The organism is Rathayibacter iranicus NCPPB 2253 = VKM Ac-1602 (assembly GCF_003149025.1).
Classification (GTDB): domain Bacteria; phylum Actinomycetota; class Actinomycetes; order Actinomycetales; family Microbacteriaceae; genus Rathayibacter; species Rathayibacter iranicus.
This window is the reverse complement of record NZ_QGDV01000008.1, coordinates 57,672-115,342: the sequence shown is the minus strand read 5'-3', so window position 1 is coordinate 115,342 and position 57,671 is coordinate 57,672. Positions and strand designations below refer to the sequence as shown.

Below are 57,671 nucleotides of genomic sequence, written 5' to 3'. Positions count from 1 at the left end.
GTGACCATGTCAGTCCTCGGCACCATGACTTCACGCACGAAGGTCTCGTTGAACTCGAAGATCGAGTGGATCAGCTCGCGGTCATCCTGTTCGAGCACGTCCTGCTCGGTGGCCTCATCCACCATGCTGAGCAACTGCTCCTCGGAGGAAAAGCCTGCTGAGCGCCCGGTACCGGGGGTGACGCGGTTGCCCAGGGCGACGAGTCCGTGCGCGACCGGGCCCAGCGCCAGCCGGAGGACATGGACGAGCGCCGCGCTCGTGCTCAAAACCGCTCGAGCATGCGCGCGGCCGACACTGCGCGGGCTGGATCCGACGAGCACGAAAGAGACGGCGGCCATGATCAGGACAGCTAGCAGCAGTGCCAGCCACAGCTGCGCGATCTCGACCACGAGGACCGTCGTGACGAACACGGCGGCGGTCGTTTCGGCCGCGATCCGCGAAAAGTTGACGACGTTGACGTGGGCGGTCATGTCTCCCGAGATCGCCCGCAGCGCCCGAGCACTACGAGAATGCTGGGCCATGTCGAGGAGGTCGCTTCGCGAGAGAACGCCGAGTGCGGCATCGGTCGCGGCGAACCATCCGCCCACGGCGACGAGCGCCAGGGCGGCGATGAGGAGCTGAAGAGTAGGCACGTCGATTCCTAGCGGCGTCGCTCGCCGATGTGGAAGCCGACCAGGATGTCGCGCTGGATACTGAACATCTCGCGCTCCTCCTCCGGCGCGGCGTGATCGAAGCCCAGCAGGTGCAGCACACCGTGCGCAGTCAGCAGTTGCAGCTCGTCGAGCACCGAGTGGCCGGCCGCCTCCGCCTGGTTCTGCGCGACCTGGGGGCACAGCACGATATCGCCGAGGAGCCCGGCGGGCGTCTGCTCGTCCTCCGTGCCTGGACGCAGCTCGTCCATCGGGAAGCTGAGCACGTCCGTCGGCCCCGGTTCGTCCATCCACTGCACGTGCAGCTGCTCCATCGCGCCCTCGTCGACGAGCACGATCGCGAGCTCGGCGTCGGGGTGCACATGCAGCGAGTCGAGCGCGTAACCGGCCAGGCGCAACAGAGCCGCCTCATCGACGGGAATGCTCGACTCGTTGTTGATCTCGATGCTCACGGGGAGTGGGGTTCCTTCGGTCGGTGGGACTGGCGGCCTAAGCACGAGGGGGCTGACGGTCGCCGGGCAACCGGGCCGGGCCACCGCGGCGCTCAGCACGGTGGGCAAACTCGCGCGCCTGCTCGCGCTCGAAGTGCTGGGCCTGCTTCTGCTGGTCGTATTCGGTGTAGGCGTCCACGATGCGGCCGACGAGGCTATGCCGTACCACGTCCTCGCTGGTCAGGCGCGAGAAGTGGATGTCCTCGATGCCGTCGAGCACTCGTGTGACGAGACGGAGCCCGCTCGCGCCCGTGGGCAAGTCGACCTGTGTGATGTCGCCCGTGACGACCATCTTCGAGCCGAACCCCAACCGAGTGAGGAACATCTTCATCTGCTCGGGCGTTGTGTTCTGCGCCTCATCGAGCACGACGAACGCGTTGTTCAGCGTGCGGCCGCGCATGTAAGCGAGCGGAGCGACCTCGATTGTGCCCGCCGCGAGCAGCTTCGGCACGATCTCGGGATCCATCATCTCGTTGAGCGCGTCATAGAGCGGGCGCAGGTAGGGGTCGATCTTGTCGGTGAGCGAGCCCGGCAGATAGCCCAGCCGCTCCCCCGCCTCGACAGCCGGGCGGGTCAGAATGATCCGCTCGACCTCCTTGCGCTGGAGCGCCTGGACGGCCTTTGCCATGGCGAGGTACGTCTTGCCGGTGCCGGCCGGGCCGATGCCGAAGACGATCGTGTTCGTATCGACCGCGTCGACGTACTCACGCTGGCCCACCGTCTTTGGACGCACACTGCGCCCCCGCGCCGTGAGAATCGCCTGTCCGAACGCCTCCGCCGGACTCACCGAACCGCCGTTCTGCAGGATCCGCGCCGACTCCCGCACACCCTCAGGGTCGAGATCATGCCCGCTCGCGGTCATCCGCACCAGTTCTTCCACCAGGCGCGTCGCCTCGGCGACCGGGGCGCGCTCACCCTCGAGCGTCACCTCATTGCCGCGCACATGCACCCGGACGTCGGGGAATCGTGCTTCGACCGCTCGGATGAGGCGGTCTTGAGGTCCGAGGAGGCGCACCATGGCTACTCCGTCGACCGCAACGACGCGGCGCTCGTCGGGGCTCACGCCCGAATTCTCAACCGGTGGCAAGGGAGCCTTCCGTGTGGTGGCCGCCCAGGACGTGGGCGTGGACGTGAGGAACGGTCTGGCCCGCATCCTCTCCGGAGTTGAAGACGAGTCGGAATTGGCCGTTGCTGCGGGAATCGGCGAGCGACTGAGCGACCTGCACGACCTCGGCGAGCAGGGCAGGCTCGGCGGCGGCGAGAGCACTGACTGTCGTATGTTGCTGCGTCTTGGGAAAGACGAGCAGGTGCACGGGAGCCTTCGGCGCGATGTCGGTAATCGCGAGGATGCGCTCGTTCTCGAACACGACATCGGCCGGGATTTCACCCCGGACGATGCGCGTGAAGACGGTGGGTTCGCTCATGAGCCCATCTTAAACAGGGCTCGCGCGTGGCGGGCGCTCCGTTCGCCCACGGCACGCGAAGTGAGAGGCCCGGCGAGGCTGTGGAGGAGCGTCACCAGCGGCCGAGCCGGGCAGACAGCACGGCGAGCCCCGCGGGCCCGGCGGTCGAGGTGCGCAGGACGGAGTCGCCCAGCGCGACAGCCTCGGCCCCCACCTCCGCGAGCAACCGCAGCTCCTCGGGAGCGATGCCGCCCTCAGGACCCACGATGAGCACGAGATCGCGCTCATCAGGCACGATCGCCGAAAGGCGGGCCCCGGCGCTCGGCTCGAGCACCAGCACCCGGTCGAGCGCCGCGCGTTCGGCCAGCTCGCGGGTCTGGACGAGCGGCGAGACATCGGGGACCCGGGCGCGCAGCGACTGTTTGCTCGCCTCGCGGACGATGCTCCGCCAGCGCTCGCGCCCCTTCTCTTCCTTCCCGCCAGACCAGCGCGAGATGGAGCGCGCCGCCTGCCAGGGGACGACCTCGTCGACGCCCAGCTCGGTCGCGGCCTGCACCGCGAGTTCGTCGCGATCGCCCTTTGCGAGTGCCTGCACGAGCACAAGGCGCGGGGACGGGACCGGAACCTCATGTAGCGATTCGACGAGGAGCACCACCCGCGTCGGTTCTGCGCTCTCGACGACCGCCGTCGCCACGCGGCCGCGACCGTCGCCGACGCGCACCCGCTCTCCCACGCGGATGCGGCTCACGGACGCGGCATGCCGCGCCTCCGCTCCGGTGAGTGCGAGGCAGGATCCGAGACGGAAGTCGGCCGAATCGAGAGATTCGTCGATGTAGTGGTGCGCCACTCGCTCAGCCCAGGAAGCGGTCGCGGAGCTTCGAGAAGAGACCCTGCTGGAAGTGGGTCAGCGCCGGCTTTTGCGGTTTGTAGTGCTTCGCGAACTCCTGGACCAGCTCGCGCTCCCGATGGCCCAGCTTGGTCGGGGTGACAACCTGGATCCCGATCCGGAGATCCCCGCGCCCGCTGCCACGCAACCGCGTCACTCCGCGACCCTTGATCGTGACGATCTCTGTGCTCTGTGTGCCGGGCTTGATCTCGATGTCGATGTCGCCGTCCAGCGCGGCGAGGGTCGCCATGGAGCCCAGGATCGCATCCGTCATCTGCACCTCGAGGGTACAGAGCAGGTCGTCGCCGTTGCGGCTATAGACGTCGTGGTGCTTGACCTTGATCTCGAGATAGAGGTCGCCGTTCGGGCCACCGGCCGGGCCGACCTCGCCACTGCCCGGCATCTGGAGGCGGAGGCCGGTGTCGACGCCCGCCGGGACGTCGACAGGGATCGTGCGGCGCGCGCGGACGCGGCCCTGGCCCTGGCAGGTGGAGCAGGGAGTGGCGATGACGGTGCCGTAGCCGCGGCAGGTGCCGCACGGGCTCGCGGTCATCACGTTACCCAGAAGGGAGCGGACGGTGCGCTGGATCTGGCCGGACCCGTGACAGATGTCGCAGGTGACGGGTGAGGTGCCTGGCTGGCAGCACGAGCCCTGGCAGGTCTCGCAGAGCACGGCGGTGTCGACCTCGAGGTCACGGTGGGCGCCGAAGATGACTTCGTCGAGCGAAACCTCGACGCGCAGAAGCGCGTCCTGACCCCGCTCGCGACGGGAGCGCGGGCCGCGCGAGGAGCCCTGCGCGCCCTGGCCGAAGAAGCTCTCGAAAATGTCGCCGAAGCCGCCGAAGCCCTGGGCGCCTGCGCCGAAGCCCTCCTGCGGACCGCGGTCGTACTGCGCCCGCTGCTGGGCGTCGCTCAGCACGTCGTAGGCGTGGGTGACGAGCTTGAAGCGATCGGACGCGTCCGCGCTCGGATTGACGTCGGGGTGCAGCTCGCGGGCGAGTCGGCGGTACGCCTTCTTTATCTCATCGGCGGAGGCGTCGCGCTCGACGCCTAGCACTTCGTAGTGATCTGCCACAGGTGGCTTCGTCCTTCGTTCGGGTGGTGGGTGTGCCGGGCACGGCGCACCGGGAGGAATCCGGGGGCGGCCGGAGAAATCGAGGGTTATCCCTCGCCGAGGAGGCGGGAGAGGTAGCGGGCGACAGCGCGCACCGCGGCAATGTTGCCGGAGTAGTCCATCCGAAGCGGGCCGAGCACGCCCAGACGCGAGACCTGGCCGCCCGCGGTGTTGTAGCCGCTGGTGAGCACCGACGTCTCTTGCAGCCCAAACGATGCGTTCTCGCGGCCGATGCGCACCGAGATGCCCCGGGGGTCCGGCGTCATCTCGGCGAACAAACGCAGAAGTTCCACCTGCTCCTCGATCGCCTCGAGGACCGGAAAGATGCTGCCGGTGAAGTCTTCCTCGGTCCGCACCAGGTTGGCGGCTCCGGCCATCACGAGGCGATCCTGCCGGTTGGCACCCACCTGCTCGAGCAGCGTCTGCACGATCGGGGCGAGCATCCGATGGCGCTCGGGGCTGAAGCGCTCGGCAACGGAGACGAGAATCTCGGCCGCCTGCTGCAGCCCGAGACCGAGTACAGCGCTGTTGAGAGTGGCCCGAATGTCGCTGAGCAGAGCGTCGTCGATGTCCTCCGGAGTCTCGAGAACACGCTGGTCGACCCTGCCCGTGTCGGTGATGAGCACCGAGAGCAGCCGGCGCGGAGCGAGAGCGACAAGCTCGACGTGTCGCAACCGCGCAGCGCCGAAAGACGGGTACTGCACGAGAGCGACGCTGTTCGTCAGCTGCGAGAGCAGACGCACCGTCTTCGCCAGCACATCGTCGAGGTCCGGGCTCTGTCCGAGGAACGTCTCGATCGCCTGGCGCTGCGCGGAGGTCAGCGGACGCAGATCGGCGAGCTGGTCGACGAAGAGGCGGTAGCCCTTGTCGGTGGGGACGCGACCGGAGGAGGTGTGTGGGGCCGCGATCAGCTCCTCCTCCTCGAGCTGCGCCATCTCGTTACGGATGGTGGCCGCGGAAACACCGAAGGCGTGCCGCTCGACGATCGACTTCGAGCCGACCGGCTCCCGGTTCGCCACGTAGTCCTGCACGATCACGCGCAGGACCTGGAGACCGCGCTCCGTGACCATCTGACCGACCTCCCGCCGGACTTCGTGTGCCCGAAGGCACGATCTTTTGCGGCGTGCACGCCGCACGGAGCTTGGCACTCCGCAACTCTGAGTGCCAATCATAACCGCGCGGCACGCCCCCCGAGCGGGGTCACGCGGGGATCGGCCGAGTACGCCGCTCCCGACGGCCTGTGGAGGAGCCTTCGCGTCGCTCCACAAGACCCCTACGACTGATCTTGGTGCGGGCGCGGGTGCCGCGTGCCACGATGGACGCCAAGCGCACGGGGTCGCCCGGCGCCGACGACGCAACGGAGACCACCATGTCGGCTACTCCTCCCCCGCCTCCCGCTGACGGCACACCTGCTCCTCCGATCGATCCCGCGGACGAGAAGACCTGGGCGATCGTCATGCACGTTCTCGGCATCTTCTTCACCTTCGTGCCGTCGTTGGTCGTCTTCCTCGTCTTCAAAGGCCGAGGGCTGTTCCTGGAGGCGCACGCGAAGTCAGCGTTGAACTTTCACCTGACGGTTCTGATCGCCTATGCCGCGGGGACGATCCTGTCGCTCGTGCTCGTCGGCATCGTCGTTTTCCTCGTGGTGCCGATCCTGGTGATCGTGTTCAGCATCATCGCGGCGGTGCGCGCGAGCGCGGGCGAGTACTACACGTATCCGCTCAGCATCCCGTTCTTTAAGTAAGCGGGAGGCGTCAATTGTTCCGGTAGCGGAAGGCATCAGCCATCCGTCAGCCGTCGGACCACCACGTCGGCGAGCAGACGCCCGTGCAGCGTCAGGACGAGGCGACCGCCGATCGCCGCTCGGCCGTCCACGAGCCCGTCGGCAATCAGCCCGGCGACCTCACTTCTGCGCCCGGCATCGATAGCGTCAATCGGCAGCCCGTCGGCCAGGCGGGAGCGCAACAGGACATCCTCGACCTGTCGGGTGTCCGAATCGAGAGACTCGCGGCCAGCGGCGGGCGACGATCCAGCACTCAGCCGGTCGGCATAGGCCGCTGGGTGCTTCACGTTCCACCAGCGCACGCCTCCGACATGGCTGTGCGCACCCGGGCCGACGCCCCACCAGTCGTGACCAAGCCAGTACGACAGGTTGTGCCGGGAGCGATGCTCGTTGTTGCGCGCCCAGTTGCTCACCTCGTACCAGGAGTAGCCCGCCTCGGCCAACCGCGCATCCGCCAACTCATACATGTCGGCCGTCAGGTCGTCGTCCGGAGTGGCGACCTCGCCGCGTCGAATCTGCCGGGCGAGCTTCGTTCCGGCCTCCACGATCAGCGCATACGCCGAGAGGTGGTCGGGCCGAGTGGCGAGGGCGGAGTCAAGCGAGCGCTCCCAATCGGCGAGCGACTCCCCCGGCGTGCCATAGATGAGGTCGAGGCTAACCTGCAGGCCGGCCTCGCGCGCCCACTGCACGACGCGGGGCACCCGCTCTGGGTCGTGGGTGCGCTCAAGGGTTGCAAGCACATGCGGAACGGCCGACTGCATCCCGAAGCTGACCCGGGTGAAGCCGGCATCGGCGAGCGCGAGAAGGTAGGCCGCATCGACCGAGTCGGGATTCGCCTCCGTCGTGATCTCGGCGCCTGACGCGATACCGAAATGCGTGCGCAGGCCGTCGAGCATCCGGATGAGGTCACCGGCGGGCAAGAGTGTCGGGGTGCCGCCGCCGAAGAAGACGGTGGCCGCAGGGCGGCGAGGCAGCCCCGCGCGCTCCAGCACGCTGGCGCCCAGCGCCATCTCGGTGACCGCCTCGTCGGCGTAATCCTGCTGGCGAACTCCGCGCAATTCCGTCGCCGTATAAGTGTTGAAGTCGCAGTACCCGCAGCGGACCCGGCAGAACGGCACGTGCACGTACAGACCGAAGTCGCGGCTCTCGGCGCCCTCGACCACGGAGGCGGGGAGACGTCCGTCGAGCGGTGCCGGATCAGCGAGCGGGAGGGCGCTCCCCACGTCAGCTCACGCGCGCTGGCAGCAGAGCGCGCAGGTACTTCTTGACCTGGCGCTTCTGTACGGCGCGCAACACAGGTGCGCCTGCACGGTAGAGACGGGTGGAGGGGCGTGAAAACACGCGGATGACGAGCCAGACGGAGTCGTCGGCGCGCTTCTCGACGACGAACGACTCCTCGCCGCTCTCGGGATGGCCCTCGAGAGTCCCGTAGGCGAAGCCGACCTGGTCGGGCTCGTCCACCACGTACACGACGCGCACGGGCGCGTCGAACACACGGCCGAGCAGCGTCACCCGGAGCACGGCGGTGACGCCCGCAGTGATGTAGGGGGTGCCGTCGGGAGCGAAATGCTCCTCCGTCGGCCGACTCGTCAGGTCGATCGGTGTGCCCGCAGAATCGAAGTTGACCCCCGTGTACTGCACACCGCTGCCGCTGGTGATGTCCGTGACGTCGATATCGCTGCCACGTTGCACTCCCCAGGTCATCAGGGATGCAGCGGCGATGGCGAAACGCTCGGATCCGGAGCCGAGGCGGGCTTCGAAGCGCTCGGCGGTGAATCCGTCCGGCGGATACTCGAGGAGATCGGGCGCCAGCGTTCCGCCGACCGCCGCGTAGGTGACCTGCGGCTGGCCCTCGAAGTTAGAACGGCGGATGCTCACGTCCCGACCTTCTTCCCGGACTCCTCGTCTCGCTGCGAATTCCTGTCCATCCGACCCAGCGTATCCGACGCAGAACCTCGCGCTACTTCTTGTCCTTGGTCTCGACGTCGCCCGAGAGCGCGGCGATGAACGCCTCCTGAGGGACCTCGACGCGGCCGACCATCTTCATCCGCTTCTTGCCCTCCTTCTGCTTCTCGAGGAGCTTGCGCTTGCGGGTGATGTCGCCGCCGTAGCACTTGGCCAACACGTCCTTGCGCATTGCGCTGATCGACTCGCGCGCGATGATTCTGGCGCCAATGGCCGCCTGGATCGGCACCTCGAACTGCTGCCGCGGAATCAACTTGCGCAGGCGTCCCGTCATCAGCACACCGTATGCATAGGCCTTTTCACGGTGCACGATCGCACTGAATGCGTCGACCTGCTCGCCCTGAAGAAGGATGTCGACCTTCACCAGGTCGGCTTCCTGCGAGCCGGCGGGCTCGTAGTCGAGCGAGGCGTAACCGGCGGTCTTTGACTTGAGGTTGTCGAAGAAGTCGAAGACGATCTCGCCGAGGGGCATGTGGTAGCGAATCTCCACGCGATCCTCACCGAGGTACTCCATGCCGATCAGCGTGCCGCGGCGGCTCTGGCAGAGTTCCATGATCGTGCCGACGTAGTCCTTCGGCGCGAGGATCGCGGCTTTGACGATCGGCTCGGTGACGGCCGCGATCTTGCCGACCGGGAATTCGCTCGGATTGGTGACGATGACGGTCTTTTTGTCCTCCGTCGTGACCTCGTAGATCACCGAGGGCGCGGTGGTGATGAGGTCGAGCCCGAATTCACGCTGGAGGCGCTCGGTGATGATCTCGAGGTGCAAGAGGCCAAGGAACCCGCAGCGGAAGCCGAAGCCGAGTGCGACCGAAGTCTCGGGCTCGTAGACGAGCGCGGCGTCCGAAAGCTTGAGCTTGTCGAGGGCCTCGCGCAGGTCCGGGTAATCGCTGCCATCGATGGGGTAGAGGCCCGAAAAGACCATCGGGAGCGGCTCGGTATAGCCGGGAAGCGACTGCGTGGCCGGCTTGGCGGCGGTGGTGACCGTGTCACCGACCTTCGACTGGCGGACGTCTTTTACTCCGGTGATGAGGTAGCCGACCTCGCCGACGCCGAGTCCCTGTGTGGCCTGCGGCTCAGGGCTCGACACGCCGATTTCAAGGATCTCGTGGGTCGCTCGCGTCGACATCATCTGGATCTTCTCGCGCGGCGAGAGCCGGCCGTCGATCATCCGAACGTAGGTCACGACGCCGCGGTAGGAGTCGTAGACGGAGTCGAAGATCATTGCGCGGGCGGGCGCGTCCTTCTCGCCCTGAGGGGCCGGGATGAGTTCGGTGACGCGGTCAAGGAGAGCCTCGACTCCCGCGCCTGTCTTGCCGGAGACGCGCAGCACATCGTCCGGATCGCCGCCGATGAGACTCGCGAGTTCCTTCGCGTACTTCTCGGGGTCGGCGGCCGGCAGGTCGATCTTGTTCAGCACCGGGATGATCGTGAGGTCGTTCTCGAGCGCAAGGTAGAGGTTCGCGAGCGTCTGCGCCTCAATGCCCTGCGCCGCGTCGACCAGGAGGATCGCGCCCTCACACGCGGCGAGAGAGCGGCTGACCTCATACGAGAAGTCGACGTGCCCCGGAGTGTCGATCATGTTGAGGGCGAAGGTGTGGCCGTCACGCTCCCACGGCATCCGCACGGCCTGGGACTTGATGGTGATGCCGCGCTCACGCTCGATGTCCATCCGATCGAGGTATTGCGCGCGCATCGCTCGGTCCTCGACGACGCCCGTGATGCCGAGCATTCGGTCGGCGAGAGTGGACTTGCCGTGGTCGATGTGGGCGATGATGCAGAAGTTACGGAGGGACGCCGGATCGGTCGCGGCGGGCTCAAGCCCGGTGTGTGCACGTGGAGACATCGTGGGACCAGTGTCCCATGCCCGGCGGCGGGGACCGGGACCGGGCGGGCGCGCTACGCGAGATGCTTCTTGGGTCCGCCCGGTCCGGCGTGTCGCGTACCGAAGAGGCGCCTCGCGGTCGGGAGCGGCGGGCCGGCGGTTGAAGGGTGGCGACGGGTGCGCTAAAGTTCCTTGTTGGCTTGCGCTCCCCCTCCGGACACCCGGCAGGCGTGGAGTGATCAGAAGCCGGCGACCTCCAGTCGCACCGCAGGGCGTTCAGACGCCCGCGGAAGGGGCACTCCGTCGAGTAGCCGGCTGCACACACGCACATCCGAGAAGAAGGTAATCCACGTGGCAAACATCAAGTCGCAGATCAAGCGCAACCTCACCAACAAGAAGGCGAACGAGCGCAACAAGGCGGTCAAGAGCGAGCTGAAGACCGCCATCCGCTCGGTCAACACCGCGATCGCCGCCGGGGACGCTGCCACGGCCTCGACCGCTCTCGCGTTCGCTGCCAAGAAGCTCGACAAGGCCGCCAGCAAGGGCGTCATTCACAAGAATCAGGCCGCGAACCGCAAGTCGGCCATCGCGAAGCAGGTCGCAGCGCTGTAACTCTGCGCATTACTGCGAGGAAGAAAGGGTTCGGCCGTCTGGCCGGGCCCTTTTTTCTCGCCGCACCGCGTCGACGGGCGTCCTCATCATCCTTTGCGCAACTGGCTCCAGGGCGTGGATGAGGAGCGGTGCCGGGCGATCAGAGTCCGCGAGCGGAGACGACGGAGACCATCCGCTCAAGGGCGTACACGGGGTCACGGGTTGCGCCCTTCACGTTGGCGTCCGCGTCGGCGACGGTGAGGATCGCGGTGCCCAGACCCTCGCCCGTCCAGCCCTGCAGGTCACGGCGGGCGCGATCAACCTGCCAAGGGGCGAGGCCCAGGCGGGAGGCCACCTGGCCGGAGCCCTCTCGGGTGCCGGCGACCTTCGCCATCGTGCGCAGCTTGCTTGCGAACGCGGCGACGATCGGCACCGGGTCGGCTCCGGAGGCGAGCGCGTGACGTAGGCCGAGCAGTGCCTCCCCGTGCCTGCCCGCGATCGCGGAGTCGGCGACCGTGAATGCTGTGGTTTCGACCCGGCCGCCGTAGTACTTCGCGACGGTCGCCTCGGTGATCTCCCCGGTCACGTCAGAGAGCAGCTGCTGGCAGGCCGACGCGAGCTCGTCGAGGTCGTCGGAGAACGCGGAGACCAACGCGCGTACGGCGCCGGTCGTCGCGGTCCGCCCAGCCGTGCGGAACTCGGCGATCGCGAAGTCGATCTTGTCGCTCTCGCGTTTGAGTTCGGCGCAGACGATCTCGATCCCACCGCCCGTTCCCGAGCGGATGGCGTCGAGGAGCTTCTTGCCGCGATTGCCGCCGCCGTGACGCAGCACCACTGTCGCTCCGTCGGCCGGCGCCCGGAGGTAGTCGAGCATCTCGAGGAGAAACGCGTCGCTGCACTTCTCGACGTTCGAGACGCGGATGAGCCGGGGCTCGTCGAACAGCGACGGGCTGGCCAGCGTTATCAGCTCGCCCGGTGCGTAGCCGCCCGCGTCGATGTCGCTAACCTCGAGGCTCGGATCCTCGGCGCGCAGAAACTCGCGAAGAAACCGCAGCGCACGGTCGGCCAGGAACTCCTCCGGACCCGTGATCAGGACGATCGGGGCGGGCCGCGTCTGGCTCCAGGCGAGCTGCGGGATCGCCGCCTTCGCGGGCGCCGCCTTCGCGCGCGACGGGACTCTGCCTGCCATGCCGTCGTCCTTCCGTCCCGCGCCCATCCGAGCGCCTCCACTTTACGGTCTGCGCTCGGGGCTCCGAGGCTGCCGCGGACGCTCCCGAGCCGCTCGCCCACACCACGACTCCGTCGGTGCGAGACGCGAGCACGACCGTGCCCTCGACGTCAGATCTCAGCGTCTCGACCCCTCGCTCGGCGAGCAACGCCAGGAGCGAGGGGTTCGGATGCCCGTAGTCGTTGCCCGCGCCGACCGAGATCAGCCCAATGCTCGCGCCCAGCGCGTCATAGAGGGCGGATGCCTGGTCTGCCGAGCCGTGGTGCGCGACTTTGACGACATCGACACGGCCCACGGGCAGCCGGGCGACGCGCCCCTGCTCCTCCGCTCCGAGGTCACCCAGGAGCGCGACGGAGAGCGGGGCGCCCCGCCCATCGGGACCGATGTCGACGCGAAGAGCCACACTCGCTTCGTTCCCGCGCAGGGCGCTCCCTCCCTCCGGCCACTCCACTCGCCAGCGGAGCGATCCGAGTGTGCCGGCGTCGCCGCGGACCGCTTCCCGAACCACGGTTCCTGAGCCGGCCAGGGCCGCCCGGTCACGATCATCGTCCCGTCCGGCCGCGGGGCCGACGAGAGCGGAGTCGGTGCGACCGAGGGTGGCGTCGAGACCGCCGACGTGGTCAAGGTCGTAGTGGGTGAGCACCAGGAGTGCCACCCGCTCCACGCCCAGGAGACGAAGACAAGCGTCGAGGGGTGCCGGGTCCGGCCCCGTGTCAACGAGCAGGACGCCCTCGTCGCCGCGCAGCAGAATCGCATCTCCCTGACCGACGTCGCACAGGGCGACGCGCCAGTCGTCGGGGACGGACGCCGCGCGCAGCAGCGGAGTTGCTACCGCGGTGCCACCGGTCGCCGCCAGCGCGCAGGCGAGGCTGACCGCGGCGATCCTCCGGAGTCGAGCGAGTCGGGCCGACCGGCTGACCAGTACCAGTGCGAGGAGCGTCAGTGCGGACAGTGCCACAGCGCCACCGAGGCCCGACCACCAGGCCAGACGTGGCGAGGGCCACGACGCGACGGCCCGGGCAATCGCGGCGATCCACCACGCGGGTACAGCGGCGAGCCGGATCGCGACGTCTGCACCGCCCGGCCACCAGGGCGCGAGCAGGCAGCCGATGAGCCCGAGCCCGGTCACAGCGGGCGCCGCCGGCTCCGCAAGCAGGTTTGCCAGCACGCCGTAGACAGGCACGGACGGGTCTACCAGCACAAGGACGGGCTGACAGGCAAGTTGTGCGGCGGTCGGCACAGCCAGCACGAGTGCGAGCGAGCGTGGGAGCAGCCGGCCGAGCGTCGCCGCGATGGGTTCTGCCAGGAGGAGCAGGCCCGCCGTTGCCAGGACGGAGAGGACGAAGCCTAGCCGACCGGCAATCGCCGGGTCAGCGACGACGAGCACGACGACCGACGCGAGCAGCGCCGGCACCGCCGCTCCCGACCGCCGCCCAAGCCGAGCAAGAAGCACCACCGTGGCCATCACCGCCGCGCGCACGACGCTCGGCTCCGGCGTGACCAGCAGCACGAAGGCCGCGAGCGTCGCCAGCGCTGCGGCGGTGCGGAGGCGACGCCCGGCTCCGAGGAGCGCCGCGACCGCCCAGCCCGCCACAACCACCAGTGCGCAGTTCGCGCCGGAGACGGCCGTGAGATGGGTGAGCGACGCCGTCCGCATGTCCTCCTCGAGACCAGCGTCCAGCGCCGAAGTGTCGCCCGTGGCCAGGCCCGGCAAGAGCCCGGCAGCGTCTCCGCCAATCAGCGCCGTGCGTGCGAGGAAGTGCGCGCGGAGCATCGCCGCGACGCCGGCGGCTCCCTCTGGTGCTCGATGATCGAGGACGGCAGAGGCGTTCAGCAGGGGCATCTCCCCCACAGCGCTCTCCCCCGGGCCAACCCGCGCCGCGAGCCGCAGCTCCGAGGCGACCGCGATGTCCCCTCCTGGGTCGGCGAGCATAACGCGGACGGGCGCCGACACGGGGACGTCGCCGACCCTGAGCGCGGTCGCCTCGAACCACACGCCGCCGGTGGCGAGCGGGCGCGGTCCGCTGTCGACGCACACGGCCACCGAAGTAATTGCACGGCGCTCCGCGGCGCCGCGCAGCGCTTCCGGATGATCGCCGGGAGCCGACACCACGACGGAGGTAACCGCGAGCGCAGCTCCGGCCGCCGCGACCAGCACTCCGCCCAGCGCGGCTCGACCGCGCCGCCTCCGGGCCTGCACGAGCAGCCCCGCGCCGAGGAGGATCACCAGCCACGCCGTGGCGCAGGCGGCAGCTCCCCACTCCAGCACCGCGCTCACCGGGAGCAGTCCCGCCGACCACGCGCCCGCCCAACTCGCGACGGCGACGGGAAGCAGGCGGACGTCCGCCGCACGCACGGCACTCACGGCGCCACCTGATCACGGAAGGCCGAGAGGGTCTTCTCGCCGATCCCGGGCACCTCGAGCAGCTGGTCAACGGAGGTGAACGGGCCGTTGGCTTCCCGGTAGGCGACGATCTTCGCAGCGGTGGACGGCCCGATCTCGGGCAGATCCTCCAGCTGTGCGGCAGTGGCGACAGTCAGGCTCAGCACAGAGCCCGCGGCGGACCCTGCGGAGGCCGACCCCGGAGCCGCCGCGGGTGCCATTCCGATCGCGGGGACGACGATCTGCTCGCCGTCCACTACCTTCCGTGCCAGATTGACAGCCGCCCGCTCGGCTGACTCGCGGAAACCTCCCGCCGCGGCTAGCGCGTCCGCCACCCTCGCTCCCGGTGAAAGCACGTAAAGCCCAGGAGTAGCGACCTCCCCGGCGACGTGCACGTACAGCGACTCTGCGGACGCGGCCACCGGCTCGCTCGTCGCCACAGCCGGTTCGAGCGTCCGCTCGTGACCGCCGGCCCGCGCCCCTGCCAGCAGCACGGCGACGACCGCCGCCATGATGACGAGCACTACTGCCGCCCCCGCTCCTACCCGCCACCGCGGACGAGCACGGCGAGGGCGCAGCAGTTCCGTCAGCTGCTCATCGTCCGGCCCGTTCGTCTCCCGCATCCGACGACGGTAGGGCGGCGGTCATGCGCTCCGTTGCCGTCCGGGCTCGATGTGGGGAGAACATGGCGATTCGTCCACTGTGGAGGAGCGTCGGCCTCCACGACTGCGTGTGGCATGTGCCCGAGCATGCAGTGACGCCCTCCGGCACAGCACGAGCGCGCCGCGCGGTGTGCCACGAGGTCGGTGACACCGAGCGGGGCCGTAGCGTGTCATTAGTCGCGGTAGCCTGTAACGAGATCGGTAACACCACGTGGACGTTCGATACAAGGACAACAAGCTCGCGAAGCTCTGCACCGACGAGCGCGAGATGCAGAAGAGGCGGCCCGACCTCAAGAAAAAGCTCCGCCTGCGCGTCAAAGCGCTCGAAAATTCCGACACGCTCGGGGATCTGCTCGACGACGATCCCGGCGGTGGGTGGCACGAGCTCACCGGCGCACGCGCCGGAACGTGGGCCGGATCGCTCAGCGGCAACTGGAGACTCCTCATCGAGCCCTCACCCCACGCGGTCAGCGCGACCACATCGACTGTGCTCGACATCGAGGACTACCACTGAGAAAGGAGAAGCCATGACCGCCACCAACTACGCCGTCGCTCCCGGGGAGTACCTCGAGGAGTGGATCGAAGGGCACGACCTCACGCAGCAGCAGGCCGCAGACCTTCTCGGCAGCAGCCGGAAGCAGGTTAACGAGATAGTGAACGGTCGGGCGCCCGTCACCAGCGAGACTGCCCTGCGCCTGGAGCGGGTGGTTGGCATACCCGCAGGTACCTGGCTCTCGTACGAGGCTCGCTACCGAGCCGACCTGGCACGTATCGCAGACGAGGAGAGCCTGGCCGACCACATCGACGAGATCGCTCCGAGCGCCGCCACGTACCTACGTGGCATCGGCGCGACCACGGCCACCAGGCGACACCCGGGCAAGCTCGTCTCCGATTTCCTTGCGTTCCACCGCTGCGGGACGTGGGAGGCCTACGAGCACCTTCACAAGGAGATCACTACCGGCGACTACGCACTGGCCACGCTGAAGGACTCGGGGGCGACCCTCGATAAGTCGCTTGTGACGACGTGGCTTCGTGCTGCAGAAATGTCCGAGCCCTTCGAGCAGGGCCGCCGTTACAACTACGAGCCCGAGCAGCTCTATGCGGCGCTTCCCGAGTTGCGCGAACGAGCGACGACCCCGGATGCGGCCATGCTCCGCGACCTCGCGGAGCTGCTCGCGAGCGTCGGTGTGGTCTTCATGGCGGTCGTCCCGCCCAAGTCGTTCCCGGTGCTGGGTATGACGCGATGGATCGACAACCGCGTACCGGTCATTCAGCAGACGGGGCGCTGGGGCAAGGACGGTTTCGTGATCTGGACGCTCTTCCACGAACTCGGCCATGTCCTGAACGACCCGCGGGGAGAGATGCATCTGGACTACAGCGCGGCGGCTCAGAGCACCACCGCCGCCGAGAAGAATGCGAATTCTTTCGCGCTCGACGTCCTCTTCGGAGAGGACGGGATGGCGCCGTTCCGAGGCCTGTCCTCTGACGGCGATATCCTCAAGAAGGCCCGTGACGTTGGAGTAGCACCGGGCGTCGCCGTCCTTCAGATGCACCGCCGTCGAATCCTCGATTACCGATTCGGCAACAGCCTCTACGTCGACCTGGCGGACACGTTCACCGGATAGAAGCGGTCAGCTCCAGCGACGATCAAAAAGGTGAAGTGGGTGACGCTGGTACTGCGGACCGCCGTCCGCCCAATCCCACTCGTGCGAGAGGATCGTCAGCACCGCTCTCACGGACGTCGATGTTCATCCCAATTCCTCCGCACAGCGACGACGCCACACACTGCCACGGCCACGAGGGCATCAACTGCCACAACAAAAATCCACGAGGAGAGATGCCCAGCATCTCCGCCCCTCATCAGCGCCGATACCTGGACCGGAAGGACGATCAGGACTATCAGCCAGGGAACGAAGGATGCCTTTCTTTGGTATTTCACTCGCCGCACTACTCCTCGAGAGTCAATAGGAAGATGCGGAAATTGTGACCGTCGGGCCTGTTAGCCCTTTGACAAGTTGGGCTACTTGTTCGGCGGGAGAAGCCACACCGATCGAAAGAGTGGCGGCGGCGAGCACGACCCCCGCTTGCAGTACGCACTGTTTGCCGAGAATGTTCATTAGCGATCCTTTGGTTGCCGACAACGATCGCAGTCTACGTTAGCCAGTCACCTCATACCACTGAAATAGTATTCATCCTCGCCAGATATTCCTCACACCGCCCCTAACAAATATGAGTAACCGCACCGTCCGCCCAGGCCGAATCATCAGAAAGAGCCCCGGCAGGTCGCCTATACCGCCGTCGTCACCAGATTCACCAATCGGGGCGCCCGCACCACAGCCTTGACGACCTCACGCCCCACCAGCGCCCGCGCCACGCCGCTCGCCGCACGCGCCCGCTCCTCCAGCTCGTCAGAAGAGATCTTCGGCGACACTTCCAATCGGTCACGGACCTTGCCGTCGACCTGCAGGATCGCGGTCACCTTCTCCTCGACCAATAGCGTCGGATCAGCCTTGCGCCACAGCGCATGCGCGACCGTGCCCTGATAGCCCAGACGATGCCACATATCCTCCGCCGTATACGGCGCGAACAAATTGAGCGCCATCGCGACAACCTCGGTGGCCTCACGAACAGCCGGATCTCCCGCTCCAGCGCCGGAATCGACGACCTTACGCGTCGCGTTCACCAGCTCCATCAGTCGCGCGACAACCACGTTGAACTTGAACGCCTCGACCAGAGACGGCGACTCCGCGAGGAACCGATGCGTCTGCCGACGCAACGCCGCATCACCGTTCTTCCAATCCACGTCAGGCTTCGACCTGACGTCCTTCGCCAAACGCCACGCGCGGGCGAGGAACTTGCCACTGCCGCCCGGTGACACGTCGGCCCAGTCAATGTCATCCTCCGGCGGGCCAGCGAACGCCATCGTCAGACGCACCGCGTCGACCCCGAACTCGTCCAGCTGCTCCGAGAGCCGCACGATGTTGCCCTTCGACTTCGACATGGCCGCACCGTCCATCTGCACCATGCCCTGGTTGAGCAGCGCGGTGAACGGCTCGGTGAACGAGACGTAGCCGAGATCAAAGAGCACCTTGGTGATGAAACGCGCGTACAAGAGATGCAGGATCGCGTGCGTCACGCCTCCGACGTACTGATCGACCGGCGCCCACTTCTCGGCGAGCTGGGGGTCGAATGCCTGAGTCTCGTCCTTCGGTGAGAGGAAACGGAGGAAGTACCACGACGAGTCGACGAAAGTGTCCATCGTGTCGGGGTCGCGGCGCGCGGGCGAGCCGTCGACCGGGTGCGGGACGTTCACCCAGTCATCCGCCGCCCCGAGGGGCGAGGAACCCTTGGGCTGGAGGTCGAGGCCCTCGGTGGAGGGCAGGACAACGGGGAGCTGATCTTCGGGGACCGGGACGAGATCGCCGTTGGCACCGTGGATGATCGGAATGGGCGTTCCCCAGTAGCGCTGACGCGAGATCAGCCAGTCGCGCAAGCGGTAGTTCTTGGCGGAACGACCGCGGCCTCGCTCCTCCAATTGCCTGATGACGCGCTCGATCGCCGTGCGCTTGGAGAGGCCATCGAGCGGGCCGGAGTTCATCAGGCGGCCGTCGCCGGAAAGCGCCTCGCCGGTGGTCGCCGGGTCGAGCGAATACTCGCGCTCGAGCGCCGCGAGCTCCTCCGGGTCTTTCGGGATCACCGGGATCGCACCGGTGACCGACGCGGTCGTGTCGACCACGACGCGCACCGGCAGGTCAAAGGCGCGGGCGAAGTCGAGATCGCGCTGGTCGTGCGCCGGGACGGCCATGACCGCGCCGTGCCCGTAGTCGGAGAGCACGTAGTCGGCGGCCCAGATCGGCAAACGCTCACCGTTCACCGGGTTCACGGCGTAGCGACCGAGGAAGACGCCGGTCTTGGGACGATCGGCCGTCAGCCGCTCGATCTCGCTCGATTTCTGCACTGTCTCGAGATAGGCGCGGAACGTCTCCCGTACACCGGGGTCCCCGCCCTCGACCAGCTCGGAAGCGAGGTCGGAGTCGGGTGCAACCACCATGAAGGTCGCGCCATAGAGGGTGTCCGGACGCGTCGTGAAGACGGTGACGCGCTCGTCGCGGCCCTCGATCTCGAACTCGACGTCGGCGCCGATCGAGCGACCGATCCAATTGCGCTGCATGGCGATGACCTTCGAGGGCCACGAGCCCTCAAGCTGATTGAGATCATCCAGCAGTCGGTCGGCGTAGTCGGTGATCTTGAAGTACCACTGGGTGAGCTTCTTCTTGACTACGACCGCGCCGGAGCGCTCGGAGGTGCCGTCAGCGAGGACCTGCTCGTTGGCGAGCACGGTCTGGTCAACCGGGTCCCAGTTGACCCAGCTGTCTTTGCGGTAGGCAAGGCCCTTCTCGTACATCTTGAGGAACAGCCACTGGTTCCACTTGTAGTACTCGGGGTCGGAGGTGTGCAGCACCCGATCCCAATCGAAGGATGCGGCATAGCGCTTCATCGAGCGCTTCTGCTGCTCGATGTTGTCGTAGGTCCAGGTGGCCGGATTGAGTCCGCGCTTGATGGCTGCGTTCTCGGCGGGCAGTCCGAAGCTGTCCCAACCGATCGGGTGCAGCACATTGAAGCCCTGCTGCCGCCAGTAGCGAGCAAGCACGTCGCCGAGCGCGTACGCCTCCGCGTGGCCCATGTGCAGGTCGCCCGAGGGGTAAGGGAACATATCGAGCACGTACTTGCGGGGGCGCTTGTCGTCGGGGTCGTCCGTCGCGAAAGGGCGTGTCTCCTCCCAGATGGGGAGCCACTTCTCCTGGAGCGCACGGAAGTCGTAGCGCTCGTCGTCGCTCGCGCCGGTCTGCCGGGAGGTGTCGTCTGCCACAGGTGCTACTCGCTTCTCAATGAGGGGGAGAACGCGCACGCGTCGGCGGCTGCGCTCGACCATCAACCCTACTGGCCCCGCAAAGACGGCCGGCAAACCGGGCGCTCCGTCAGTGCTCGGCGACGCCCAGCACCGCGAGCAGCGCGCGCGCCTTCAGGCGTGTCTCCTCGACCTCCTCCTCGGGGACCGAGAGCGCCGTGATCCCGCCGCCGGTGCCGAGGCGCGCGCGTTCGCCGTCGAGCACCAGGGTGCGGATGGTCATCGCGAGATCGAGCGAGCCGTCCGAGCCCAGGCGCCCGAAGGCTCCGGAGTAGAGACCGCGCGCTCCGCCCTCCCACTCGCGCAGGAGCTGCACGGCGCGGCGTTTAGGTGCCCCCGTCATCGAGCCGGCGGGGAACAGCGCCGCGATCAGCGCGGCCACGCCGACACCGGGGGCGCGCCGGGCGGAGACCTCGCTGACGAGCTGGTGCACGTGCGGGTAGGTCTCGATCTCGAGGAGGCGGTCGACTCGGACCGACCCGGGGACCGCGATGCGCGCCAGGTCGCTCCGCACAAGGTCGACGATCATCACGTTTTCGGCGCGCTCCTTGACGCTCGCGACGAGTTCGTCCCGCAACGCCCGGTCCTCGTCGGCGTCCCTCCCCCGCGAACGGGTGCCCTTGATTGGATGCGTCGCCACGCGCCCGTCGGACGTGCCGGTCAGAAAGCGCTCGGGCGAGGCGCTGATGAGGGTGCGCCCGCCCGCGCGAATCGCTCCGCCGTGGTGGCTGGGGCTCGAGCGACGCAGGCGCCGGTAGCACTCGATCGGATCGAACCGTCCCTCCACCACGATCTCATCGGTAAGGCAAAGCTGGTACACGTCGCCCGCCTGGATAGCGGCCTGGCAGTGCGCGATCAGCGCGGTGTACTCACCCGCAGTGTGGCGTCGCTGCACGGCGCCCGCGGGCTCCGGGGCCGACGGCTCGCCCGGAAGGTCCGGGAAAGCCGCGAGTGCGCGCACCGCGTCGGCAAGATCCTCCGCCTTATCGGTCGCGACCAGCCGGAGCGTCTGCGCGGCGTGATCGAACTCGAGCACCGGGTCGCCGCGCAGCAGTACCAGAGCAGGCGGAGCATCCGGGCCCGCCTGCGTCGGCGGGAGGGCGAGAGAAGCCGCGCCAGCCTCGTACGAGATCCAGCCGTAGCGGCCGAGCGCGCGATCGCCGAGCGGAGGCTCGGCGTCGACTGCGGCGAGCGCCGCCGAGACGTCCCCGCCCGCCTCTACGATCAGGACGTCCTCAGGGGCGCAGGAGCCGAGGTAGGAGCGTCCTGCGCTGGCGTCCGGTCCCGAGTCGAGCCAGAACGACATGTCGGCGCCGGCGACGAGGGCGAGGTAGACCCGCTCCGGGTCGACCCAGGGCAACTGGGTCACACGCACGGGAGGAACCTGCGTGACCACTCGGCTAGCGTAGGCCGTCGTGGAGCAGGTGCGGGAGTGGGACGGGCGCGAGCTCGGTCCCGCCATCGAGGCTCCCCCCGCCGCGCTCGCTGCGGCCGACTCATGGCTGGTCGCCGAGGGTTGGGTGCGCGGCCTCGACCTGCATCGCGGGCGTTTCCTGTCGGCCGTAGCAGCCGCGGGCGGCCCCTCGGACGCGGGAGTCTTCGTCGATGCTGCCGTCGCCGCGCTGCCCCGCACCGGCGCGTGGTTCCCGAGGATCGAACTCTCGGCGGGCGCGCTGCGGCTGCGGCTGCGGCCGGCTCCTCCGCTCGGGCGCTCGGTGGTGCTGTGGACCAGCCCCGTGGATCCACGGCGCGTCCCCGACCGCAAGGGACCGGACATCACGCGGCTGGCCCTGCTGCGCGCCCGAGCGCAGGCTGCGGGCGCCGACGAGGCGATCCTCCTCGACGCGGACGGCGCCGTCGTGGACGGCGCGTCCAGTGCGGTGCTCTGGTGGCTCGGCGACGCCCTGGTGGTTCCGCCGCCGGAGAGCGTGCGCGTGCCCAGCGTCACGGCGCGCACGATCTCGGTGCTGGCCGGCGCGCTGGGGGTCGACGTGATCGAGGCGCCGGCGGAGCCTGTCTCTCTCGGAGGGCGCGAGGTGTGGGTTGCGAACGCGCTGCACGGGCTCCGGCTGGCGACGACGTGGCTCGATGGTCCGGCGCTCGCTGCCGAGCCGGGTCGGTTCGACGCGTGGCGGCGCCGGTTGGATGCCCTCCGTCGCCCTCTGCCGGGCGCCTGACGCCTCGTCACCCCCAGACGGAGGGCATGCGGAGTTGGTCGTCAATCGTCCGCACCGTGCAAGCATCGAATACCCCCGCCGCCACTCGAGAAAGTCCTGCGATGACGCACACCTCCCTCTCCCGCTCCTTGGCCTCCGGGCTCGTCGTGCTCGTCGCGGCCGGAGCCCTACTCGTCGGCGCGACTCCCGCCGTCGCCGCCGAGAATCCGCAAAAGCCGCTGTCCTCCGTCGAGGAGTCTCCCGCAGCGCTGGCCCCGGCCAGCGAGTCGCCAGAGGCCGCGCAGCAGACTGCACGTGCCGCGGTGCGCTACTACAACGCGCTCGTCGGCGGCGAGCAGCTGAACGCCGGCCAGAGGATCGTCTCCAGCACGAATGGTTACTCGTTCCAGATGCAGAGCGACGGGAACGCCGTGACCTACGACCCCAGCGGCCGTCCCACCTTTGCGACCGGCACTCAGGGTCGAGGCAACCATTTGGTCATGCAAACCGACGGCAACCTGGTCGTCTACTCGGCGAAGGGCAGCCCTGTCTGGAGCACCAACACCACGAACGAAGCCGGCGCCTCAGTCATCATCCAGGCCGACGGCAATCTTGTCGTCTATCGCGAGAACGGGTCGCCCGCTTGGGCGAGCAACATCCGCCGCACCATTGCCGAGCCAGTCACCGATACCCTCTTTGCCGGCCAGACGCTGCGTCCCGTGCACCAGCTCACGTCGGCCGACGGCCGCTTCCGCGCAGTCATGCAGACCGACGGCAACTTCGTCGGCTACGGCCCGCAAGGGGTTGTCTGGGCGACCGGTACCGGCGGCCCGGGCAACCGCATCACGCTGCAGAAGGACGGCAACGCCGTCCTCTTCGGCGCGGACAACTCGGTCAAGTGGTCCTCCGGCACCCGCGGGACGAACCTCCGGCTCGGCGTCAACAACGCCGGCTCCCTGATTATCGTGAACACGAAAGACGACGTGGTCTGGACCAGCCAGGCGGCCTTCCCGGCAACGACGCTGTATGCCGCGAATTCTCTAGAGGCCGGTAGCTTCCTCCGCTCGCCCAACGGCGTCTACCGCGCAGTGATGCAGGCCGACGGCAACCTCGTCGTTTACGGCGCGTCCGGTCCGATCTGGGCCTCGACGACCACGCGCCCCGGCGCGTTCCTCGCTCTCGACACCAGCGGGCGGCTCTCCGTGGGCACGGAGACGGTCACCGGTTGGACCGTCGTACCCGGCGTCGGCTCCGTGGGACCGTACACGCTCGTGATGCAGGACGACGGCAACCTCGTCGAGTACGACAGCCGCCGAGCCGTGTGGGCCAGCCGCTGACGGCGGGCCGGCTCTCGCACAGTGTCGGGGTGAGCGCTCCCGGCGAGTTCATCCGCTCGGCCCTCGACTACGAGGGCGATGTCTGGCGCGCTCAGGAGGTTCGGGAGCGCTTGGGCGCCGGTCTCGACTCGACCGGTGCCTCGGTCGGGGCGGTGCGCGGCACTGTGCGGGATGCACTGCGGACCTTTCGCGGGCTCTCCCACGACGACGTGACCGCCCTCTCGACCGAACTCTGGAACCCGCCGGTATTCGAGCCACGGCTGGCCGCCGTTGTGCTGCTGCAATCGCGCGCAGCGCTCCTGCGCGGCCTGGACCTCACCCGCCTCGAAGGGTTCGCGCGCGACTCGCGAGTGGACGAGCTGAGCGATCCGCTGGCCCGAGACGTCATCGCCCCGCTGCTCGCAGGCCTGGCCGGCGCGGCGCAGACGCGGGCGGACGCGGCACTCGACCGCTGGGCCACCGAGGGCGGTCGGTTAAAGAGCGTCGCGACGCCAGCTCGGGACGACCTTCACAACCAAGGCTGAGAAGCCGGATCTGGAGCGGCCAGCCCCCGTCAGCGCGTCTCAACCTCGGTGACGAACGCCGTCCCTGCCCTCCGTCAACGCCGTGCCCCGCTCCACGCGAATCCGCTGGTCGAACACGAGCGCCGGAGGCACACGGTGCGCAATCAGCACGTCGAAGTCGGCGAGCAGCGCCCGCGCGAGGGCGAGCCGCTGCGCCTGGCCGCCGGAGACCAGCGAGCCACGCTCGCCGACGCGCGCCTCAAGCCCGCCGCGCGCGGCGACGAACTCGCCACCATCTGCTGCGTATCTCCGCCGTCGACCCGAGGGGACGGGCGAGCGGTCTTCCTGCGAACCCGCCTGCATTGCCCACGCAGGTAGGTGAACACGTGAAGAGCTTCAGGCCACATGATCGCCAAAAGGGCAAGAAGGTTACAGCGCTTGGCACAAACGACTACCTTTTCGGAAAGCGACGAATCAAGATTCTTGACGCGCTAATGCGGTCCGAGTGCACAATAGCGATTGAGGCACAGTGAACTGGATCAAGCGTGAAATCTACAAGGCTAATCCGTGTGCCCCTAGGGACAAACGAGCCCATAACGTGCGGTGGTGAAGAGTCGAGGACCTCTAATTCTGGCATTGGTACTCGCAACCCAACACCTAGCGATTTGGTCGCTGCCTCCTTGCGCGCCCATGCCCTCGTCAATGCCCTGACCTTCTGAGGCTCCGTCAGACCAATCAAGTCACCCGCTTCCCGCTCAGAAACGATTCTTGTCTCCAATGCGAGGATTCGAGGGTCAATCGGCTCCACATCCACTCCGACAAGGCTACGGCTACACGCTACCGCAACCCATCTACCGCCGTGGGTTACAGACAGGCTGAGCCCGAGGTCCATCGGGAGCCGAGGGCGACCGTGGGGCTGGCCGCAGTCTGGACACGTCCGATCTACGATCAGCTGGGCTGGAGGGATCCCGCTGACCGAGGAGGACATGAGGCGGACCAATGCTGCCCCCGTTTGGAAGCGAGCACGGTCATCCTCGCATGCGAACCTCTCGCTCCGCTCGAGCTCCTGGACTGATAAGAGATCGGTATGGTCCCACAGGAGTGGAACACGGGTCGCCAGTAGGACTTCATGGGCGGGGAGCAGATGTTCCCGATTCGTGCCGTCACGCATACCCATGTCCACCTCAAACCCGCTCTTCACCAGCGCCTCGGCCCTAAAATCGATGGCCGTCGCCATGCGAGAAGATGGCAAGTATAGGCTGGAACATTGATGTGGCCGACTCAGGGTGCGGTGCCGACGAACAGCGCCTACTATTGGTGTATGGTCCAGCAAGCACGAGCGCATGCCACCCGCGAACAGTTACTAGATGCCGCTGCGATACTTTTCGGACGGCACGGCTACGGAGCAGGGATCGCCGACATCGCCCGCACGGCCGGTGTGAACAAAGGTTCACTGTACTTTCATTTTGAGTCCAAAGAACATCTTGCTCATGAAATCATTCGTCTTCAACACGAAAGATCGACGGCGGTCGACGATTCCAGTCTGCAGAACTCCCCCCCCATCGTTCGAATGATCGCTATCACTCTGAGATTAGCACGGCAAGCCCTCGAGGAACCCACTGTCAAAGCCGGACTTCGACTAACACTCGATTCTTCGTCATTTGAAGTCGCTCCTCGCGAACCCTTCACGTACTGGATACAGAGGTTTACGGAGTTACTCGAACAAGCTGTTGACGACGGACTGGTGACGAGCCGGGTGCCGCCCAGCCACTTCGCGAGAATTGCGGTCTCAATCTACACCGGAGCACAACTCGTACTGAAGAGCCTGGGACAGGAGGAGGAGTTTCTGACCGAGTCGGTTTCCGACGCATGGAATGCGCTGCTTCCCGCCCTTCTTATCACTGCTGACGAACAGACAATCTCCGCGATTCTTGAAGAAGCGATGATGCTGGGAGAGAGGCGAACCTTGACCATTGGATGACATCCGTCGCCTGCCGGAACATCCCTGTTGTGGACGAACTCTCCACTTCACCTTTGCGTGGTCTAAAAAGGACTAAATTTCAGTGATTCGTGCCTAACATCCGGCGGCGACTTTCGAGTTCTACGAGGGCACGAGTGCCACGCTGAAAATGATCTCCGAACTCTGGACGCTTGTAACGATCCTCGGCGATTGTGTTTCGGAGCATGCGGTCTTGCTACACAGGATCCGCGACAGCGACTTCCAACGTGCCTCCTTCCGTGTCCACTCGGAGTAGAAGGCGGTGCGATGTGTGGCACTTGCGGGGTGAGGCCGTCTGGTGAGCGCCTCTAGGTCAATGCCGATCGGACGTGTTGAAAGCGCAGCGGCCGCCCAGCCCCAGGAGTGACTAATTGATACAAACAGATCAGGTCGACCGATCACATGGGGCGCCCCGCAGTAGATGCACCCCTCAGAGCAAGTCAACGTTCCGATCACGATAGGGCTCCTCACCCGCCGAACATCACTCTCGATCAGTTCCATCAAGAGTATTCGCGCAGCTTGTCTATCGCGGTTGTGAGCCAATGACGCGAATGGCTGGTCGCCCGGCAACAAGCTGTCGGACGACCAGCCATTCGCTATGATTCTGGAAGTTCTACCCATCGCAAACGATGTGAGTTCTGTAGGTGCGTCCATGAATACTAGCGAACTAAATGTTGGTTGTCGATCATCAGTCTCTTCTCGCTGACCCCCTGGCGCCACGTAAGTAGCGCGCACAGCCCGATCAAGACAACTGGCACGAGGAGCACCAACTGCAGCGAATCAGTATACGCGCTCTGCCAACTTGGAGAGCCTGAAAAGCTCTCATCGAGACCGGCCAACCGAATGCCGACAGCCAGGAGCGTGACGACAACAGCACCTCCGAGCGCGGAACTCAGCTGACGGATTCCGTTGATCACTCCTGAGGCAGCGCCCGAGTCGCCCGGATCGACATCACGCATAGCTATTGACTGCATTGTCGCGAAGGTAGCACCCAATCCTGAGCCGGCTACGAGAAGGCTCGGCACAAAGAGCATAGGGGAAGCTGTCTCAGTGGCAGTGACTGCGAGGCCAACTAGACCCAGTGCGAACAGGCCCAATCCACCGGCTAGCGTGAAGTGCGCTGTCCATGCTTTCGCCAGTCGCCCTGCACATGCGGCAACGACTACCGTGCACACAAACATAGGAGTGACGAGAAGTCCTGCAGCCATTGAGGACAACCCGAGTACCGTCTGGGCATAGACCATGAGCGGGAGATAGGTGATTACGATGGCCGCAGATACTGACGCCCACACGAGGGACATAAGTCTGTAGCTAGGATTCCTGAAAATCCAGAACGGGATGAGTGGATCACGATCTTGTGTCCGTCGAAGGCGGTAGTAGAGCGCAGCACCGCTGAGGACAGCTATCGCGCTGGGCATCCCGATGTGAACCGCCAGGTGGTTCTGAACTCTCGCGCCTCCTTCGAGAAGGAGATATGTGACGCTTGAGAGCGCCAAGATCATAAGTGTAACCGAGGCCCAATCGAGGCGACGATCCCGCTCTTGTGTAGTGCGGGGAAGGATCTTGATTCCGAGCACGATCACGATGACGCCGAGTGGCAAGTTCAGAAGAAAGATGGAGCGCCACCCGACGACTCCGACCAATACTCCGCCGAGGAGGGGACCGAGTACGGAGGCGATTCCACTGATCGAGCCGTGAACGCCCAAAGCGGTGGTTCGCTTATCTTTGGGGGTGGCAGTACTGATAATTGCCAGCGTCTGAGGTAAGAGCAAAGAGGCCCCTGTTCCCTGAAATATTCTCGCGACGAGCAAGACAACAATGTTTGGTGCGAGTGCGCACGCCGCAGAAGCCAAGGTAAACAGGGCCACGCCTACGAGGTAGCATTCCCTCTTGCCGAGTACGTCACCCAGTTTTCCGAACGTCGCAACAAACACAGCGAGAGGAATAGTGTAGAGCGAAATTATCCACCCGGCCGATTCCAGTCCAACTCGAAGCTCAGCGAGCATTCTCGGTACCGCAACATTGACGATTGTCACGTCAAGCAGGGTCATGAAGGAACCCAAGCAGAGCACGAGCAGAGGGCCTTTGCGCCACTGCTGTTGAGTAACACCTGATTCGTTAGTGTCACTAGTCATACTTCGGACTCCGTCGCTCTGCCGCTCGGGGCGCCTCATTTTTGTACCGGTCAACGTATTCCTGGCCCGACTGCTCCTGGATGGCCGACATGATGATCCCAGTGATCTTTCTCCAGTCGTCGAGCGTGTGTGTGTAGTCGTTCTTACTGAAGTACAGGGGCATTCCTACTGAAAGGGTGACTGGGGTCCGCCGAGGGAGGCGCCGTCCGATGGGCTGCATCTTCTCGGTACCGCGTATGCCGATAGGTATGACGGGTGCGTTACTCTCCAGAGCCAACCTGGCCGCTCCGACCTTCCCCTTATAGAGTCGCCCATCGGGTGACCGTGTTCCCTCTGGATACATTGCAATGCACTTGCCTTCGCGCAATGCCGTCGTTGCGGCGTTCAGGGAATCGGTGATTGAGTGTGAAGCACCCTCTCGTTCAATAGGAATGCTGCCCCAGGCCCGAAACAGTGATGCTGCAATCCGCCCGCCGATACCAGTTCCTTGCAAGTACTCCGACTTGACGATAAAGCGGACAGCCCTGCCAGCAACCGCAGGAATAATCATGTTCTCCGCGAATGAAAGGTGATTCGCGACGAGGAGCGCACCCCCAGTTTTCGGAATGCGTTCCGCGCCAATGATTGAAGGGCTGTAGATGATTCGGCTCAGCGCCGATACCAGTGGGTACGTCATGTCGTTGGCGTTCATTCTTAGTGCCCTCTAGGCCGGATTCTGGTTCAGAAGATTGAAATCGATCAAATCATCTAGCGAAACTGGGGCGCGAAATCCGGATACTGCGGAAATCTCGAGTCGCTGGCTCAAACGGTGATACATCGCCGTCGTCCATTGCGCAGCAACCTTAGCGTCACCTCCGGCGCGCAGCTTACGGAGCTGAGTGTGAGATACGCATGCCGTTGCCAGCAGCAGTGTGTACTGCTCCGCGCGCTGAAAGCTCTCAATCGATCCCGGTGACCAATCCTCGTAGGTTGCCGGGTCCGCAAGCCGCCCATGGGCTTCTTTGAGCTCGCCTGAAGTGCGAAGCAGGCTCGTGCGCTGGCTGTCGTCAGTGACGTCTTCGATCAGAACTGCAACCAAGGCGTCGATAGTCTCCGGCAGACTGGAGAGCAGTGGATCATGGCCCTCATTTGTCAATCTGAGGTCGCCCGGGTTTGGCTGCCATACGGGTGCAGGCTCAGATGTGTTGAAGAGTTCATCCAGCAGGGAGAGTTCGGCGGCTCCGTTTCCAGTGAGTTCCAGCGCTGGTAGCTGCGAGGCAATGGAATGAAGATTCACGCTCGTCGTGCCTTCAAAGATGGCGGCTATCGCATGATCGCGCTGCAGTTTTTGAAATACTCCTCCGGCGAAGTCACCCTTAATGTAGCTTCTAGCGGCGAGAACCTGGGAGCCAGTCTGGATCGATTCATCCGTAACGGTGGGGATAAGAGCCTTGACCGCTGATGACCATAGCGAGAAGTACCGGGGCGCAATAACCTGTGCCCGCGTAATCGGAACCAGTAATGAAGAGCAGATCATGCGGTCCGCGAGAAGAGCCGTGGTCTTTTGCCTGACTGAGGGCAAGGCGAAGAGGTCAGAGCCGTACAGCCTCCTCGACGTCGCGTATCGGGTTACGAGGTCGACCACAGCGTCAAGCACACCGACGGAGATCGCCCCGATCCCGGTCTTAGTGATCTGGAGAGCCTTCAGGACGATAGCCAAGCCGGCGCCGGGGCGCCCGAGCCGATCTGACTCGCGGAGTGGTACTTGCTGAAACTTGATCCCGCTGAGATCGTGGCCACGCAAACCTACTGTGGGCACCTGCTCTAGATGTTCATAGCAGGAGGATGGCACGTCGTTCTTGTCGATAAGGTAAAGATCGAATAATCCATTGGGGGCCTTCGCCAAGACGACGATAAACCGAGCAGTCGTCGCGTTGCCGATGGGCCACTTCTCGCCTGTGAGACTAATCCCCTTGGGCGTATTGGAAACTCGGGTTTCTGTCGCGAGAAGGTCGCTTCCATGGGCCTTCTCCGAGACGGCGAAAGCGGTGTACTCTCCCCCAGCGACCGCAGAAGCGACTCTCCTTCGCTGTTCATCCGTACCCCAAAGCCAAATGACGTTAGCGCCCAACAAAGACGAGCCATACTTGACAGCCAGGGTTGGATTGCGCCGCGCGAGCAGACGAGTCAGGTACCCGAGCTGTTCAAGATTGCGGAAGAGCCCGCCGAAAGCTTCCGGGACTGTGAGCCGCGAGAAGCCGAAGTCCTGAAGCACTTCGAGCGCACGCTGATCGAGCGCGTTTGTCTCGTCGTGTTGGACGATGGCGTCGTAACTAAATGCCTGACTCTCGGATGAGTAGGGATCTCCGAGGAGCGCCTCTAGTTCTCTCACTTCGTCATATGGCGCTTCGTGGAGGCCTTCTTGAATCATAAGGTCTTTACTTTCCGTGAATGTATTGCCAACTGCGTATTGTCTAGGAACGGCTTATTGGCCGCATGAGTACCACTTAGAAGTGCACGCAAACACCAAATAACGCGATCAATATCCGACGATTTCAGCTGCCCCATCGTGGCGATTGTCATTGCATTTGGATTTCGGGAATCGGCCCCGTACGCAACGATGTTCCGTGCGAGTAGGTCCTCAACCAGCAGAGCTGGCTGGTATACACCTGGAAGACGAAATACAGACACGGAGCTGCTCGAGTGCTCGTTTGGTGTGATTGGACGAATATGGAACTCGGCGAGAGCATCGCTGACTCGAGTTTTCGAGTGTAGGTACCGCTTGCCGCGGGCTGCAACCCCTTCTTTGATTAAGCAATGGGTGGCTTCAGCAAGTGCCGCTACTACTTGAACCGGAGGAGTAAAAAGGGGTTCTTCGCGGAGGACCTGAGCCTCATAATGACTGGATAGGTTGTGGGTAAAGCTGCGCGCCATCGAGGAAAGACCTTCGAATTCGGTTCTCGGAGCGATGACGATGCCGACGCCAGGGTACGACTCAAGGCATTTGTTAGCCGAAGTCGCTATCCACGTTGGCCGATGGATCCCATTCAACGATTCAGCGCCGAACGAACTCACCATGTCGACAATGGACTTCACACCGTGACTTTCAGCCACGTCCAAAACTCCGTCGAGGTCGTTAAGCCTGCCGGTGCTTGTTTCATGATGAACCAGAGCGAGATGCGTGATCTCATGGTCTGCTGCGATAAGTGCGCGAACGCGAGAAACTTCGATCGGTTGATTCCAGCCGAAGTTCAGGGCCACTGTCGAAATGGACAGCGCAGTTGCTATGTGCGTCATACGCTCGCCAAACCGCCCGTTGACCAGAATGAGCAGTTTTCCGGTCGTCGGCACTGCGCTCGAGAAGATAGCTTCGACGGCACTTGTTCCGGACCCTGCCAGCAGCAGTGCCTCGTGACCGAAGAGCTCGTAGGCCTCCACTAGGTTCTTCCGAGCCGTTGCAAGATGAGCTTTGGCCTCGGGAGTGCGATGTCCGGTGCTAACTTGCCCGAAAACCCGTTTCACTGTGGGAGAAACTGCTACGGGCCCTGGGCAGACGAGAATCGTTTCGTGATGCATTTGAGACCTCTCCGGACCGACCCTATTGGGATCTGAAGTTGGGGAATGACGACACGACTACTGATTCGTGTCCGCAGACGAGGGGGCGATTGCGGAGAGTTCCTGGATACGACGAAGGATCTTGTTCACCGAGTTGTGTTTGATGAGTTCCCGGGTATCGAAGTTGACGCCGACCTTTTCAGAGAGTTCGGTGGCGATGCTCTGAGCGTAGACGGAGTCAAGACCGTATTTTGCGAGCGGGGTGTCCGCGTCAATCTCATCCGACTCACGGTCAAGGTAAATTGCAATTCTCTGAACGAGCCAGCTCTGAATCTTACTAATGTCGGTCATCTGCTGTACCTCTTCTTTTTTTGGAATGGTGTGACGTGAAATGTGATGGCTGGTTCTACACTTTTGGGGTCCCGAACCGGTTGTAAGTCTCGGCTCGTCGCACTTTTCCACTTGTAGTTCTCGGAATCTGTCCGGCTCGCAGCTTCGTCACCTGTAATGCCGTGATTCCGAACTGGCTGGATAGCTGATCTTGAATGACTTCATCGATGGTGGATTTTCCACTAATTTCATCCGTCAAGGACCGGGGCACCTCGATAAAGATGTGAACCCGAGCATCGTCGGGCTGCGAGGATTGAAAGGCGACCACACCATCGGGGCGAGCGAGCGTGCAGATTTCACTGACAGACTCCTCGACATCAGTTGCGGCTATGTTTCGACCGTTGACAATGATCAGGTCCTTCGCTCTTCCTGTGACATAGAGATCGCCTTCATAGATGAACCCAAAGTCACCAGTATCGAGGTCTGCGCCGATCGGTGGTTGATTCCAGTACCTGCGCGTAACGTGATCACCTCGCACATGGATGGTGCCAAGCTGATGGTCACCCACGACAACTCCGGTGTGGTCGCGGACCGTGATCCCACTTGCGTTCGCCGGCCCCGACGCAACGAGCTCGATGCCGTGGGGCTCCGATGTCTCTATGGCGCGGCCTTTCCAGAGCTGCTCAGTGTCGAAGCGCCTGATAGACACTGGCTCTTGGGGTCGACTGCACGTTACGAACAGGGTTGCCTCCGCAAGCCCATACGCGGGGACAAACGAAGACTCTTGAAAACCGGCGGTCGCAAACCTCGTTGTGAAGCGGCGGGTACTCTTTGCCGAAATGGGCTCAGCGCCATTGAGAGCGACTGACCATCGGCTCAGATCAAGGTCACTGAGCTTGGCGTCTGGATAGATTCGCGCGACCACCTCGTATGCAGAGTTCGGGGCTGCGGTCCCGTAGTATCCACCGTCGCTGATCATGTCGATCCAAGCTGTCGGCCGCTTTGCGAACTCCAGTGGTGGGACTACTGAGCATGGGGCGGCGGCATACAGGCTCCAGAGCAGGTGGCCCACGAGTCCCATGTCATGGGTGTGAGGTATCCAGCCCACTACCGGCGTGGTAGGGCTTCCCTGTAGTGCGAGTTGAATGAGTTCGAGATTCGCGGACAAGTTGCCGTGGGAGACTACAACTCCTTTAGGTCTGCCAGTGGAGCCCGACGTGTACTGAATGAATGCTCCGCACTCCAGGTCGTATTGGGTGCGTTGTTCACCCGGGGGTCCCTGAGTCAGCGATGACAACGACAACCGCGCTGTCTGTCGAACATCGGACGACCGCGCTTCTTCTACAGCGGGGTCACCCGCCATGTCGTCCGTCGTGACAACGAGTTCGGGGGTGCAGTCCTGGAGGATCCCCTCCAGGCGATCGCCGTGAGCGTTGAAGGCCGACGGGTACGGCACCGGAACAGCTATAGCGCCTGCGTAGAACGTGCCCAAGAGCGCCTGGACAAATTCTGGTCCGGTCGGAAACATGAGAGCCACCCTGTCTCCCGGACGCGTGCGCTCAGCGAGCCTACTTCCGATAACACGGGCGACCTCATCGAGCTGGTGGAAGCTCAGCACAGAGTACCGGCTCTCCATGTCGAACGATGTGTAGTACTCGTAGGCCGTCGCTTCGGGTCGCTCCCGCACATGTTGCTCGAGGGCCGTGAGCACATGGGTCCGCCCACCGACGAGACGGGTGACGCCGCTCTGCCCAGGGTCTAGCACGTTCGTTGCCTCCACAATTTATCCGACCGGTCGACTAATTTTCACTTCGTCTTGAGTATGGAGGCTTGCGGATCTGAGCGCAAATTCGTGACGTCGCCGATCGCCACACACGGTCTCAGGAGTGGTGGGGCGCGAGGCGAGCGAGGACGGAGAGGTCGATCTGTCTCGCACTCAACCGCAGACGACCGAATCGGTCACTGACGCGGCTGGGTACTGGCGCCGTCGGCTGCGGCCACGTCTGCCCGACGAGTGGCCAGGTGTTGGGCGACGTAGGCAGCAGCCGGTGGGATACCGTGACGGCTCGGACCTGCTGGTCAGGCGGTCACGGGCTACGGAGAGTTGCGATGCTACGGCAGCCGGAGCATAATGAGGGACACGAAATTATCCGATCGGGTAAGTTCTGTGTGAGTCATCTCCGGATCTGGCTGGTCAGGGGCCATCAATGCGGAGGCTGCATGTGGTCTGGGTTCCGGCCGGAATCCAGACCACGTTGACGAGCACGCAACCCGAGTCGCACGCGCAATCTTTACCCGATAAGGAACCCATGCATGGCGGAACTGTTCGCGGCCCTCAGTGACGGATTCCGGCACATAGCCTGGGGTCCGCTCGTCGTATATCTGCTCTTGAGTACACTCGTGATGGGCAATATTGCGACCTACTTCAGGCGGCATAAGGGGTGGAAGGACGGCTACAGTCGCAAGTTCAATCACATGGGTCACGCCGTGTGTGCAGCCCCGACTATCGGGTTTCTCCCGGAACCATCCCTGACGCCCACGATCGTCGCAGCGACAATCGGCGTCGCAGTGATCTACGGCTGGTCCGCCGTCAGTCGATGGCCCGCCGTCGAGAGAATTGTCGCCGGATCGCTTCGCGACCGAGACGTGCCGTATTCGAGGTTCTTTTTCTTCTTTCCGCTCATCTTAGGAAACCTAGGCATCGTCGCGGCTTTCGTCTTCTTCCCGGCAGACGCTGCCCGTGCGGGGATCCTAGCTGTTGCTATCGGAGACGGCCTGGCTGAGCCCGTTGGATTGAGATTCGGACGAAACACGACGTACCGCGTGCCAGACTTAGTTTTCCGGCGCAGCAACACAAAATCACTGCACGGCAACGCCGCGGTCATGCTCTCCGCCGTGGCCATTGCCGCAGTGACCTTCATCGCAGCGAGCACGGGCCCAGTTTGGGTCATCATCGCCGGCTCACTCGCATTCGGTATCGCTGTCGCTGCAATTGAGGCCCTTTCGCCTCGAGGGTTCGACAACCTGACCATTTCGCTTGGAGGAGCATTGATCATGACGGGGTTAATCGCATGAACTACGACGTCTTCCTGAAACGCTGGCAGAGACTCGGTGTGACGGTGCTCCTACTGGAGGGAGTCCTCGCCGCACTCATGGTCATGATCAACCTCGTCCTCCCCGCAGAAGTGGTCGTCGAAATGAGTCGCTCTGTTGCCGGAGACCACTACGCCGACATACAGGCGGTAAGGCTTCACGGAGAAGGCAAGGTCGAGACCACCCTCCATCTGCTTCCTAGTCTCGTGTTCGTCGTCGTGGGCCTCGGCCAACTGCATCCAAGACTGAGGCGCAAGCATCTCAGGCACTTTCATCGTTGGCTCGGGCAGCTCTTCATCGTTACCGCAATCGGTAGCTCAATAACCGGAACGTACCTGTCGGTCGCTCTGAATTACTCCGGTTGGGACGAAGTAATCCCCTCCATGCTCTTCGGCATCACCCTCATTGTGTTCTGCCTCATGGGTTGGGTTCGTGCCAGACAAAGAGACTTCCAGGCACATCAGGAGTGGATGATTCTGGCGTTGGCCAGCGGCCTGGGTATCACTCTCGCTCGTATGTACCTGGCGGTCCTCACGAACACGACTGGACTTGAAGCTACAGAGTTTTTTGGCTCAATTTTCTGGCTGGGGTCCGGCACGAACGTAGTACTGGCACTTGTTTGGCTTGGAATCCGCAAGCGGGTACAGAGCAGACAAGCGGCCTCAAAACGAAAGGTGCGGGTGAAGAATGTCACGCATTCTCTTTGATCTAGACAAGACAATCATCGATCATGACACCGTAACAAGATTCCTGTTGCGTCGAATCGGCACCAATCCGACTCGCCTTTTACTCGCACTCCTGATGATTCCTGCTATCGCGGTTCTCATCGCCAGCAAGCAGAGGACCAGAACCTCGTCGTTGCTCCTGTGGATTGGCACGGTCAGTATCACACGGGGGTCGTTTGAGGATGCGGTTGACCGCTATCTCGACTCTCTCGATCCCACGGCGCGGCTTTTCCCAGAAGCGGTGACAGCCGTCAAGGCTCACCTGGACCAAGGGGACGAGGTCATCGTAGTAACCGCTTCCGCTCAGCAGATTGCAGAGCGCATCTGCCGCACATTGGACTCGCGTATAACAGTCGTTGGGTCGACCTTAGAGCGTCGATTCGGTGGCCTCGTATCGGCAGAACACTGCTACGGCGAGCACAAGGTATCGATGCTGAAAGAAAGACGACTCTCTTCAGGAGTCACAAGAGCATATAGCGACAGTGCGTCCGATCTGCCAATGCTTCAAATTGCTGAAGCTATTACTGGTGTGAACATGGACGACATCACTCGACGCAAGATCCGCGGCGCTGTCGGCGCAGCAGCACCGACCGAGTTCGTTGAATGGCGTAAGGGACCCAACAAGCGCTAACTGAGCTTCGATACCGATGCCGACAATTCGTCGATGACTCGTGCTCCAAGAGCGACGCATAACCAGAACGCCGAGCATCACTGGCATCATGCACGAGTCGGCGCCACACACTCTTCGGTGCTGGCAACGCATTGTCATTCACTCTGACTTACTAGGAGGGCACGTCAATGAGAATCCAGAATCTCAGGTCTGACGAATCAAGTGACCGAATGGCCCGGGCGCTGCGCAAGATCCCCGGCATCTACGACGCGGCGGTTACCGCACGCGTCGACTCTGCTGGCGAAACAAAACGCGTCGCATATCTGGTCACAGATCCATCGACCAGCAGCCACTGGCCACCAGATGATGGGGGCGAATCGAAGGATACCTTTACCACAATCGACTACTGGATGAGGGTGACTTCAATACCTCTAACGCATGACGGCGAAATCGACCTGAACAGGCTCAGCCAGATTCCAATAGTCGATGATGCGATGTCCCAGCAGTTGGCGTCAGGCTTGGAGTCGACGCAGGACGTCGAATGGGCCGTCACGATTGAGTCGGGCACGGCCGAGCACCATGCCCGACCACTCCGAGCAGAGCGTGGTGAAGGTACCTTTCGGCTACGATCCTCGGCGGAGGCGGCGCCTGCGATTATAAGCGCCGAGCCCACGGATGTTCCAAGCGGTGCAGCGACAACCCTCGTCGACACTCTCCTCCGCACCGCGGCCTCGAATCCACAAGGTGTGTGCGCATCCATCGACAGGTCAGGCGCCCTCCATACCACTTCCTATAAGAGCCTGCTGGGCGCAGCGCGGTCTGCGCTCGGCGCTCTTCAACGAATGGACATCAAGCCTGGAGATCGCGTCGTTGTCGCCTGTGAGGCTCCACAGTCATTCTTCGTCGCATTCTGGGGATGCATTCTTGGAGGCGCGATCCCGGTTCCCGTCAATCCGCCAGTGGAACTGGTGCCTGATGATCCTGCGATACGCCGACTGTTGAGCGCCCAAGAATCGCTCCGGGCACTCGCTGTGATTTCCGACGACCAGCACGCTCGCCTTTACGCGGATGTTCTCGACTCCTCCACTCGCGCACTTTCGATGAATGACTTACAAAGCTCAGGAGAAACCGGAATCCTCGTTAGCCCGGACCCCGAGGACACCGCGGTAATGCTCCTGACCTCTGGGAGCACCGGAAAGCCCAAGGTCGTGATGCAGAGCCACAAGGCACTGCTTGCGCAAGCCAGATCCGCGATCGCATCGCTCGAGCTCACCGGAGACGACGTCTCGCTGAACTGGTTCCCGCTCGATCATGTGGGCGGTATTGTCATGTTTCATCTCCGTGATTTGCTGCTAGGAGCAGATCAGTTTCACAGTCGGCCTGACCCGATCTTGAAAGACCCACTACTCTGGTTGAATTGGATCGACCGGTTCGATGTGAGCATTACCTGGGCGCCAAACTTTGCGAGTTCCTTGGTGACCAGTGCCCATCACCGGGCCGATAAGCGCAACTGGGACCTCCGAAGGCTGAGGGTTGTCGTGAACGCCGGTGAAGCCATCGTTCGCAGTTCGGCCTCGGACTTTGCACGACTCCTGCACTCATACGGCGCCTCAGAGCGCGTCATGCGTCCCGCTTGGGGAATGTCAGAGACCTGCTCCGCCGTGACCTATGGGGTACTCGAGCCGCAGGACAGTTCACATCGACCCGTTTCCATCGGACGGCCGATCTCCGATCTCTCCGCGCGAATCATCAATGAATCCGGCCTACTGGTCGCTGAGGGCGAAGTCGGACGGCTCCAAGTGCACGGGACCGTTGTGACGAAAGGGTACTTCGACAACGCCTCCGCAAATAGGGACTCTTTCACCGAGGACGGATGGTTCCGTACCGGCGATCTTGCGTTCATTCGTGATGGCGAAATCACGATCACTGGACGTGAAAAGGATGTCATCATCGTCAACGGACTCAATGTCTACTGTCAGGAGGTTGAATCGGTCGCGGAGTCAGTCGAAGGTGTTGCACCCTCCTACACTGCGGCCGTGGCCACCAAGCATGGTGGGTCTGAGCAAGTCGCGTTGCTCTACGTGGAAAGCGAGACCGAGAAATCACGTCACCGCGTGAAACGAGAAATCCGCCGCGAGCTTGCTCAACGTATGAGCGTCTATCCCTCCGCCGTCATAGCGGTCAAACATGACCAAATACCGAAAACAGCGATCGGCAAGATCCAGAGAGGCGATCTTGCGGAAAAGCTCGCCAGCGGCGGGTTTGCAAGCGAATTGGCCGAACAAGGAATCGCTTTAGTTTCAAGCGGTGCAAACGGTCCATCATGCTTTATCCGAAACTGGCACCGCCGACGGTACCTTCCGAGCAATTCGGAAGCCCTCGAGGTTCCCACTGTTGTTATGGCAGACGCCGCCGGGTTGGGGTCTGCACTCGCGGAACTGATTGGCGCGGCCAACTGCATCCTGGTTCGAACGGGAGGAGACTTTGAGATGATCGACGAATCCACGATCATCATGGACCCCACACAAGATTCGTCGTTTAGACGCCTGTGCGCGCACATCCAGCGACGACTCGGCACTGCCGTACGCGTTGTCCACTGCTGGGCTTATGGGGAGAGGACGCCCATCGATTCTGACGTGAATCGGTTATGGCGAGAGTACGAGCTCGGTTTCGGGAGTATCAACCGCCTAGTTAAAAATTGGCATAGCGATCTCTCAGGACTAGATGTATGGACTATCTCGAGTGACATCCAGCCCATTGGAGAGACAGAGACTGCGTACGAACGGTCATCGATTCTGGCTCTTGCCGATACATTGAGTGCGGAGCACCCCGGCCTCACCTACAGACATATCGACATCGCCGAATCGCGCGAAGTCGATTCCGACGCCGACGACGTTGCTCGCATAATTCTCGCTGACCCATCGGACGAAGAAATCGTGCTGAAGCAAGGTAAGAGTATGGTTCCGGGGCTCGAATTAATCGAGCTGCCCCCTGAGAACAGCCCGAACGGCCTGAAGCAGGGAGGGACCTATCTTGTCGCGGGCGGTATGGGAGGTATTGGCCGCCACATAGTTACACGGTTGACCACCGAATTCGAATGCTCTGTGCTTGCAGTAGGGCGGCGAAAGCCCGAAGAACTGGAACCAGGCGTCCTTGACGAGATGATGCGAGTGGGAAACATCACATACCGGAGTGTCGACATCACCGACTACGACGCATTAATCAACGCCATCAACTTGTACGAGTCTGACACCGGAGCAACCCTCGATGGCATAATCAACCTCGCGGGAAGCTATGAGTCTCTGACTGTCCAAGAATCAGACTTGAAGTCAGCTCAACGAGTATTGTCAACGAAGCTCGTGGGGACATGGAACCTCCATCGAATTGTGACGAGCAGGCCCGATCTGCAGATCGTGCACGCCTCGTCGGCAGTGACATTGCTTCATGGGGCAGGCACTGGTCTATACGCTGTCGCCAACCACTTCGTCGAGTCTCTCAGCGACGCAGAGCGTTCATCCGGCATAAGAAGCACCTGTATTAGCTGGGGAATATGGCGCGACGTAGGGATCAGTAGAGAGTCCGCCGTCCAAGCGCTAATGGAAAGGCGTGGGTATGTGCCAATGCAAACCAGTGACGCGCTAGATGCATTGACGCGCGTAGCGGGTCTTAACGACGTTCAGCTTTGGACTGGTCTAAATCCCCAGCGTCCTGATGTTTCACGACTCCTGAGGAACGACCCTCAAGCCGGAGCGCGGCTTGTAGTTCGGTCGGACGCCAAATTTGAAGAAGGTCAACGACTCAAACCCCAAGATCCGTTCGGCATAGATTCGGACGTTGTTTGGCTGTCCGCCGGTGGGGAAGGAAGTCACCTCGCGACCTCAACTCACGTGAGTCGACGCGGATCTGAGGGGCAAACAGAGATCAAGGTACAACGTATTTGGCAAGAAGTGTTGGATCGCGAATCAGTACATGTCGATGAGAACTTCTTCGAGCTCGGTGGTACTTCACTGTCAGCCGCCCTGGCCATCTCATCAGTTGAACGAGACTTCGGTATCCAGCTCCAGGTCACTATCCTGATGTCTCACCCAACCGTCGCCTCACTCGCCGAACACATCGATTCGAAGATACGTGGGGTCACAAGTCTCCAATCCAATTTGATAGTTCCGCTCCAAACGCAAGGAGCCAAGACCCCCTTCTTCGGGGTTCACCCTCTTTTCGGATTGGTTTACCCCTATGCCGAACTCGCCCGAATGATGAAACCTTCACGCCCCTTCTATGCAATACAGGCACGCGGATTCTCAGCCGGCGAACATCCCCTCCGGACGATCAACGAGATGGCGTCTTTGTACATCTCAGAGATGAAACGGGTACAACCAAGCGGGCCGTATTACATTGGCGGATGGTCACTTGGAAGCCTGATTGCCCTAGAAATGGCGCAGCAGCTGGACAAGGAGGGCGAGGACGTCGAGCGTTTGATCATCATTGACCAGGCAACTGATTCAGTGGATCGATTCTTGGACGAGATTCCACTGAGAGTACAGGCCAAGCGTTTTGGCAGCATTCTTCGAGAGGCATTCAAGAGCTTCCAGCCTCAGTGGCAAGGGAGGAACATGGGATGGATTCTTGTTCGGCATCCACGATTGGCTTCGCGGTTTTTCACTCAAGTCCTCGCACCCATGCTGCGAGTTGGTTGGAGGAACAAAAGCGCTGCTACGAACTACGTGATCGAGGAGTATCCGGGTCGAATCAGCCTCTTACATACCGGCGACCCTGAGTTCACACGGTTCACTAACCCCGAACTCGGGTGGGATCGAGTGGCACTCAAAGGCGTTGATGTGCATCGAATACCAGGTGCGCACTTCACGCTCCACGAATCCCCGCACGTCGAAGTCCTGGCGGAGGCGATGGCCACAGTGCTGGAAGGGTAACCATAGATGCTCGCCGATGTACGGCAGTCCGTGCGATCAGTATCACTGTACGGGACGGGAGGCCCACGCTGAATCTTGAGAAGCGCCGTTCACATAACGTCCGTCTCTACGGCGAGCCGGTACCCCCATTCTGCGGGTAGCACTTCGACCAGTAACGATGCGGCTCGGCGAATGTCACCGCCTCCGTGCATTCTTCTGAAATATGCCTGTGCACCTCGATCGGCTTTGCACCGGTGAAACCGTAGATACCCTGTGCCAGGTCACCAGCGAAGGTCGTGCGTCTGTATCCGATCCTGTTGACGATGCGCAGCTGCGGCGGCGTCAGATCCTGAAATTCGTCAACGACGACGGCACCGAAGTGCTCTCGGTAGAACTCAGCAACGCGGTCATCCGCCAGGATCAACTCGGCAACACGGGGCAGGTCATCGTATGTCAACCGACCAGAGGTTCGGGAGCGCTTGGGCGCCGGTCTCGACTCGACCGGTGCCTCGGTCGGGGCGGTGCGCGGCACTGTCGCGCGCAGCGCTCCTGCGTTCCTCCGACCTCACCCGCCTCGAAGGGTTCGCGCGCGACTCGCGAGTGGACGAGCTGAGCGATCCGCTGGCCCGAGACGTCATCGCCCCGCTGCTCGCAGGCCTGGCCGGCGCGGCGCAGACGCGGGCGGACGCGGCACTCGACCGCTGGGCCACCGAGGGCGGTCGGTTAAAGAGCGTCGCGACGCCAGCTCGGGACGACCTTCACAACCAAGGCTGAGAAGCCGGATCTGGAGCGGCCAGCCCCCGTCAGCGCGTCTCAGCCTCGGTTCCAAGCGCCGCTCCCGCCGTCCGTCAACGCCGTGCCCCGCTCCACGCGAATCCGCTGGTCGAACACGAGCGCCGGAGGCACACGGTGCGCAATCAGCACGACTGTCCGCCCCTCCGCGGCCCGGAGCAGGTCGCAGAGCAGCGCGTCCGCCACGGGGGCGTCGACCGAGGCGGTCGGCTCGTCCAGCACCAGCACATCGAAGTCGGCGAGCAGCGCCCGCGCCAGCGCGAGCCGTTGCGCCTGGCCGCCAGACACCAGCGAACCGCGCTCGCCCACCCGTGCGTCGAGCCCTCCGCGCGCGGCGACCCAGGAGGCGAGGCCGACCCGCGCGAGCACGTCCTCGAGGACAGCGTCGGCGGCGTCGGGACGGGCGAAAAGGAGGTTCTGCCGAATCGTGTCGTCGAAGAGGTAGGGCTGCTGCTCAACCAGGCCGATGACGCGGCGCACCTCATCCTGCGGGAGCGTCCGCGCCTCCACTCCGCCCAGGGAATAGGAACCGGAGTAGGCCAGGAAGCGCACCAGCGCATGGGCCAGCGTGGTCTTGCCGGATCCACTGGCGCCCGTGAGGAGGACGCGGGCACCGGCGGGCAGCTCCAGCGAGACACCGCTCAGGGCGGGGCCCGCCGCTCCGGGCCAGCTCACGGTCACGTCCCGCAGCACGATGTCATGGCCGGTCGGCTGTGCGGCCCGCGGATCGACGTCCGCGTCAGTCGCGAGCGCCGGCGAGGACGCCTCCCGGTCAAGGTCCGCGAGCCTCTGGGCGCTGGAGAGCGCCGCGCGGGCAGACTGAACAGCCAACGGAGCCGTGGCCAGCACCTCGAAGACCGCCAGGGGCACCAGCGCGATCACGCCGAGGGCGGGCCCGCCGAGCTGGCCGACCGCGGGCACGCCCAGCGCGAGCCCCGCCCAGACCGCGCCGCCCGAGCAGAGCGCCAGCACGGCTGCCGCGAGCCCGGCCGAGGCCGCCCGGCGTCGCGCGGCGCGAGCGAGCGCCTCCTCGGCCCGGGTCACGTGCGCGACCGCCTCGTCGGCGGCGTCGAAGGCGATCAGCACATCCAGCCGGGTGACCACGAGATTCAGGCGTTCGGCGAGCTCTCCCCGCAGCGGAGCCAGCTCGCGGTCGGCGCGCGCCGAGAGCAGGCCCGCACCGACAGCCCCGCCCGCCAACGCCAGGACGAGCAGCACCAGCAGCACGGCTCCCATCGCGGGCAGGAGGAGCCACACTCCGACCACCGAGGCCGTCGCGACAACCGCCGAGACGAGCAGCGGCTGCACGATCCGCAGCGGCACGTCCTGCTGGGCATCGACGTCGGCGACGATCCGCGACACCAGGTCGCCGCGGCGCACGCGGCCAAGCCCGTCCGGAGCAACGGGCACAAGACGCTCGTAGACGCCGACCCGCAGGTCTGCCAGCGCCCGGAACGCGGCGTCGTGCCCAGCGAGTCGCTCCAGATAGCGGAAGACCGCGCGGGCGAGGGCGAATGCGCGAACGCCGACGACCGCCATCGAGAAAAAGAGGATCGGCGGCTGCTCGGCCGCCCGCACGATCAACCAGGCGGAACAGGCCAGCAGGGCGACGACGGAGGCGGAGGACAGTAATCCGAAGGAGAGGCCGGGCAGGAAGCGGCGCGGGCCGGGAATCGCCGCGCGGAGGACATCGGCGCGGTTCATCCGAGGACCGCCGCGGGCGTGAGAGCGAGCACGGAGTCCGCCGCGGCGATCGTCGCAGGCCGATGGCTGGCGACGACGACGATCACGCCGCGATCGGCGAGCGTGCGCAACCCGGCGAGCAGCGCGCGCTCCGACTCCTCGTCAAGGGCGGCTGTCGGCTCGTCGAGCGCGAGGACGGTGCAGCCGTTCTCGAGCAGCCGGTGCACGGCCCGCGCCACGGCGACGCGCGCGCTCTGACCGCCGGAGAGTCCCGAACCCTCGGCATCGACGCGGCACGACGGAGCGACGTCCGCGGCGGCGAGCGCGAGGGCGCGGCACACGCGCTCAGGGTCCGGGGAGCGCGTGCCCAGCTCGACGTTCGAGCCCACCGTCCCGGGCAGCAGGTCGGGACGCTGGCCCGACCACGCGAGGCGGGCGCGCAGGTCGCCGGCGGCCTCACCGCCGAGCAGCAGCGCGCCGTCGAACGGCACGAAGCCCGCGAGGGCCGCGAGGAGGGTCGACTTTCCGGATCCGCTCGGCCCCGTCACGGCCGTGATCGAGCCGACAGGTAGCACCGCGTCGACCGGAGCGAGCACCCTGCCGTGCCCGTTGTCGACGGTCAGTCTGCGCAGCTCCAGAGCACCCGCCGATCTCGCCGTCGCCCGCTCCGGCAGCCGAGCCGCGTGCTCGATCAGGGCGAACGCCCGCTCCGCCGCCTGCACCCCGGCGGCGGCGGCGTGGAACTCGGCGCCGACCTGCCGCACCGGCAGAAAGACGTCCGGCGCGAGAACGAGCACGAACAGCCCGACCGCCAGCCCGAGCGAGCCGTCGACGAGCCGGAGGCCAATCGACACGGCGACGAGCGCGACCGACAGCGAGCCTGCCAGCTCGAGCACGAAACCGCTGACGAAGGTGACCCGCAATACCTTCATCGTGTGCAGCCGGTAGTCCTCGGTCAGCGCGCGGATCCGCGCTGTCTGCCGCTCGGCCCGGCCGAAGATCTTCAGCGTTGCGAGCCCACCGACCGTGTCGATGAAGCCGGAGGCGAGCGCCTGTAGCCGCTCCCACTGCCGCTCCTGCACCGCGCGGGTCGCCCAGCCGATGAGCACCATGAAGACGGGGATGAGCGGCAGGGTGACGACGAGGAACAGTGCGCTGAGCGGATCGGCGAGGAAGACGACCAGGATCAGCAGCGGAGTAGCGATTGCCGTCGCGATCAGCTGCGGCAGGTAGCGGGCGAAGTAGCCGTCGAGGGCATCGAGTCCGCCGCTCAGCAGCGCGACCGTCCCTCCTGAACCCCCTTCGGGTCGGCCCGCGGGACCGAGCGTGACGAGAGCGGCAAGCACCGCCGCACGAAGTTGAGTCTTCGCACCGATTCCGCCTCGCACGGCGTTCACCTCGGTCGCCCACGCGAGGACAGCACGGGCGGCGGCCACCCCGAGCAGCGCCGCGAGGAGCGGGGCGAGGTCGGAGGCACTTCTGCCATCGACCGCGCCCGCTATCAGCTGCGCGACCAGCCACGCGAACGCCACGAGGACGAGCGTGCGGGCCAGCGCCAGTGCACCGCCGAGCACCAGGAAGACGCGGGTCGCGCGGGCGTAGCGGAGCAGGCGCGGATCGAGGGGTTTCACGTCAGTGCGCGTCGACCGGGATGTGCGTTCGACTGATTCGCGTGCGGAAGATCCAGTAAGTCCAGGCCTGGTAGCCGACGATGAGCGGCACGAACACCAGGGCGGTCCAACTCATGACCGTCAGCGTATACGGCGTGCTCGACGCATTCTCAATCGTCAGCCCATAGGCGGGCACGTTCGAGGCAGGCATCACGGCAGGGAACAGTGTGGTGAACAGGGCGGGCACAACCAGCGCGATCGTGCCAGCGAGCAGGGTGAATGCGCGACCCTCGCGGCCTCTCCTAATCGCGAGCCAGCCGCCGCCGAGCGTCACTGCAGCCGCGATCGAGAGGGCCCAGGAGGCGGCGCTGCCCTGTCCGAGGTTCGTCCAGGCGAGGAACACGGCCGCCACCACAGTGGTCACCAGCCCCGCCCGAGTCGCCAGACGACGCGCCCGCTCCCGAATCTCCCCCGCGGTCTTGAGCGAGACAAACACCACTCCATGGGTGAAGAAGAGCAGGAGGGTCGTCGCGCCGCCCAGTAGCGCGTAGGGGGAGAGCAGGTCGAAGACAGTGCCGATGTAATTGTGGTCCGCATCCATCGGCACGCCCTGGACAATGTTCGCGAAGGCAACACCCCAAAGAAAAGCGGGCACAGCCGAGCCGACGACAATCATCGCGTCGAACCGTTTCTTCCAGACGCCCTCGGGCCGCTGGTGCCGGTACTCGAACGAGACACCGCGCGCAATCAGGGCGAGCAGGATGAGCAGCAGCGGCAGGTAGAAGCCGCTGAATAACGTCGCGTACCACTCCGGGAAAGCCGCGAACATCGCGGCTCCGGCCACGATGACCCAGGTCTCGTTGAGGTCCCAGACCGGCCCGATCGTATTGATCAGCACGCGGCGGTCGGTGTCGTCGCGCCCGAGAAACGGAAGGGACATACCGACGCCGAAGTCGAAACCATCGAGAACGAAGTAGCCGATAAAGAAGAACGCGACGATCCAGAACCAGAGCACTGCGAGATCCATGGGGATGCCTCCTAGTAGACCGTGCCGACGAGCTGCGGGCGACCGCTCTCCTCATCGACCTCGGGAGCGTCGTCGGGGCCGGCCTGCGCGGCGCGCTTGATCAGGCGGAACTCGACCACGGCGAGCGTGCCGTAGATCGCGGTGAAAGCGATCAGCGAGATCAGGACCTCGAGCCCACTCACTCCGGGCGAGACACCGTCGGCGGTCTTCAGCAGCCCGAAGACGAGCCAGGGCTGTCGGCCCATCTCGGTGAAGACCCAGCCGATGATCATCGCCATCAGTGGGAGCGGAGCCGCCCAGATCGCGATCGTCCACATCCACGGCTTCGGCTCTCGCCCCTTCCTGGTGAACCAGAGTCCGGCCGCCGCGACGCCGATTGCGAGGACGCCGAGCGCCATCATCCAGCGGAACGACCAGTAGGTGACCCAGATGATCGGGGTGTAATCGCCCGGTCCGTAAACCTGCGTGTACTGCGCCTGGAGGTCATTGATGCCCTCGACCGTGCCGGTGAAGGTGTGCGTCGAGAGGAACGAGAGCAGGTACGGGATACGGATCGAGAACAGCTCGCTCGAGCCGTCGGGAGTCCCCCAGGTGAAGACCGAGAAGGAGGCGTCGATGCCGGTGGAGGTCGTATACAGCGCCTCCGCCGACGCCATCTTCATCGGCTGAGTGTCGACCATCGCGAGGCCGAGCGAATCACCGGTGACGAGGGTCAGAGCGCCGCTGATCAGCATCATCCAGGCGCCGAACGTGAGCGCCGGCCGCATCGTCTCCAGATGCTGGTTCCGCGAAAGGTGGTACGCCGCGACGCTGATGATGACGGCAGCCGACACCATGAAGCAGGCGAAGATCGTGTGCGGGAACGCCGCGAGCGCGACCTTATTCGTCAACAGCGCCCAGATATCGGTGAGTTCCGCGCGGCCCTTCGTCTCGTTGATCCGGAAACCGACCGGATTTTGCATGAAGGCATTCGCCGCGATGATGAAGTAGGCCGAGAGCGTGGTGCCGAGAGTGGTCAGCCAGATCGTGGCGAGATGCAGCTTTTCCGGCAGCTTGTCCCAGCCGAAGATCCACAGGCCGATGAAGGTGGCCTCGAGGAAGAAAGCAAGCAATCCTTCGAAGGCGAGCGGAGCGCCGAACACGTCGCCGACGAAGCGGGAGTAGTCACTCCAGTTCATCCCGAACTGGAACTCTTGAACGATGCCGGTCACCACTCCCATCGCGAAATTGATGAGAAACAGCTTCCCGAAAAATTTCGTCAGCTGGAGGTAGTGCACCTTTCCGGTACGCACCCAGCAGGTCTGAAAGATCGCGACAGTCAACGCCATGCCGATGGTCAGCGGCACGAAGAGGAAATGGTAGATCGTCGTCAGACCGAACTGCCATCTCGACAGCAGAAGCGGATCCAGGAACTCGTTCACGGCTCTGAGAGTAGGTCGACTCTGGCGCGCGGACCGCCTCGATCCCCGGACTGGAGCGGATGTGCGGGCGTGCAGAGCCGGGCTACGAGACTGTGACCAGGGCGCCGTTCGCAGCTGATAGTGAGAGATCGGTCCCCGTGTCGCTCGATGTCGAGTCACTCCCTCTTGACGTCGAGCGACTCCCCCACACGATCACTGCCGAGCAGCCCTGGTCACCGCTGAGCCACCGGCAGCAGGACTCTCGACGCCGAGCGATTGCACAACCGCTCAGCGATACAGGACTCCGCCCGACCGTTTCAGCCGTGCACATCCGCGACTTACTGTTGGAAATCCGTTCACCCAGCTCAGCCGGCGTCGACGCGGGAGCGAGCACCCGAAAACCAGCGCGGAGCCTGGAAGCCATACCTCAGCACCGGCAGGTCGCGGGTCAGTCGCCAATAGCCCAAAGCCCCCGCCACGCCGATCGCGCAGACCAGGAGCGGTACGACCGGGCCGATCGCGTCGAGCCAACGCTGCCCGTCGAACAGCAGCAGCGCGCTCGTCGCGAGCGACACGAAGAGAACGTGAACCACATAGACCGGCAGGGTGTTGCGGCCAATGACGGTGATCCAGCCCGCGCCGCGTCGAGGAGCGAGAAAGCGCGCGACGATGAGGCCGGCCAGCACCGCGAGCACACTCACCAGCACCAGACCGATCGTCAGCAGCGGGAAACGGCCGCGCACCGCGAGGATCACACCGGCAAGCGCAAGGAAGAGGACGCCACAGCCGAGGCCACTGAGGATCCCGCGCCGCTCGACGAAGGCGATCACCGCCGTGCGCAGGTACAGGCCGAGGAGAAAGAACATCAGATAGCGCGCCATGCCATCCCAGGCGATATTGCCGGTCCCCTCAGACGTGCTGGAACGGACCGCATACCACAGCACCGCGATCGCGGTCGCAACCCCGATCTGCACCCGCCAGTCGATCCGGCCCTGGGCGAGCTTGGCCACCACGAAGAAGATCGTCAGCGCGTAGAGAAACCACAGTCCGTTCTGCGGCATCACGGGCTGCAGGAGGAGCGCCAGCGGGTCGGACTCATCGGTCCCGCCCGGATTGGGAACGACGAGGAAGAAGAGAAAGCGCACCACCGACCAGAGCAAGAACGCCCAGACTAAAAGGCTCAGCCGCGACCGCCAGAGCTCGGACCACGAGCGCGTCAACACAGAACCGGCGAACAGGCCGGAGGCGAGGAAGAACAGCGGCATCCGGAAAGTAATCAACAGAAGGTTGATGTCGTTCCAGACGTCCGGTGCCAGACCGGCCGTAGTCGTCCACTGCACCGAATGCGCGAGGGCGACCAGGATGATCGCCATGCCCTTAGCGGTGTCCACCCAGGTGATGCGTGCGCGTGCCATGAGTCCTCATTGGGGTTGTCCGTCACAAAACGGCCGGCGGCATCAGCGACGGCGGCGCGGAGCAAGTGTCGCACAGCTGTGCATCTCCTGTGACGTGTCAAATGTTATTCGGGCCGGGCATCCACATCACTCCGATTTCTCCTCTCCCTCACCGGATTCTTTCGAGAACCCCCTCACGCCCCCGCCGATGCCCGATGATCGACGCATGGCTCGAGCGACGACCCCCACCACCGGCCGCTCCCGAGCGACGACCCGCCTCCTGCTGATCCTGCTCGCCGTGGCAGTGGTCCTCGCGGCCGTCGCGACTGCCCTGGCGCTGAACTCCCGGTCCGGAGGGCAGGCAGAACCGCCAGCTCCCGCCGCCACCTCCTCTGTCGACATGGCCGAGCGGATCGCCGGCCTCGAGACGCGCTTTGCCGCCGGCTTCCCGCAGCACAGCATCGTCCTCACCGGCAGCTCAACGATCGGACGCTGGACGACCTCGAAGGAGGACCTGCGCCCGCTCGAGACCTACAACATTGGGATCGGCGGCACGACCGTCGCCGATCATCTCGCGTGGCTCGACCGGATGGTCGCACCCTTCGACCCGCGCGCCGTCGTCGTCTACGTCGGCGCCAACGACATCAGTGGCGAGGCCGATTCTCGCACCGGCCCCGAGACTGCTGAGGCGGTGATCGAGTACCTGCAACGCCTCGAAGACATCGCTCCGGATGCCGCCCTCTACTACGTCGAGATCGCCGAGACTCCCGCCCGCGAGTCGGTTCGCGACGAGGTCCGTGCCGCGAACACGGCGATCAGCGCCTACACCGAAACCGACGACCGGGTCACCTTCATCTCCACCGCGCAGGCGCTCCTCACCGCCGACGGCAGGATCGACTCCTCCCTCTTCGTCGACGACGGCCTGCACTTCACCGAGGCGGGCTATGCGCGCTTCGCCAACGCGGTCCGGGCCGTCCTCTTGGCCGATCTGGAGTAACCGTGCGGACGCGCCACGGAGAGTGCCGCCAAGCATCATTGCGACTAGGCTGCTTCAACTGACGCATAAAGAAGACGGAGGATCGACGATGCGCAAGATCAGGATCGGCGGGCCGGAGGCGGGCACCGCGGAGACCGGCAGACTCAGCGCTGCGACTCGAAGCCGCTACGGCATGAAGATAAAGACGACCAGATTCAGCACGTCACGGTCGAAGCCGGGCTCCGTCACGTCAGTGGACCGAGTTCGTGCGGAGGCGACTCCCACTCGGTCGAACCCGACGAACGGCTCGCGAAAGACGACGATCGCGAACGCGAGAGACGACCGTGACGCGCGCAGCTCCCTCGAACCGCAACTTCGCGCTCTGCTGCAGGCCATCGTCGATCAGGCACAGGGTCTGGATCTGGACCGGATCGTGCACTCGGGCGGCGGCGTCGAGAGCGTCGTCTCCAAGATGTTCGCGAGCGTCCCGGGCGCCAACTACTACGACGAAAAGATCGGTCCTTTCTACGACACAACGGGCCTGCGGACGTGGAAGGGCATTACTCGGCAATCGATCGACGGACAGGTCGAACGGGGCGATCTGCTCTGCGTTCGCACGAGCGACGGACATCGCCTCTATCCGGCTTTCCAGTTCGAGGGCCCGGAGGGCACACCTCTTCCGCAGCTTCGCCGTGTCCTCGCCGCGCTGGACCCTCGAGGGATCGACGCCTGGGGCGACGCGCTCTGGCTGAGTAGCGCACTGCCTGAACTCGACGGTGCGACTCCGGCGCAGGCGCTTCGTCAAGGCCGGATCGCCGAGGTGCTTGCGCGAGCGAGCCGCGCCGGCTCGCTGTGGGCGTCGTGAGCCGCTCCGACGTCGCGCAGCAACGGCCGGGGACCGATCAGAACCTGAGCGGGTTCCCGTCCGTCTCTCTCGACGCCAAGGTGACATGGCGGGCTCATGCGTCGGATCTTTCGCCGTGGTGGTTCAGCACAAGTGGCAGAGGACGGTTTGACCTTCCGACAGACGGATCGGACGGTACGTGCTACATCGCCGACGATGTCCGGACGGCTGTCCGGGAGAGCCTGGGTGACAGGATCGTCCCGGACCAGGTGCTCACGCCCGCGGCGGCAGCGCATTTTCGTGTGTCCGCGGTCCTTCCCCCGGCAGGAGGCGCTTACGCAGCGGTGACGTCCGTCACCGCAGACGAGCATGGCGTCACGCGCGAACTCACGACGATGACCGACTACACCATCACTCAGGAGTGGTCCGCAGTGCTGCACGCAGCGGGCTTCGACGGCATCCGGTACTCCTCGCGGTACACCAGCGCCTCGGGCCCCAACGCCTGGGCGCTGTTCGGACGGCAAGGCAGAAACGATGAGCTGCAGGTCGACCAATCGAAAGAGATCGACGGGATCACCGCGTGTGCACAAGCGGGGGTGCGAGTCCTTGATTCGCCACCGCTGCGGCGATCGGTGACGGTTCTCCCGCCGCCGGCCACTTAAGCCGCCACAGACGTGGTGGTCGCCGCCAACGACCGTCACTTTTGCGCACGCGCGGCGCGACAGCAGGCGCGGAGGCGGCCGACGCCCAGCCGAGCGCCCCTACGATCAAGCCATGCCGAGCACCCCCACCCGCCCCCGGAGCCGTTGGTGAACGACGTCCTCAGTGGTCTTCTCGACGTGGTCGTGAGCGTGCCGCCCGTCTGGCGCACGCTGCTGGCCGGGCTCGCCATCTTCTTCGAAACGACCATTCTGGCCGGGCTGATCGTTCCCGGGGACACGATCGTCATCGTGAGCGCTACCGGCGTCACGAGTCCACTGCAGTTCGTCGCCCTCGCGGTCACCGTGGTGATCGGTGCGCTCTGCGGCGAGTCGCTCGGCTTTTACCTGGGGCGCTGGTTCGGCCCGAGGATCCGCGCCTCACGCCTGGGTCGCCGCCTGGGCGAGAAGAACTGGCTGCGCGCCGAACGGTATCTCGATCGCCGCGGCGGGATCGCGGTGTTTCTCTCGCGCTTTCTGCCGGTGCTGCACTCGTTAATCCCCCTGACGGTCGGAATGAGCGGTATGCGCTACCGCACCTTCATGGCGTGGACAGTCCCGGCCTGTGTGCTCTGGTCTTCCGCCTACGTGGGCGTCGGGACGGCCGCGGCCGGCAGTTACCGCGAACTCTCCGAAAACCTGCACGGAGCCGGCTACGTGTTCGTTGGCGTTATCGTCGCGTTCGCTCTGCTCGTGCTGCTCGGTAAGAAGCTGCTGAGCAAAGCGGAGGCGCGTCACCTCGACGAGTGACGCGCCTCCGGCCGTGTCCGCGGAGGATCAGCCGACGAGACCCGCCGACTTCAGCCACTCGCCCGCGATCGCCGAGGCCGACTTCTGGTCGTTGACGCTTTCGGAGTTGAGCGAGACCAGGTCATCCGCCGTGAGCTTCGCGCTGACCGCGTTCAGCACCCCGGCAGCCTTATCGGTGATCTTGTTCGACACGATCGGAACGACGTTGTCGGCGACGAACAGGCCGTCCGGGTCCTGGAGCGCGACAAGGTCGTTCTTCTGGATGTTGGGGTCTGCGGTGTAGATGTTCGCCAGCTGGATCTGGTTGCTGGTGAGCGCATCGACCGTCGTCGATCCGCCGCTGTCCTCGATCGCCTGGAAGGTCGTCGTGATGCCGTACTTCGACTGCAGGGTCTCAGGCCCGTACGGGCGCGTCTGCAGCTCGGAGTTGCCGCCGACGACGATCGGGTCGGTGACATTCTTCAGCGACGCGATGTCGGTCAGCTTCCACTTATCCGCGAAGCTCTTGGTCACGGTGTAGGAGTTCTGGTCGCTGGCGTCAGCCGCATCAAGGGCGCGGAGGCCGTCGGGAAGAGCCTCGCCGAGCGCCGAGTACACGGCGTCCGCGGTGGTCGCGGTGGCGTCGGGCTGGAGCGCCTGGAGGAGGCTTCCGTCGTAGTCGGGGAAGACGTCGATGGATCCGCTCTCGATTTCGGGCAGATAGATCTCGCGCTGGCCGATGCGCAGCTGTCGGTCGACGGTGAAGCCATCGTTCTCGAGCGCCTGCGCGTAAATCTCGGCGAGGATCTCGTTCGAGTAGTAGTCCTGCGAGCCGACGACGATCGTCTCGCCACCCGCCGTCGCACCCGATCCCTCAGCGAGCGGATCGCTCGAGGAACACCCTGCCAGTGCCACGACGGCACCGACCGCGAGTGCGCTCAGCGCGACACGGCCCTTCGTGAAATGTGCTGTGAACATTGCTATTTCCCTTCGTCGATGGGGATTCCCACCACCGCGCGTCGTCGGGACGACGAGGCGCGGAATCCTGTGCGGCCGGCGGTGCCGGCGAGTCCCAGCACGACTCCGCGGGGCACCGCGAGGCGCTGAAGCACGGCGAAGATGACCTCGCCCACCAGCGTCAGCAGGATCACGAGAATCGAGCCAGCGAGCATCTGCGGATAGTCGCCCGATTTCACGCCGCGGAAGATGTACTGCCCAAGACCGCCGGCGCCAATGTAGTCGGCGAGCGTGGCCGTCGCGATGATTTGCAGCGTCGCCGAGCGCAGCCCGCCGAGCAACAGGGGCAGGCCGAGCGGGACCTCGACCCGCGTGAGGATCTGCCACTCCGTCATGCCGAGAGCGCGCGCGGCGTCGATGGTGCGGCGGTCGACCGCCTCGAGCCCCGAATACGCCCCGGCCAACACCGACGGGATCGCGAGCACGACGAGCGCGATCAGAGGCGCACCCAGACCGAGACCCAGGCTCATGGCCGCGAGCACCAGCACGCCGAGCGTAGGCAGAGCGCGCAGGCCGCCGGCAATCGGGACCGCGATGCCCTTGCCGCGCCCGGTGTGCCCGATCACATATCCGATCGGGATCGCGATTGCCGCGGCGATCACCAGCACCAGGAGGCTGATGCCGACGTGCTGGGCGACGCGGGTGGGGATTGGGTAGTCCCCGGTCCAGTGCGCAGGATCGGCGATCCACGCGAAGGCTTCGGCGATCAGGTTCACGAGATCACCGCCTTCTCGACGGCATCCGAGCCGCGGGCGCGACGTGCCCGATCGAGCGTGGTCCAGGGCATCAGGAGTCGCCCGATGAGCACGAGTAACCCGTCGAGCACCAGCGCGAGCGCAATCGTCAGCACGATGCCCGTCAGGATCTCACCGGTGATGCCGCGCTGAAAGCCATCGGTAAACAGCAGGCCGAGGCTCTGGATGCCGAGGACGGCGCCGACGGTCACGAGGCTGACTGTGCTGACGGTCACGACCCGCAGCCCCGAGAGCAACACGGGCCCCGCAAGCGGGAACTCGACGCGCCAGAACCGGGCCCAGCCCGAGTAGCCCATCGCGGTCGCCGACTGGCGGACGTCCTGTGACACGGCGCCGAGCGCGTCCGACGTGGTCCGCACCATTAGCGCTACTCCGTAGAAAGTGAGGCCAATGATCACGTTGGCGCTCGAGCGCAGCGGAATGCCCAGCAGGACGGGGAGCAGGATGAACATGGCCAGCGACGGGATCGCGTACAGCACGCCGAGCCCGGTCAGGAGGGTGCCGCGGCTCCAGCGATAGCGGTTGGCGAACCAGCCGAACGGAAGCGAGACGACGAAGCTGAGGAGGATCGGTGGCACCGAGAGGGCCAGGTGCGCCAGCAGGTTCGCGACGATCGCGTCCGTGTTGTTGACGACCCAGGTCACTCGACCGAGCCGTTCTGTGCCCGAAGCACTCCCGTCGGGCGCCCGTCGCCGTCGATCACGATTCGCACGCCGTCGCGCTCCTCAATCCGCAACGACCGCTTGCCGCGGTCCGCCCCGACGAAGCCCGCGACGAACTCACTGGCTGGCCGCGCGAGGATCTCGGCCGGCGAGCCCTTCTGCGCGATCCGGCCGCCCTTCTCGAGGATCACCACCTGATCGCCGAGCAGGAACGCCTCGTCAATATCGTGAGTGACGAAGACGACGGTCTTGTCGAGCTCGTCCTGCAGCCGCAGAGTCTCGCGTTGCAGGTCGGCCCGCACGAGCGGATCGACGGCCCCGAAGGGCTCGTCCATCAGCAGGATGTTGGGGTCGACGGCCAGGCCGCGCGCGACTCCCACGCGCTGCTGCTGCCCACCAGAGAGCTGGCTGGGATAGCGGGTGGCGAGCGAACGATCGAGGCCCACCGTGTCCATCAGTTCGAGTGCACGAGAATGCGCGGGCTTCTTAGCGACGCCGTTCAGCCGAGGCACGGTGGCGATGTTGTCAATCACTCTGCGATGCGGAAGAAGACCCGAGTTTTGCATCACATAGCCGATTCGCCGACGCAGGGCAACGGCCGGGAGCGAAGCGATGTTCTCGCCGTCGATCTCGATTGTGCCCGACGTCGGTTCTATCATGCGGTTGATCATGCGCAGGATGGTGGTCTTGCCGCACCCCGACGACCCGACGAAGACCGTGGTCTGCCGCGACGGCAAAACCAGGGAGAAGTCGTCGACGGCCCTCGTGCCATCCGGGTACCGTTTGCTCACTCCGCGGAATTCGATCACGCCCGTGCCTGCCTTCGCGCCGCCGTACTGCGTGCCTTGACCCACCGGCTCCGATCAGAACCGACGGTTAGCAAAACATCATTCACAGCGAGGCGCCAACCCGGATGTCGAAGCATTGCGCGATTCGACGAAGGAGGCTAGGCCGTTGGCTCTGACGGCGACGAGACGTCTCCGTAGTGCTCGACCATGTAGTTGCGCAGCAAGATGCGGCTCTCGTCGATGAATCGCTGATCGCCACTCGGATCAATCAGGAAAGCTCGCGTCAGCAGCGCGTCGGCGACTTCGATCGTGACCTCGAGGCGGAAAGACAACTGGGCGCCGCCCGGCAGACCGTACTCGGACGCGAGGATCTCGGCGAACCGACGGGCGAAGAAGCCGGCCTCGAAGGCCTCTCCTGCGACCTCGGGCGCGTGGATGGTGTCGACAAAGCGGATCGACCGGAAGCCCGGTTCGTTCCGGTGCATCTCGACGAAGGCGTCGATCGAGCAATCGACAGCGCCCCACCAGGTGGCCGGCTCGGTGTCGCGGATCTGGGTGATCACGCGGCGGCGGAAGCGCTCGAGCGCTCGCTCGCGCAAGGCTTGGAGGACCGCGATGCGGTCGGGGAAGTAGCGATAGACGGTGCCGATGGCGGCACCGGCGCGCTCGGCGACCATCGCGGTGGTGAGGCGGTCGAAGCCCACCTCATCGACGACGGACGCGGCAGCGTCAAGTAGGGACGCGAGTCGGGCGGCGCTTCGCACCTGCACGGGCTCGTTCCGAACCTGGGGCGATTCGCCGAACGGGCGGTCGACGAGATTTCCAAGAGGCACGGCGGGCTCCTTCGGTCGGGGTTCCTACAATCGTACGCACGTCGAGCAGTTCTCGGTGTCATCTGATGGAATGTTTCTCGTGTTCGGCGCGCTTTGCGGCGCGTCCGCGCCGTTGAGAGGCCTCAAAGAGCAGGAGAACCCCATGTGCGGACGATTCGTCCTGGCACAGACCACCGCCGACCTCGTCGCGCTCTTCGACATCGACGAACCGGACGCGGACCTCCCAGAGCCCTCCTGGAACATCGCGCCCACCCAGCGGATCGCCGTGGTCGCCGAGTCGATGAAGGGCGTCGAGGAGGGCAGTCCACCGCGCCGCAGGCTAGCGGGCGCCCGGTGGGGGCTGGTGCCCCGCGCCGCTGCCGATCCCTCCGCCGGGCCACCACTGATCAACGCCAGGATCGAGTCGATCGCCGAAAAGCCGTCCTTCCGCGAGTCGTATGCCGCCCGACGCGCGATCATTCCTGCCTCCGGCTGGTACGAGTGGCAGGTCGGAGCCGATGGCACACGATCGCCGTTCTTCGTGTCGCCCCAGGAAAATGCGCTCGTGCTCTTCGCCGGTCTCTACGAGTGGTGGCGCTCCAGCCGGCCGGGTGCCCCGTGGCTCCTCTCGGCGACGATTCTGACCCGCCCCTCGGCCGGAGCGCTCGCTGGCGTGCACGAGCGGATGCCCGTGCTGATGCAGCCCGAGCTGATCGAGGAGTGGCTCGACCCCGTGACTCCCGGTGGCGGCGAGCTGCTCCGCACCATGGCGGAGGGCGCCGCCGAGCTCGCCGACAACCTCACGGTGCAAAGGGTCGGCAGCGCGATCGGCTCCGTGTCGGCCGCTGGACCGGACCTGATCCGGCCCGTGGAGGCATGACCAGCCGGTGGCGGGACGGCACGCATGAGAGCGCGCTCACCGCATACGAAGCGCGTCTGCCACACTGGGCGGATGCCGCTGACGCCCGAGAGCAAGCCCCTGAGCGCGAGCACGGCAGAGGTCCTGCATCGCGCCGCTCGACTTGAGGACAAGCTCCACGCCTTCCGAATGGGTCGGGTGCAGCGCAAGGGCCATCTCCCCCGGGTCATCCCCTACACCGGCTACGGCACGACCACACAGCTGCGGGTGCTCGCCCGTGTCCTCTACACGCGGCCGACGCCTCCCGGTGTCGAGGAAGTGCGGCCGGTGGAGGGCGTTCGCGGCTGGCGGAGCTTCACGAGCGTGTTCGTCAGCGGAGCAGTCGTCTCGGTCGAGGTCGACGGGC

The 57,671-nt window shown here is 64.7% G+C and carries 53 protein-coding genes and 1 pseudogene (2 of these 54 cut by a window edge); 19 read left to right on the top strand and 35 right to left on the bottom strand.

Annotated features, from left to right (window positions below):
- The 7 genes from B0H03_RS10100 to hrcA form a co-directional block, all read right to left on the bottom strand.
- Window positions 1-632, bottom strand: the 5' end (the start) of a protein-coding gene (locus B0H03_RS10100) for a hemolysin family protein (protein WP_104264543.1). The gene continues 742 nt to the left of window position 1, outside the view; 632 of the gene's 1,374 nt are visible here — the first part of the coding sequence; it begins with the start codon at window positions 630-632; its stop codon lies beyond the left edge, outside the window.
- An 8-nt stretch (window positions 633-640) separates the two neighbouring features.
- Window positions 641-1,102, bottom strand: a complete 462-nt coding sequence (gene ybeY / locus B0H03_RS10095) for an rRNA maturation RNase YbeY (protein WP_104264542.1) — start codon at window positions 1,100-1,102, stop codon at window positions 641-643.
- A 37-nt stretch (window positions 1,103-1,139) separates the two neighbouring features.
- Window positions 1,140-2,159, bottom strand: a complete 1,020-nt coding sequence (locus B0H03_RS10090; protein ID WP_237399526.1) for a PhoH family protein — start codon at window positions 2,157-2,159, stop codon at window positions 1,140-1,142.
- Window positions 2,160-2,214: 55 nt separating this feature from the next.
- Window positions 2,215-2,565, bottom strand: a complete 351-nt coding sequence (locus B0H03_RS10085; RefSeq protein ID WP_104264540.1) for an HIT domain-containing protein — start codon at window positions 2,563-2,565, stop codon at window positions 2,215-2,217.
- A 91-nt stretch (window positions 2,566-2,656) separates the two neighbouring features.
- Window positions 2,657-3,391, bottom strand: coding sequence for a 16S rRNA (uracil(1498)-N(3))-methyltransferase (locus B0H03_RS10080; protein WP_104264539.1), 735 nt, complete (start codon window positions 3,389-3,391; stop codon window positions 2,657-2,659).
- A 4-nt stretch (window positions 3,392-3,395) separates the two neighbouring features.
- Window positions 3,396-4,505 (bottom strand): molecular chaperone DnaJ, encoded by a 1,110-nt coding sequence (dnaJ, locus tag B0H03_RS10075; RefSeq protein ID WP_104264538.1) that lies wholly within the window; start codon window positions 4,503-4,505, stop codon window positions 3,396-3,398.
- An 86-nt stretch (window positions 4,506-4,591) separates the two neighbouring features.
- A complete protein-coding gene (gene hrcA / locus B0H03_RS10070) occupies window positions 4,592-5,614 on the bottom strand; it encodes a heat-inducible transcriptional repressor HrcA (RefSeq protein WP_104264537.1) in 1,023 nt (340 codons plus the stop codon).
- A gap of 245 nt (window positions 5,615-5,859) precedes the next feature.
- Between hrcA and B0H03_RS10065 the strand changes: the two genes are divergently transcribed.
- Window positions 5,860-6,288 (top strand): DUF4870 domain-containing protein, encoded by a 429-nt coding sequence (locus tag B0H03_RS10065; protein WP_237399512.1) that lies wholly within the window; start codon window positions 5,860-5,862, stop codon window positions 6,286-6,288.
- Between the two features lie 35 nt (window positions 6,289-6,323).
- On the opposite strand, the gene hemW is transcribed toward B0H03_RS10065, so the two are convergent.
- The 3 genes from hemW to lepA form a co-directional block, all read right to left on the bottom strand.
- Complete coding sequence (hemW, locus tag B0H03_RS10060; RefSeq protein ID WP_104264536.1) at window positions 6,324-7,550, bottom strand: radical SAM family heme chaperone HemW; 1,227 nt, start codon at window positions 7,548-7,550, stop codon at window positions 6,324-6,326.
- Between the two features lies 1 nt (window position 7,551).
- Complete coding sequence (locus tag B0H03_RS10055; RefSeq protein ID WP_241560402.1) at window positions 7,552-8,205, bottom strand: DUF1990 family protein; 654 nt, start codon at window positions 8,203-8,205, stop codon at window positions 7,552-7,554.
- Window positions 8,206-8,287: 82 nt separating this feature from the next.
- Window positions 8,288-10,138: a translation elongation factor 4 gene (gene lepA, locus B0H03_RS10050; protein WP_104264535.1), complete on the bottom strand. Its 1,851-nt coding sequence runs from the start codon at window positions 10,136-10,138 to the stop codon at window positions 8,288-8,290.
- 330 nt (window positions 10,139-10,468) lie between these two features.
- On the opposite strand from lepA, the gene rpsT reads away from it, so the two are divergent.
- Window positions 10,469-10,729, top strand: coding sequence for a 30S ribosomal protein S20 (gene rpsT, locus B0H03_RS10045; protein WP_104264534.1), 261 nt, complete (start codon window positions 10,469-10,471; stop codon window positions 10,727-10,729).
- A 139-nt stretch (window positions 10,730-10,868) separates the two neighbouring features.
- Here the strand turns inward: rpsT and holA are convergent, their stop codons facing one another.
- From holA to B0H03_RS10020, 3 genes and pseudogenes are all read right to left on the bottom strand, one after another.
- A complete protein-coding gene (holA, locus tag B0H03_RS17095; RefSeq protein ID WP_104264723.1) occupies window positions 10,869-11,897 on the bottom strand; it encodes a DNA polymerase III subunit delta in 1,029 nt (342 codons plus the stop codon).
- A gap of 607 nt (window positions 11,898-12,504) precedes the next feature.
- Window positions 12,505-13,710: pseudogene (locus B0H03_RS17090) on the bottom strand (ComEC/Rec2 family competence protein); the annotation flags it as partial.
- Window positions 13,711-14,297: 587 nt separating this feature from the next.
- Window positions 14,298-14,942, bottom strand: a complete 645-nt coding sequence (locus tag B0H03_RS10020; protein ID WP_104264531.1) for a ComEA family DNA-binding protein — start codon at window positions 14,940-14,942, stop codon at window positions 14,298-14,300.
- Window positions 14,943-15,192: 250 nt separating this feature from the next.
- Here B0H03_RS10020 and B0H03_RS10015 point away from each other — a divergent pair, with 250 nt between their 5' ends.
- Both B0H03_RS10015 and B0H03_RS10010 read left to right on the top strand, forming a co-directional pair.
- On the top strand, window positions 15,193-15,495 hold the full coding sequence (locus tag B0H03_RS10015) for a type II toxin-antitoxin system RelE/ParE family toxin (protein ID WP_104264530.1): 303 nt from the start codon (window positions 15,193-15,195) through the stop codon (window positions 15,493-15,495).
- Between the two features lie 13 nt (window positions 15,496-15,508).
- Entirely contained in the window at window positions 15,509-16,606 is a 1,098-nt protein-coding gene (locus tag B0H03_RS10010; RefSeq protein ID WP_104264529.1) for a HigA family addiction module antitoxin, read from the top strand.
- A gap of 336 nt (window positions 16,607-16,942) precedes the next feature.
- Here the strand turns inward: B0H03_RS10010 and B0H03_RS16600 are convergent, their stop codons facing one another.
- The 3 genes from B0H03_RS16600 to B0H03_RS10000 all read right to left on the bottom strand — a co-directional run bounded on the left by B0H03_RS16600 (window position 16,943) and on the right by B0H03_RS10000 (window position 21,286).
- Window positions 16,943-17,098 (bottom strand): hypothetical protein, encoded by a 156-nt coding sequence (locus B0H03_RS16600; protein WP_160487332.1) that lies wholly within the window; start codon window positions 17,096-17,098, stop codon window positions 16,943-16,945.
- A gap of 170 nt (window positions 17,099-17,268) precedes the next feature.
- A complete protein-coding gene (gene leuS / locus B0H03_RS10005) occupies window positions 17,269-19,890 on the bottom strand; it encodes a leucine--tRNA ligase (protein ID WP_419956913.1) in 2,622 nt (873 codons plus the stop codon).
- Window positions 19,891-19,960: 70 nt separating this feature from the next.
- Window positions 19,961-21,286: an anthranilate synthase component I family protein gene (locus tag B0H03_RS10000; RefSeq protein ID WP_241560404.1), complete on the bottom strand. Its 1,326-nt coding sequence runs from the start codon at window positions 21,284-21,286 to the stop codon at window positions 19,961-19,963.
- 19 nt (window positions 21,287-21,305) lie between these two features.
- On the opposite strand from B0H03_RS10000, the gene B0H03_RS09995 reads away from it, so the two are divergent.
- The 3 genes from B0H03_RS09995 to B0H03_RS09985 all read left to right on the top strand — a co-directional run bounded on the left by B0H03_RS09995 (window position 21,306) and on the right by B0H03_RS09985 (window position 23,907).
- A complete protein-coding gene (locus B0H03_RS09995) occupies window positions 21,306-22,067 on the top strand; it encodes an aminotransferase class IV (protein ID WP_241560405.1) in 762 nt (253 codons plus the stop codon).
- Between the two features lie 101 nt (window positions 22,068-22,168).
- Window positions 22,169-23,383, top strand: a complete 1,215-nt coding sequence (locus tag B0H03_RS09990) for a hypothetical protein (protein WP_104264526.1) — start codon at window positions 22,169-22,171, stop codon at window positions 23,381-23,383.
- 29 nt (window positions 23,384-23,412) lie between these two features.
- The gene (locus B0H03_RS09985; protein WP_104264721.1) at window positions 23,413-23,907 is read left to right on the top strand and encodes a DNA alkylation repair protein; all 495 of its coding nucleotides are present in this window, start codon (window positions 23,413-23,415) and stop codon (window positions 23,905-23,907) included.
- A gap of 39 nt (window positions 23,908-23,946) precedes the next feature.
- Here the strand turns inward: B0H03_RS09985 and B0H03_RS16595 are convergent, their stop codons facing one another.
- Both B0H03_RS16595 and B0H03_RS17475 read right to left on the bottom strand, forming a co-directional pair.
- Entirely contained in the window at window positions 23,947-24,249 is a 303-nt protein-coding gene (locus B0H03_RS16595) for a hypothetical protein (RefSeq protein ID WP_104264525.1), read from the bottom strand.
- An 88-nt stretch (window positions 24,250-24,337) separates the two neighbouring features.
- Window positions 24,338-24,778: a 4'-phosphopantetheinyl transferase family protein gene (locus B0H03_RS17475; protein WP_419956912.1), complete on the bottom strand. Its 441-nt coding sequence runs from the start codon at window positions 24,776-24,778 to the stop codon at window positions 24,338-24,340.
- A gap of 429 nt (window positions 24,779-25,207) precedes the next feature.
- Between B0H03_RS17475 and B0H03_RS09970 the strand changes: the two genes are divergently transcribed.
- Window positions 25,208-25,867, top strand: coding sequence for a ScbR family autoregulator-binding transcription factor (locus B0H03_RS09970; RefSeq protein ID WP_160487330.1), 660 nt, complete (start codon window positions 25,208-25,210; stop codon window positions 25,865-25,867).
- 677 nt (window positions 25,868-26,544) lie between these two features.
- Here the strand turns inward: B0H03_RS09970 and B0H03_RS09965 are convergent.
- From B0H03_RS09965 to B0H03_RS09940, 6 genes are read right to left on the bottom strand one after another with little or no spacing between them, the layout of a single operon-like run.
- Window positions 26,545-28,020 (bottom strand): MFS transporter, encoded by a 1,476-nt coding sequence (locus B0H03_RS09965; RefSeq protein WP_258061950.1) that lies wholly within the window; start codon window positions 28,018-28,020, stop codon window positions 26,545-26,547.
- Window positions 28,013-28,711, bottom strand: coding sequence for a lysophospholipid acyltransferase family protein (locus B0H03_RS09960; RefSeq protein ID WP_104264522.1), 699 nt, complete (start codon window positions 28,709-28,711; stop codon window positions 28,013-28,015). The genes B0H03_RS09965 and B0H03_RS09960 overlap by 8 nt, the downstream gene beginning before the upstream one ends.
- A gap of 12 nt (window positions 28,712-28,723) precedes the next feature.
- The gene (locus tag B0H03_RS09955; protein WP_104264521.1) at window positions 28,724-30,430 is read right to left on the bottom strand and encodes an acyl-CoA dehydrogenase family protein; all 1,707 of its coding nucleotides are present in this window, start codon (window positions 30,428-30,430) and stop codon (window positions 28,724-28,726) included.
- Window positions 30,427-31,575 carry an aminotransferase class V-fold PLP-dependent enzyme gene (locus B0H03_RS09950; protein WP_104264520.1) on the bottom strand — a complete coding sequence of 383 codons (1,149 nt, stop codon included), beginning with the start codon at window positions 31,573-31,575 and terminating at the stop codon, window positions 30,427-30,429. Before B0H03_RS09950 ends, B0H03_RS09955 begins: the two co-directional genes overlap by 4 nt.
- A gap of 57 nt (window positions 31,576-31,632) precedes the next feature.
- Window positions 31,633-31,905 (bottom strand): acyl carrier protein, encoded by a 273-nt coding sequence (locus B0H03_RS09945; RefSeq protein ID WP_104264519.1) that lies wholly within the window; start codon window positions 31,903-31,905, stop codon window positions 31,633-31,635.
- A gap of 55 nt (window positions 31,906-31,960) precedes the next feature.
- Window positions 31,961-33,664, bottom strand: a complete 1,704-nt coding sequence (locus B0H03_RS09940) for a fatty acyl-AMP ligase (RefSeq protein WP_160487328.1) — start codon at window positions 33,662-33,664, stop codon at window positions 31,961-31,963.
- 533 nt (window positions 33,665-34,197) lie between these two features.
- Between B0H03_RS09940 and B0H03_RS09935 the strand changes: the two genes are divergently transcribed.
- The 4 genes from B0H03_RS09935 (at window position 34,198) to B0H03_RS09920 (ending at window position 41,240) form a co-directional block, all read left to right on the top strand.
- Window positions 34,198-34,959: a diacylglycerol/polyprenol kinase family protein gene (locus tag B0H03_RS09935; protein WP_104264517.1), complete on the top strand. Its 762-nt coding sequence runs from the start codon at window positions 34,198-34,200 to the stop codon at window positions 34,957-34,959.
- The gene (locus B0H03_RS09930) at window positions 34,956-35,684 is read left to right on the top strand and encodes a DUF2306 domain-containing protein (RefSeq protein WP_104264516.1); all 729 of its coding nucleotides are present in this window, start codon (window positions 34,956-34,958) and stop codon (window positions 35,682-35,684) included. The genes B0H03_RS09935 and B0H03_RS09930 overlap by 4 nt, the downstream gene beginning before the upstream one ends.
- A complete protein-coding gene (locus B0H03_RS09925; RefSeq protein ID WP_104264515.1) occupies window positions 35,665-36,333 on the top strand; it encodes an HAD-IB family phosphatase in 669 nt (222 codons plus the stop codon). Before B0H03_RS09930 ends, B0H03_RS09925 begins: the two co-directional genes overlap by 20 nt.
- 167 nt (window positions 36,334-36,500) lie before the next feature.
- Window positions 36,501-41,240 (top strand): SDR family NAD(P)-dependent oxidoreductase, encoded by a 4,740-nt coding sequence (locus B0H03_RS09920; protein WP_104264514.1) that lies wholly within the window; start codon window positions 36,501-36,503, stop codon window positions 41,238-41,240.
- 106 nt (window positions 41,241-41,346) lie between these two features.
- Here the strand turns inward: B0H03_RS09920 and B0H03_RS09915 are convergent, their stop codons facing one another.
- Window positions 41,347-41,676: a UvrD-helicase domain-containing protein gene (locus B0H03_RS09915; RefSeq protein ID WP_202130107.1), complete on the bottom strand. Its 330-nt coding sequence runs from the start codon at window positions 41,674-41,676 to the stop codon at window positions 41,347-41,349.
- A gap of 47 nt (window positions 41,677-41,723) precedes the next feature.
- Between B0H03_RS09915 and B0H03_RS16225 the strand changes: the two genes are divergently transcribed.
- Window positions 41,724-41,993 (top strand): hypothetical protein, encoded by a 270-nt coding sequence (locus B0H03_RS16225; protein ID WP_127843920.1) that lies wholly within the window; start codon window positions 41,724-41,726, stop codon window positions 41,991-41,993.
- A 39-nt stretch (window positions 41,994-42,032) separates the two neighbouring features.
- Here B0H03_RS16225 and cydC read toward each other — a convergent pair whose 3' ends face one another.
- From cydC to B0H03_RS09890, 5 genes are all read right to left on the bottom strand, one after another.
- Window positions 42,033-43,715 carry a thiol reductant ABC exporter subunit CydC gene (gene cydC / locus B0H03_RS09910; protein ID WP_104264512.1) on the bottom strand — a complete coding sequence of 561 codons (1,683 nt, stop codon included), beginning with the start codon at window positions 43,713-43,715 and terminating at the stop codon, window positions 42,033-42,035.
- Window positions 43,712-45,325, bottom strand: a complete 1,614-nt coding sequence (gene cydD / locus B0H03_RS09905; protein WP_104264511.1) for a thiol reductant ABC exporter subunit CydD — start codon at window positions 45,323-45,325, stop codon at window positions 43,712-43,714. The genes cydC and cydD overlap by 4 nt, the downstream gene beginning before the upstream one ends.
- 1 nt (window position 45,326) lies before the next feature.
- Entirely contained in the window at window positions 45,327-46,331 is a 1,005-nt protein-coding gene (cydB, locus tag B0H03_RS09900; protein ID WP_104264510.1) for a cytochrome d ubiquinol oxidase subunit II, read from the bottom strand.
- A gap of 11 nt (window positions 46,332-46,342) precedes the next feature.
- A complete protein-coding gene (locus tag B0H03_RS09895) occupies window positions 46,343-47,752 on the bottom strand; it encodes a cytochrome ubiquinol oxidase subunit I (RefSeq protein ID WP_104264509.1) in 1,410 nt (469 codons plus the stop codon).
- Window positions 47,753-48,096: 344 nt separating this feature from the next.
- On the bottom strand, window positions 48,097-49,146 hold the full coding sequence (locus B0H03_RS09890; RefSeq protein ID WP_104264508.1) for an acyltransferase family protein: 1,050 nt from the start codon (window positions 49,144-49,146) through the stop codon (window positions 48,097-48,099).
- 205 nt (window positions 49,147-49,351) lie between these two features.
- Here B0H03_RS09890 and B0H03_RS09885 point away from each other — a divergent pair, with 205 nt between their 5' ends.
- From B0H03_RS09885 to B0H03_RS09870, 4 genes are all read left to right on the top strand, one after another.
- Window positions 49,352-50,122 carry a DUF459 domain-containing protein gene (locus B0H03_RS09885; RefSeq protein ID WP_160487327.1) on the top strand — a complete coding sequence of 257 codons (771 nt, stop codon included), beginning with the start codon at window positions 49,352-49,354 and terminating at the stop codon, window positions 50,120-50,122.
- 88 nt (window positions 50,123-50,210) lie between these two features.
- Complete coding sequence (locus tag B0H03_RS09880; protein ID WP_104264507.1) at window positions 50,211-50,966, top strand: hypothetical protein; 756 nt, start codon at window positions 50,211-50,213, stop codon at window positions 50,964-50,966.
- On the top strand, window positions 50,954-51,607 hold the full coding sequence (locus B0H03_RS09875) for an RES family NAD+ phosphorylase (RefSeq protein WP_104264506.1): 654 nt from the start codon (window positions 50,954-50,956) through the stop codon (window positions 51,605-51,607). The genes B0H03_RS09880 and B0H03_RS09875 overlap by 13 nt, the downstream gene beginning before the upstream one ends.
- Window positions 51,608-51,754: 147 nt before the next feature.
- Window positions 51,755-52,393, top strand: coding sequence for a DedA family protein (locus B0H03_RS09870; RefSeq protein WP_104264505.1), 639 nt, complete (start codon window positions 51,755-51,757; stop codon window positions 52,391-52,393).
- Between the two features lie 27 nt (window positions 52,394-52,420).
- Here the strand turns inward: B0H03_RS09870 and B0H03_RS09865 are convergent, their stop codons facing one another.
- From B0H03_RS09865 to B0H03_RS09845, 5 genes are all read right to left on the bottom strand, one after another.
- Window positions 52,421-53,350: a glycine betaine ABC transporter substrate-binding protein gene (locus B0H03_RS09865; protein ID WP_104264504.1), complete on the bottom strand. Its 930-nt coding sequence runs from the start codon at window positions 53,348-53,350 to the stop codon at window positions 52,421-52,423.
- Window positions 53,351-53,352: 2 nt separating this feature from the next.
- Window positions 53,353-54,105 carry an ABC transporter permease gene (locus tag B0H03_RS09860; RefSeq protein WP_104264503.1) on the bottom strand — a complete coding sequence of 251 codons (753 nt, stop codon included), beginning with the start codon at window positions 54,103-54,105 and terminating at the stop codon, window positions 53,353-53,355.
- Complete coding sequence (locus B0H03_RS09855; RefSeq protein WP_104264502.1) at window positions 54,102-54,788, bottom strand: ABC transporter permease; 687 nt, start codon at window positions 54,786-54,788, stop codon at window positions 54,102-54,104. Before B0H03_RS09855 ends, B0H03_RS09860 begins: the two co-directional genes overlap by 4 nt.
- Window positions 54,785-55,615, bottom strand: coding sequence for an ABC transporter ATP-binding protein (locus B0H03_RS09850; RefSeq protein WP_104264718.1), 831 nt, complete (start codon window positions 55,613-55,615; stop codon window positions 54,785-54,787). The genes B0H03_RS09855 and B0H03_RS09850 overlap by 4 nt, the downstream gene beginning before the upstream one ends.
- 137 nt (window positions 55,616-55,752) lie before the next feature.
- Window positions 55,753-56,427 carry a TetR/AcrR family transcriptional regulator gene (locus tag B0H03_RS09845; RefSeq protein WP_104264501.1) on the bottom strand — a complete coding sequence of 225 codons (675 nt, stop codon included), beginning with the start codon at window positions 56,425-56,427 and terminating at the stop codon, window positions 55,753-55,755.
- A 142-nt stretch (window positions 56,428-56,569) separates the two neighbouring features.
- On the opposite strand from B0H03_RS09845, the gene B0H03_RS09840 reads away from it, so the two are divergent.
- Both B0H03_RS09840 and B0H03_RS09835 read left to right on the top strand, forming a co-directional pair.
- Window positions 56,570-57,286, top strand: coding sequence for an SOS response-associated peptidase (locus B0H03_RS09840; protein WP_160487325.1), 717 nt, complete (start codon window positions 56,570-56,572; stop codon window positions 57,284-57,286).
- A 72-nt stretch (window positions 57,287-57,358) separates the two neighbouring features.
- Window positions 57,359-57,671, top strand: partial view of an App1 family protein gene (locus B0H03_RS09835; protein ID WP_104264499.1) — the beginning only. It continues 743 nt past the right edge of the window; 313 of the gene's 1,056 nt are visible here — the first part of the coding sequence; it begins with the start codon at window positions 57,359-57,361; the stop codon falls past the right edge of the window.

Coding starts and splice junctions, on each gene's coding strand:
- B0H03_RS09960 (WP_104264522.1), bottom strand. CDS start 28,711: ATGAACGCCAACGACATGACGTACCCACTGGTATCGGCGCTGAGCCGA.
- B0H03_RS16595 (WP_104264525.1), bottom strand. CDS start 24,249: ATGCAGGCGGGTTCGCAGGAAGACCGCTCGCCCGTCCCCTCGGGTCGA.
- B0H03_RS09955 (WP_104264521.1), bottom strand. CDS start 30,430: ATGATTCAAGAAGGCCTCCACGAAGCGCCATATGACGAAGTGAGAGAA.
- B0H03_RS10010 (WP_104264529.1), top strand. CDS start 15,509: ATGACCGCCACCAACTACGCCGTCGCTCCCGGGGAGTACCTCGAGGAG.
- B0H03_RS09925 (WP_104264515.1), top strand. CDS start 35,665: ATGTCACGCATTCTCTTTGATCTAGACAAGACAATCATCGATCATGAC.
- B0H03_RS09840 (WP_160487325.1), top strand. CDS start 56,570: ATGTGCGGACGATTCGTCCTGGCACAGACCACCGCCGACCTCGTCGCG.
- B0H03_RS09970 (WP_160487330.1), top strand. CDS start 25,208: ATGGTCCAGCAAGCACGAGCGCATGCCACCCGCGAACAGTTACTAGAT.
- B0H03_RS16600 (WP_160487332.1), bottom strand. CDS start 17,098: ATGAACATTCTCGGCAAACAGTGCGTACTGCAAGCGGGGGTCGTGCTC.
- B0H03_RS09930 (WP_104264516.1), top strand. CDS start 34,956: ATGAACTACGACGTCTTCCTGAAACGCTGGCAGAGACTCGGTGTGACG.
- B0H03_RS09885 (WP_160487327.1), top strand. CDS start 49,352: ATGGCTCGAGCGACGACCCCCACCACCGGCCGCTCCCGAGCGACGACC.
- B0H03_RS17475 (WP_419956912.1), bottom strand. CDS start 24,778: ATGGACCTCGGGCTCAGCCTGTCTGTAACCCACGGCGGTAGATGGGTT.
- B0H03_RS09865 (WP_104264504.1), bottom strand. CDS start 53,350: ATGTTCACAGCACATTTCACGAAGGGCCGTGTCGCGCTGAGCGCACTC.
- B0H03_RS10020 (WP_104264531.1), bottom strand. CDS start 14,942: ATGCGGGAGACGAACGGGCCGGACGATGAGCAGCTGACGGAACTGCTG.
- B0H03_RS09880 (WP_104264507.1), top strand. CDS start 50,211: ATGCGCAAGATCAGGATCGGCGGGCCGGAGGCGGGCACCGCGGAGACC.
- cydC (WP_104264512.1), bottom strand. CDS start 43,715: ATGAACCGCGCCGATGTCCTCCGCGCGGCGATTCCCGGCCCGCGCCGC.
- hrcA (WP_104264537.1), bottom strand. CDS start 5,614: ATGGTCACGGAGCGCGGTCTCCAGGTCCTGCGCGTGATCGTGCAGGAC.
- holA (WP_104264723.1), bottom strand. CDS start 11,897: ATGGCAGGCAGAGTCCCGTCGCGCGCGAAGGCGGCGCCCGCGAAGGCG.
- B0H03_RS09890 (WP_104264508.1), bottom strand. CDS start 49,146: ATGGCACGCGCACGCATCACCTGGGTGGACACCGCTAAGGGCATGGCG.
- B0H03_RS09990 (WP_104264526.1), top strand. CDS start 22,169: ATGACGCACACCTCCCTCTCCCGCTCCTTGGCCTCCGGGCTCGTCGTG.
- B0H03_RS09935 (WP_104264517.1), top strand. CDS start 34,198: ATGGCGGAACTGTTCGCGGCCCTCAGTGACGGATTCCGGCACATAGCC.
- B0H03_RS10085 (WP_104264540.1), bottom strand. CDS start 2,565: ATGAGCGAACCCACCGTCTTCACGCGCATCGTCCGGGGTGAAATCCCG.
- B0H03_RS09950 (WP_104264520.1), bottom strand. CDS start 31,575: ATGCATCACGAAACGATTCTCGTCTGCCCAGGGCCCGTAGCAGTTTCT.
- B0H03_RS10065 (WP_237399512.1), top strand. CDS start 5,860: ATGGACGCCAAGCGCACGGGGTCGCCCGGCGCCGACGACGCAACGGAG.
- lepA (WP_104264535.1), bottom strand. CDS start 10,138: ATGTCTCCACGTGCACACACCGGGCTTGAGCCCGCCGCGACCGATCCG.
- B0H03_RS09920 (WP_104264514.1), top strand. CDS start 36,501: ATGAGAATCCAGAATCTCAGGTCTGACGAATCAAGTGACCGAATGGCC.
- B0H03_RS09965 (WP_258061950.1), bottom strand. CDS start 28,020: ATGACTAGTGACACTAACGAATCAGGTGTTACTCAACAGCAGTGGCGC.
- B0H03_RS09945 (WP_104264519.1), bottom strand. CDS start 31,905: ATGACCGACATTAGTAAGATTCAGAGCTGGCTCGTTCAGAGAATTGCA.
- cydB (WP_104264510.1), bottom strand. CDS start 46,331: ATGGATCTCGCAGTGCTCTGGTTCTGGATCGTCGCGTTCTTCTTTATC.
- B0H03_RS10090 (WP_237399526.1), bottom strand. CDS start 2,159: ATGGTGCGCCTCCTCGGACCTCAAGACCGCCTCATCCGAGCGGTCGAA.